Annotated in this window: 57 protein-coding genes, 1 tRNA gene and 1 pseudogene (1 of these 59 only partly in view); 31 read left to right on the top strand and 28 right to left on the bottom strand. The window is 72.3% G+C overall.

The window, feature by feature from the left end; all coding sequences use genetic code 11:
* Nucleotides 1–823 carry the 5' portion of an NAD(P)H-binding protein gene (locus tag FLX08_RS29230; RefSeq protein ID WP_142623482.1) on the bottom strand. The gene continues 26 nt to the left of window position 1, outside the view, so only the first 823 of its 849 coding nucleotides appear in the window; it begins with the start codon at nt 821–823; the stop codon falls past the left edge of the window.
* Between the two features lie 87 nt (nt 824–910).
* Between FLX08_RS29230 and FLX08_RS29225 the strand changes: the two genes are divergently transcribed.
* Nucleotides 911–1,744 (top strand): helix-turn-helix domain-containing protein, encoded by an 834-nt coding sequence (locus tag FLX08_RS29225; RefSeq protein ID WP_142623481.1) that lies wholly within the window; start codon nt 911–913, stop codon nt 1,742–1,744.
* Between the two features lie 10 nt (nt 1,745–1,754).
* Here the strand turns inward: FLX08_RS29225 and FLX08_RS29220 are convergent, their stop codons facing one another.
* Complete coding sequence (locus FLX08_RS29220; protein WP_142623509.1) at nt 1,755–3,782, bottom strand: AfsR/SARP family transcriptional regulator; 2,028 nt, start codon at nt 3,780–3,782, stop codon at nt 1,755–1,757.
* A gap of 113 nt (nt 3,783–3,895) precedes the next feature.
* Between FLX08_RS29220 and FLX08_RS29215 the strand changes: the two genes are divergently transcribed.
* Nucleotides 3,896–4,774, top strand: a complete 879-nt coding sequence (locus FLX08_RS29215; protein WP_142623480.1) for an alpha/beta fold hydrolase — start codon at nt 3,896–3,898, stop codon at nt 4,772–4,774.
* Between the two features lie 13 nt (nt 4,775–4,787).
* On the opposite strand, the gene FLX08_RS29210 is transcribed toward FLX08_RS29215, so the two are convergent.
* The gene (locus tag FLX08_RS29210) at nt 4,788–4,967 is read right to left on the bottom strand and encodes a DUF3099 domain-containing protein (protein ID WP_142623479.1); all 180 of its coding nucleotides are present in this window, start codon (nt 4,965–4,967) and stop codon (nt 4,788–4,790) included.
* A gap of 42 nt (nt 4,968–5,009) precedes the next feature.
* The gene (locus tag FLX08_RS29205) at nt 5,010–6,590 is read right to left on the bottom strand and encodes an alpha/beta fold hydrolase (protein ID WP_167530615.1); all 1,581 of its coding nucleotides are present in this window, start codon (nt 6,588–6,590) and stop codon (nt 5,010–5,012) included.
* A gap of 274 nt (nt 6,591–6,864) precedes the next feature.
* Between FLX08_RS29205 and FLX08_RS29200 the strand changes: the two genes are divergently transcribed.
* The 5 genes from FLX08_RS29200 (at nt 6,865) to FLX08_RS29180 (ending at nt 10,825) form a co-directional block, all read left to right on the top strand.
* Nucleotides 6,865–7,275: a YciI family protein gene (locus FLX08_RS29200; RefSeq protein ID WP_244312981.1), complete on the top strand. Its 411-nt coding sequence runs from the start codon at nt 6,865–6,867 to the stop codon at nt 7,273–7,275.
* A complete protein-coding gene (locus FLX08_RS29195; RefSeq protein ID WP_142623474.1) occupies nt 7,272–8,516 on the top strand; it encodes an RNA polymerase sigma factor in 1,245 nt (414 codons plus the stop codon). The genes FLX08_RS29200 and FLX08_RS29195 overlap by 4 nt, the downstream gene beginning before the upstream one ends.
* A 115-nt stretch (nt 8,517–8,631) precedes the next feature.
* On the top strand, nt 8,632–9,024 hold the full coding sequence (locus tag FLX08_RS29190) for a GntR family transcriptional regulator (RefSeq protein ID WP_142623508.1): 393 nt from the start codon (nt 8,632–8,634) through the stop codon (nt 9,022–9,024).
* On the top strand, nt 9,021–9,866 hold the full coding sequence (locus tag FLX08_RS29185; protein ID WP_142623472.1) for an ABC transporter ATP-binding protein: 846 nt from the start codon (nt 9,021–9,023) through the stop codon (nt 9,864–9,866). Before FLX08_RS29190 ends, FLX08_RS29185 begins: the two co-directional genes overlap by 4 nt.
* The gene (locus FLX08_RS29180) at nt 9,863–10,825 is read left to right on the top strand and encodes an ABC transporter permease (RefSeq protein WP_142623469.1); all 963 of its coding nucleotides are present in this window, start codon (nt 9,863–9,865) and stop codon (nt 10,823–10,825) included. The genes FLX08_RS29185 and FLX08_RS29180 overlap by 4 nt, the downstream gene beginning before the upstream one ends.
* Before the next feature lie 70 nt (nt 10,826–10,895).
* On the opposite strand, the gene FLX08_RS29175 is transcribed toward FLX08_RS29180, so the two are convergent.
* The 3 genes from FLX08_RS29175 to FLX08_RS29165 all read right to left on the bottom strand — a co-directional run bounded on the left by FLX08_RS29175 (nt 10,896) and on the right by FLX08_RS29165 (nt 12,912).
* Nucleotides 10,896–11,594 (bottom strand): hemerythrin domain-containing protein, encoded by a 699-nt coding sequence (locus FLX08_RS29175; protein WP_142623467.1) that lies wholly within the window; start codon nt 11,592–11,594, stop codon nt 10,896–10,898.
* 149 nt (nt 11,595–11,743) lie between these two features.
* Nucleotides 11,744–12,130, bottom strand: coding sequence for a VOC family protein (locus tag FLX08_RS29170; RefSeq protein WP_142623465.1), 387 nt, complete (start codon nt 12,128–12,130; stop codon nt 11,744–11,746).
* The gene (locus FLX08_RS29165) at nt 12,127–12,912 is read right to left on the bottom strand and encodes an arsenate reductase/protein-tyrosine-phosphatase family protein (protein ID WP_142623463.1); all 786 of its coding nucleotides are present in this window, start codon (nt 12,910–12,912) and stop codon (nt 12,127–12,129) included. The genes FLX08_RS29170 and FLX08_RS29165 overlap by 4 nt, the downstream gene beginning before the upstream one ends.
* 104 nt (nt 12,913–13,016) lie before the next feature.
* On the opposite strand from FLX08_RS29165, the gene FLX08_RS29160 reads away from it, so the two are divergent.
* From FLX08_RS29160 to FLX08_RS29150, 3 genes are all read left to right on the top strand, one after another.
* Nucleotides 13,017–13,691, top strand: a complete 675-nt coding sequence (locus FLX08_RS29160) for a pyridoxine/pyridoxamine 5'-phosphate oxidase (protein ID WP_142623461.1) — start codon at nt 13,017–13,019, stop codon at nt 13,689–13,691.
* 28 nt (nt 13,692–13,719) lie between these two features.
* Nucleotides 13,720–14,994, top strand: a complete 1,275-nt coding sequence (locus tag FLX08_RS29155) for an APC family permease (protein WP_142623459.1) — start codon at nt 13,720–13,722, stop codon at nt 14,992–14,994.
* A gap of 85 nt (nt 14,995–15,079) precedes the next feature.
* A complete protein-coding gene (locus FLX08_RS29150; RefSeq protein ID WP_142623457.1) occupies nt 15,080–15,820 on the top strand; it encodes a MerR family transcriptional regulator in 741 nt (246 codons plus the stop codon).
* On the opposite strand, the gene FLX08_RS29145 is transcribed toward FLX08_RS29150, so the two are convergent.
* Nucleotides 15,821–16,027 (bottom strand): hypothetical protein, encoded by a 207-nt coding sequence (locus FLX08_RS29145; RefSeq protein ID WP_244312978.1) that lies wholly within the window; start codon nt 16,025–16,027, stop codon nt 15,821–15,823.
* Nucleotides 16,024–16,284, bottom strand: a complete 261-nt coding sequence (locus FLX08_RS29140; RefSeq protein ID WP_244312977.1) for a hypothetical protein — start codon at nt 16,282–16,284, stop codon at nt 16,024–16,026. Before FLX08_RS29140 ends, FLX08_RS29145 begins: the two co-directional genes overlap by 4 nt.
* Nucleotides 16,285–16,497: 213 nt before the next feature.
* On the opposite strand from FLX08_RS29140, the gene FLX08_RS29135 reads away from it, so the two are divergent.
* From FLX08_RS29135 to FLX08_RS29115, 5 genes are read left to right on the top strand one after another with little or no spacing between them, the layout of a single operon-like run.
* Nucleotides 16,498–16,890: a GntR family transcriptional regulator gene (locus FLX08_RS29135; protein WP_167530614.1), complete on the top strand. Its 393-nt coding sequence runs from the start codon at nt 16,498–16,500 to the stop codon at nt 16,888–16,890.
* Entirely contained in the window at nt 16,887–17,777 is an 891-nt protein-coding gene (locus FLX08_RS29130; RefSeq protein ID WP_142623453.1) for an ABC transporter ATP-binding protein, read from the top strand. The genes FLX08_RS29135 and FLX08_RS29130 overlap by 4 nt, the downstream gene beginning before the upstream one ends.
* Nucleotides 17,774–18,835 carry an ABC-2 transporter permease gene (locus tag FLX08_RS29125; protein WP_142623451.1) on the top strand — a complete coding sequence of 354 codons (1,062 nt, stop codon included), beginning with the start codon at nt 17,774–17,776 and terminating at the stop codon, nt 18,833–18,835. The genes FLX08_RS29130 and FLX08_RS29125 overlap by 4 nt, the downstream gene beginning before the upstream one ends.
* Nucleotides 18,832–20,283, top strand: coding sequence for a S41 family peptidase (locus FLX08_RS29120; RefSeq protein ID WP_142623449.1), 1,452 nt, complete (start codon nt 18,832–18,834; stop codon nt 20,281–20,283). The genes FLX08_RS29125 and FLX08_RS29120 overlap by 4 nt, the downstream gene beginning before the upstream one ends.
* Before the next feature lie 42 nt (nt 20,284–20,325).
* Nucleotides 20,326–21,531 carry an alpha/beta hydrolase family protein gene (locus tag FLX08_RS29115; protein WP_142623447.1) on the top strand — a complete coding sequence of 402 codons (1,206 nt, stop codon included), beginning with the start codon at nt 20,326–20,328 and terminating at the stop codon, nt 21,529–21,531.
* Between the two features lie 13 nt (nt 21,532–21,544).
* On the opposite strand, the gene FLX08_RS29110 is transcribed toward FLX08_RS29115, so the two are convergent.
* The 5 genes from FLX08_RS29110 to FLX08_RS29090 form a co-directional block, all read right to left on the bottom strand.
* Nucleotides 21,545–22,501, bottom strand: a complete 957-nt coding sequence (locus FLX08_RS29110; protein ID WP_208761732.1) for a phosphotransferase family protein — start codon at nt 22,499–22,501, stop codon at nt 21,545–21,547.
* A 114-nt stretch (nt 22,502–22,615) separates the two neighbouring features.
* The gene (locus tag FLX08_RS29105) at nt 22,616–23,500 is read right to left on the bottom strand and encodes a fructosamine kinase family protein (RefSeq protein WP_142623445.1); all 885 of its coding nucleotides are present in this window, start codon (nt 23,498–23,500) and stop codon (nt 22,616–22,618) included.
* Nucleotides 23,501–23,578: 78 nt separating this feature from the next.
* Nucleotides 23,579–24,430, bottom strand: a complete 852-nt coding sequence (locus tag FLX08_RS29100) for a HemK family protein methyltransferase (protein ID WP_208761731.1) — start codon at nt 24,428–24,430, stop codon at nt 23,579–23,581.
* Between the two features lie 229 nt (nt 24,431–24,659).
* Complete coding sequence (locus FLX08_RS29095; RefSeq protein WP_142623443.1) at nt 24,660–25,709, bottom strand: DUF418 domain-containing protein; 1,050 nt, start codon at nt 25,707–25,709, stop codon at nt 24,660–24,662.
* Nucleotides 25,710–25,951: 242 nt separating this feature from the next.
* Nucleotides 25,952–26,542: a DinB family protein gene (locus tag FLX08_RS29090; RefSeq protein ID WP_142623441.1), complete on the bottom strand. Its 591-nt coding sequence runs from the start codon at nt 26,540–26,542 to the stop codon at nt 25,952–25,954.
* 408 nt (nt 26,543–26,950) lie between these two features.
* Here FLX08_RS29090 and FLX08_RS29085 point away from each other — a divergent pair, with 408 nt between their 5' ends.
* The 6 genes from FLX08_RS29085 (at nt 26,951) to FLX08_RS29055 (ending at nt 31,966) form a co-directional block, all read left to right on the top strand.
* A complete protein-coding gene (locus FLX08_RS29085) occupies nt 26,951–27,841 on the top strand; it encodes an RNA polymerase sigma-70 factor (protein WP_208761730.1) in 891 nt (296 codons plus the stop codon).
* Between the two features lie 99 nt (nt 27,842–27,940).
* On the top strand, nt 27,941–28,684 hold the full coding sequence (locus tag FLX08_RS29080; RefSeq protein WP_142623437.1) for an SDR family oxidoreductase: 744 nt from the start codon (nt 27,941–27,943) through the stop codon (nt 28,682–28,684).
* Nucleotides 28,685–28,740: 56 nt separating this feature from the next.
* Nucleotides 28,741–29,079 carry a hypothetical protein gene (locus tag FLX08_RS29075; protein ID WP_244312975.1) on the top strand — a complete coding sequence of 113 codons (339 nt, stop codon included), beginning with the start codon at nt 28,741–28,743 and terminating at the stop codon, nt 29,077–29,079.
* Between the two features lie 653 nt (nt 29,080–29,732).
* Entirely contained in the window at nt 29,733–30,353 is a 621-nt protein-coding gene (locus tag FLX08_RS29065; protein WP_142623431.1) for a dihydrofolate reductase family protein, read from the top strand.
* Nucleotides 30,354–30,404: 51 nt separating this feature from the next.
* Nucleotides 30,405–30,728: a YciI family protein gene (locus FLX08_RS29060; protein WP_142623429.1), complete on the top strand. Its 324-nt coding sequence runs from the start codon at nt 30,405–30,407 to the stop codon at nt 30,726–30,728.
* On the top strand, nt 30,725–31,966 hold the full coding sequence (locus FLX08_RS29055) for an RNA polymerase sigma factor (protein WP_142623427.1): 1,242 nt from the start codon (nt 30,725–30,727) through the stop codon (nt 31,964–31,966). The genes FLX08_RS29060 and FLX08_RS29055 overlap by 4 nt, the downstream gene beginning before the upstream one ends.
* 103 nt (nt 31,967–32,069) lie before the next feature.
* Here the strand turns inward: FLX08_RS29055 and FLX08_RS29050 are convergent, their stop codons facing one another.
* Nucleotides 32,070–33,173, bottom strand: a complete 1,104-nt coding sequence (locus FLX08_RS29050) for an epoxide hydrolase family protein (protein WP_142623425.1) — start codon at nt 33,171–33,173, stop codon at nt 32,070–32,072.
* Between the two features lie 192 nt (nt 33,174–33,365).
* On the opposite strand from FLX08_RS29050, the gene FLX08_RS29045 reads away from it, so the two are divergent.
* Entirely contained in the window at nt 33,366–33,851 is a 486-nt protein-coding gene (locus FLX08_RS29045) for an FBP domain-containing protein (RefSeq protein WP_142623423.1), read from the top strand.
* A 67-nt stretch (nt 33,852–33,918) separates the two neighbouring features.
* On the opposite strand, the gene FLX08_RS29040 is transcribed toward FLX08_RS29045, so the two are convergent.
* The gene (locus FLX08_RS29040) at nt 33,919–34,122 is read right to left on the bottom strand and encodes a winged helix-turn-helix transcriptional regulator (RefSeq protein WP_208761729.1); all 204 of its coding nucleotides are present in this window, start codon (nt 34,120–34,122) and stop codon (nt 33,919–33,921) included.
* Here FLX08_RS29040 and FLX08_RS43045 point away from each other — a divergent pair.
* Both FLX08_RS43045 and FLX08_RS43040 read left to right on the top strand, forming a co-directional pair.
* Nucleotides 34,103–34,369 (top strand): annotated as a pseudogene (locus FLX08_RS43045) (aldo/keto reductase); the annotation flags it as partial. The gene FLX08_RS29040 and the pseudogene FLX08_RS43045 sit on opposite strands and share 20 nt — an antisense overlap.
* A 112-nt stretch (nt 34,370–34,481) precedes the next feature.
* Entirely contained in the window at nt 34,482–34,817 is a 336-nt protein-coding gene (locus FLX08_RS43040; RefSeq protein ID WP_341874356.1) for an aldo/keto reductase, read from the top strand.
* 24 nt (nt 34,818–34,841) lie between these two features.
* Here the strand turns inward: FLX08_RS43040 and FLX08_RS29030 are convergent, their stop codons facing one another.
* The 3 genes from FLX08_RS29030 to FLX08_RS43500 form a co-directional block, all read right to left on the bottom strand.
* Nucleotides 34,842–35,183 (bottom strand): STAS domain-containing protein, encoded by a 342-nt coding sequence (locus FLX08_RS29030; RefSeq protein ID WP_167530613.1) that lies wholly within the window; start codon nt 35,181–35,183, stop codon nt 34,842–34,844.
* 96 nt (nt 35,184–35,279) lie between these two features.
* Complete coding sequence (locus FLX08_RS29025; RefSeq protein ID WP_142623419.1) at nt 35,280–35,828, bottom strand: ATP-binding protein; 549 nt, start codon at nt 35,826–35,828, stop codon at nt 35,280–35,282.
* Nucleotides 35,825–36,016, bottom strand: a complete 192-nt coding sequence (locus FLX08_RS43500) for a DUF5999 family protein (RefSeq protein WP_425280649.1) — start codon at nt 36,014–36,016, stop codon at nt 35,825–35,827. Before FLX08_RS43500 ends, FLX08_RS29025 begins: the two co-directional genes overlap by 4 nt.
* A gap of 165 nt (nt 36,017–36,181) precedes the next feature.
* On the opposite strand from FLX08_RS43500, the gene FLX08_RS29020 reads away from it, so the two are divergent.
* From FLX08_RS29020 to FLX08_RS29005, 4 genes are all read left to right on the top strand, one after another.
* The gene (locus FLX08_RS29020) at nt 36,182–37,093 is read left to right on the top strand and encodes an MOSC domain-containing protein (RefSeq protein WP_341874355.1); all 912 of its coding nucleotides are present in this window, start codon (nt 36,182–36,184) and stop codon (nt 37,091–37,093) included.
* A gap of 100 nt (nt 37,094–37,193) precedes the next feature.
* Nucleotides 37,194–37,961, top strand: coding sequence for a VOC family protein (locus FLX08_RS29015; RefSeq protein ID WP_142623415.1), 768 nt, complete (start codon nt 37,194–37,196; stop codon nt 37,959–37,961).
* 271 nt (nt 37,962–38,232) lie between these two features.
* Nucleotides 38,233–39,711 carry an amidase gene (locus tag FLX08_RS29010; protein WP_142623413.1) on the top strand — a complete coding sequence of 493 codons (1,479 nt, stop codon included), beginning with the start codon at nt 38,233–38,235 and terminating at the stop codon, nt 39,709–39,711.
* A gap of 88 nt (nt 39,712–39,799) precedes the next feature.
* Nucleotides 39,800–42,274 (top strand): cation-translocating P-type ATPase, encoded by a 2,475-nt coding sequence (locus FLX08_RS29005; protein WP_142623411.1) that lies wholly within the window; start codon nt 39,800–39,802, stop codon nt 42,272–42,274.
* A 19-nt stretch (nt 42,275–42,293) separates the two neighbouring features.
* On the opposite strand, the gene FLX08_RS29000 is transcribed toward FLX08_RS29005, so the two are convergent.
* Genes FLX08_RS29000 through FLX08_RS28975 form a run of 6 tightly spaced genes read right to left on the bottom strand, consistent with a single transcriptional unit; the run spans nt 42,294 to nt 47,845 of the window.
* A complete protein-coding gene (locus FLX08_RS29000; protein ID WP_142623409.1) occupies nt 42,294–42,755 on the bottom strand; it encodes a hydrogenase maturation protease in 462 nt (153 codons plus the stop codon).
* Complete coding sequence (locus tag FLX08_RS28995; protein WP_142623407.1) at nt 42,739–44,028, bottom strand: Ni/Fe hydrogenase subunit alpha; 1,290 nt, start codon at nt 44,026–44,028, stop codon at nt 42,739–42,741. Before FLX08_RS28995 ends, FLX08_RS29000 begins: the two co-directional genes overlap by 17 nt.
* The gene (locus FLX08_RS28990) at nt 44,025–44,933 is read right to left on the bottom strand and encodes an NADH-quinone oxidoreductase subunit B family protein (RefSeq protein ID WP_244312972.1); all 909 of its coding nucleotides are present in this window, start codon (nt 44,931–44,933) and stop codon (nt 44,025–44,027) included. Before FLX08_RS28990 ends, FLX08_RS28995 begins: the two co-directional genes overlap by 4 nt.
* Nucleotides 44,933–45,835: an FAD/NAD(P)-binding protein gene (locus tag FLX08_RS28985; protein WP_244312971.1), complete on the bottom strand. Its 903-nt coding sequence runs from the start codon at nt 45,833–45,835 to the stop codon at nt 44,933–44,935. Before FLX08_RS28985 ends, FLX08_RS28990 begins: the two co-directional genes overlap by 1 nt.
* The gene (locus tag FLX08_RS28980; protein WP_142623405.1) at nt 45,832–46,905 is read right to left on the bottom strand and encodes a 4Fe-4S dicluster domain-containing protein; all 1,074 of its coding nucleotides are present in this window, start codon (nt 46,903–46,905) and stop codon (nt 45,832–45,834) included. Before FLX08_RS28980 ends, FLX08_RS28985 begins: the two co-directional genes overlap by 4 nt.
* A gap of 52 nt (nt 46,906–46,957) precedes the next feature.
* The gene (locus FLX08_RS28975) at nt 46,958–47,845 is read right to left on the bottom strand and encodes a universal stress protein (RefSeq protein WP_142623403.1); all 888 of its coding nucleotides are present in this window, start codon (nt 47,843–47,845) and stop codon (nt 46,958–46,960) included.
* A gap of 188 nt (nt 47,846–48,033) precedes the next feature.
* On the opposite strand from FLX08_RS28975, the gene FLX08_RS28970 reads away from it, so the two are divergent.
* Nucleotides 48,034–48,420, top strand: a complete 387-nt coding sequence (locus FLX08_RS28970; protein WP_142623401.1) for a VOC family protein — start codon at nt 48,034–48,036, stop codon at nt 48,418–48,420.
* A gap of 40 nt (nt 48,421–48,460) precedes the next feature.
* Here FLX08_RS28970 and FLX08_RS28965 read toward each other — a convergent pair whose 3' ends face one another.
* The 3 genes from FLX08_RS28965 to FLX08_RS28955 all read right to left on the bottom strand — a co-directional run bounded on the left by FLX08_RS28965 (nt 48,461) and on the right by FLX08_RS28955 (nt 52,920).
* On the bottom strand, nt 48,461–49,441 hold the full coding sequence (locus FLX08_RS28965) for a ferritin family protein (protein WP_208761728.1): 981 nt from the start codon (nt 49,439–49,441) through the stop codon (nt 48,461–48,463).
* 196 nt (nt 49,442–49,637) lie between these two features.
* The gene (gene ppsA / locus FLX08_RS28960) at nt 49,638–52,058 is read right to left on the bottom strand and encodes a phosphoenolpyruvate synthase (RefSeq protein WP_142623399.1); all 2,421 of its coding nucleotides are present in this window, start codon (nt 52,056–52,058) and stop codon (nt 49,638–49,640) included.
* Between the two features lie 295 nt (nt 52,059–52,353).
* A complete protein-coding gene (locus FLX08_RS28955) occupies nt 52,354–52,920 on the bottom strand; it encodes a TetR/AcrR family transcriptional regulator (RefSeq protein ID WP_142623397.1) in 567 nt (188 codons plus the stop codon).
* A 355-nt stretch (nt 52,921–53,275) separates the two neighbouring features.
* Here FLX08_RS28955 and FLX08_RS28950 point away from each other — a divergent pair, with 355 nt between their 5' ends.
* A complete protein-coding gene (locus FLX08_RS28950) occupies nt 53,276–54,058 on the top strand; it encodes an SDR family oxidoreductase (protein WP_142623395.1) in 783 nt (260 codons plus the stop codon).
* 409 nt (nt 54,059–54,467) lie between these two features.
* A tRNA-Ser gene (locus FLX08_RS40890) sits at nt 54,468–54,538 on the top strand.
* The last annotated feature ends 38 nt before the right edge of the window (nt 54,539–54,576 follow it).

Raw genomic sequence — 54,576 nt, 5'->3', positions numbered from 1 at the left:
GTGCCCAGGCGGAGAACGCGCGGGGCGCGCGGCCGAGCACGCGTGCCACATCCTCGCTGATGACGGCGTTGCCGCCCTGGGCGACAAGCCTGGAGCCGTTGACCGCGATCTCGGCGAAGGCGGGATCGGCTCCGGCGGCGAGCATCTGCTCCCGGTAGACCTCCAACGGCACGTCGGCGGTCGTGACGCGGCGCCCGACGGCCTCGCCCAGGATCGCGGCCTGGTCGGGGACGCTCAGCAGTTCCGGCCCGGTCAGCGTGAGCACGCGGCCCGCGTGATCGTCCGACGTCAACGCCCGCACGGCGACTTCGGCGATGTCACGGGGGTCGACGACGCCTTGCCTGCCGGTCCCCGTCGTGTTCGGGACCGGCTCTCCGCGACGGATGTGACCGGCCCAGCGAAGCGCGTTGGAGGCGAAGCTCGACGGGCGCAGGATCGTCCATCGCAGGCCGCCGGCTCGCACGGCCAGCTCTCCCGGCAGATGCCAGTCGCCGACCCATGCCTCGGTGTCGCGGCCCGTGCCGATGGCCGACACCTTCACCACCCTGCCGACACCGGCGGCACGGGCCGCGGCCAGCATCGCCTCATCGTGTTCCGCCAGCCGCGGCCCCGGGGCACTGAGCAGGAAGAGCGCCTCCGCCTTGTCCGCCGCCCGCGCCAGGGAATCCGGCTCGCCGAAGTCGCCCCGCACGACCTCCACGCCCGGCGCAGGCGTGATCGCCGCGGGGTCCCGGGTCATCGCCCGCACCCGCTCGCCCATGGCCGCCACCAGGCGGACCGTCTCACTGCCGATGGTGCCCGTCGCACCCGTCACAAGGATCATGGTCACCACCATGTCAGCGCCGGTGCCGTGACCTATAGGAACTTTCGGCACGGTCAGCGTCCCGGCGCCGCTGGGTAACGTGAGGCCATGCCCCTCGAAGTCCCCGTGACCGTGCCGGTCCCGTTGCGCCGGCTGGTCAGCGAGATCACCTCCGTGAGGGCCTGCGCGCCGGCCGGGGGGACGCCGCTCGTCCACCTTCCCGATGCGGACACCTCGCTGATCTTCCGTACGACGTCGGCGCCGCGCAGCACCTTGCTGGTGGCCGGGCCGCGCACCCGCGCCTCCTACCACGTGGGCAAGGACTTCCCGCTCTGCCTGCGGCTCAGGCTGCGTCCCGGCGCCGCCCGGCTCCTGTTCGGAGTCCCGATGACCGAGCTGGTCGACCGGGTCGTCGACCTGGAGGAGCTGTGGGACGGCGCAGCGGGGCTGACGGCCCCGCCGGGAGACGACGTGAGGGACGTTCTCCGGCGTCTTCAGGCGGCGTTGCCGGCCCGGGTCGCCGCCCGGTCGAACGCGGACGTGGCCCGCAGCGAGCTGGTGCGGGCGACCGCGCAGGCGCTGCGCGACCAGGCCGGGCAACGGCGCGAGCCCGTCGCCGCCATCGCCCGGCGACTGGCCGTCAGCGAGCGTCATATGCGCGACCTCGTCCGCGACGGCGTCGGCGTGCCGCCCAAGCGCATGGAGCGGATCGAACGCGTGCGCAGGGTGCTTGCCCAGGGCAGGGGGCTGGCAGGGGGTAGGGGGCCCGCTGGAGGCAGAGTGCTCGCTGGAGGCAGGGCCCACACCGCGCGCTGGGCGCAGCTCGCCGCGATCGAGGGCTTCTACGACCAGTCCCACATGACCGCCGAGTTCCGCACCCTGATGGGCGTGCCTCCGGCGGCCTTCTTCGCGGGCCGTCTCCCCTCACTGGAGCCCTGCTGACAACGCGCGCTCACGACCCGCTGGGCGCGGCTCCTGGCGGTCGGCGCAGCGCGGCGGACAGGTCGTCCAGGTGCGCGGCCACCGGGCCGAGCGTCAGCATGCCGCTGCCCGCCCCGGCCAGTTCGCCCGCCGCGGGCAGCAGCGCGGCGTGAGCGCGTTCCATCGCCGTGCGGTCGCCCAGCGCGAGCGCCGCCCGGGCGGCGAGGCACCACAGGGCCTCCGTCAGCAGGTCGTGCGGAGGCTCGGGCAGGGCGCGCAGCGCCGCCGCCGCCCCGGCACGTCGGTCGCGCGCCAGCAGCACCAGGGGCCTGGCCCACGGCGCGTACGGCCCCCAGTCGATGTGCTCGGCGACGCGCTCACCGGCGGGATCGGCGCCGGGCGGGGGCTGCCCGTGCCGAAGGCGCAGGCACAGCAGCGCGAGCGGCAGCAGGCCGTGCTCCACGCCCGGCATGCCGGCGCCGTCCAGCAGAGCGGCGGCCAGCCGGTAGGCGGCCTCGGTCTCCTCCAGCGGCGCCCGGCCGGTCGCGTCCAGGCGAAGCGCCCGATACCACGCCGTGAACACGCCCGCCAGGGGCCGCTCGTGCCGTACGGCCAGGCGTTCGGCGGCGGCGGCGTGGGCGTCGGCGGCCGTGAAGTCCGCGAGCGCCGACCGTGCCTGCATCCGGACCAGATGCCCGAGGACCTCGAAGGTGACCAGGCCGTGCCGGGCGGAAAGGTCCACGAGCTCGGCGCCGATCTCGTCGCGGCGGGCGGCCAGGCCCGTCCGGTGGAAGGTCTGCATGAACACCCCGCTCAACGCGAACGCCAGCAGTGCGGGGTCGTTGAGACGGCGGGCGATCTCCTCGGCCTGCCGCGCCGCCCGCGGCCCGTCGCCGGAGCGGTCGCCGCGCGACTCCAGCGCGATCGTGGCCAGCAGGCGGGCCCGGGCCGCCTCGGGACCTGCAGCTTCGGGGTTGGGGGCGAGGGCGGCCAGCGTGCGCCCGGCCGCCGCCACGATGCGCGCCGCCTGCGCGGGGTCGTCGGACCGGGTCCAGATGGCCGGGACGTCGAAGGCGCCGATCACCCGTGCGGTCAGCTCCGCGTCGCCGAGTTCCTCGGCCGCCTCGACGGCGGCCACGCGGTGCTCTCGCGCCGCCCGCAGGCCACCGCCCCCGGTCGTGGCGAGGTCGCGCAGCAGTCCCGCCGTGGACTCCAGGCGGGCCTTCGCCCCGGAGGCGACCGCGCGGTCGTAGGCGGCGGTGGCCTGGGCCCACACCCGTACGGCCGCGCCGCCCGCCGGGAGGTCGAGATGATCGGCCTGGCGCAGGATGTCGGTCTCCAGGCGGCGCAGCCCCGGGCCCGGGTCCACGCCCAGCTCGTCCACGAGCAGCGCCCGCGCCCGGCGCAGCACGGCGAGCGCGTCGCCCTGCCGCCCGCTGCGATACAGCGCGAGCGCCAGCAACCGCCATGCCTCCTCCCGCCACGGGTGCCCGGCCGCGTGCGCGTCCAGGTCGGGCACCGCCTCGGCCGCCCGCCCCGAGTCGAGGCGCGTCTGCGCGTGCCGTTCGACCGCGTGCAGCCGCAGCTCGCCCAGGCGGGAGCGTTCGGCACAGGCCCAGTCCTGGTCGGCGAACTCCGCGTAGGCGGGGCCGCGCCACCACCCCAGCGCCTCCTCCAGCCGGGCGAGCGCGTCTTCGGGGGGCAGGTCCGCGGCGCCGGTCACCGCCTGTTCGAAGCGCCAGGCGTCCACTCCGTCCGGGGCGGCCCGCAGCGCGTACCCCGGTCCCTCGGTGACCAGCAGCCGCGCGGGGGTGCGGGGCGGCCGGGCGGGCTCCAGCGCGCGGCGCAGCGCCGCCACGAACGTCCGTACGGCCCCGGCCGCGCCCGCCGGGGGCTCGTCCCACAGGTCGTCGATCAGGCGGGTGACCGGGACGACGCGGCCGCGGGCGACGATCAGCCGGGCCAGCACCGCGCGGTGCCGCGGCCCCTTCAGCGCGATCGCGTGGCCGGTGCCGTCCCAGGCCGTCACCGGCCCGAGCACTCCGAACGCGATCCCCACCTGCGGCCCCCTCCAGGTCACGGCACCTGTCACGGTAGCGCGCTGACCGGATGCTCATTCACGCCCGGCAGCCTGGGGACACATCCGATCCCAACGCAGAAAGGGAGCGCGTCATGGCGCCTGTCCTTCCCGGTTTCGACTACCTCCGCGTGCCGGTCGCCGGCGGCGTGTCGCTGAACGCGGCCGTCGCCGGGTCGGGGAGCCCGATCGTGCTGCTGCACGGCTTCCCCCAGACCCACCTGATGTGGCGGCACGTCGCCGCAGACCTGGCCGCCGACCACACCGTGATCTGTCCCGACCTGCGCGGCTACGGCGACAGCGACAAACCGGCCGAGGCCGGGCATGACACCTATTCCAAGCGCACGATGGCCGCCGACGTCGTCGCCCTGGCACGGGCGCTCGGCCACGAGCGGTTCGCGCTGGCCGGGCACGACCGCGGCGCGCTGGTCGCCTTCCGCGCCGGGCTCGACCACCCGGCCGCGATCAGCCACCTGGCCTGCCTCGACGTGCTGCCGACGCTGGACATGTGGGAGGTGATGCACGGCGCGGGCGCCGCCGTCGGCTTCCACCTCTACCTGATGACCCAGCCGCCCGGCCTGCCCGAGCGGCTGATCGGCGCGAGCGCCGACGCCTTCTTCGGCCACTTCCTCGACGGCTGGACCCTCGACCGTACGGCGATCCCCGCCGGCGTACGCGCCGCCTATCTGGACGCCTGCCGTACGGCGGTGCCCTCGATCGTGGCGGACTATCGCGCGTCGGCGGGGATCGACGTGGACCACGACCGGGCGGACCGGGAGGCGGGCAGCCGGCTGCGGATGCCGGTGACCGTGCTCCAGCAGGACTGGGGGGCCGCCCTCGGCTACGACGCCGGGGCGCTGTGGGGCGCCTGGGCCCCCGACCTGGTGCACATGACGGTCGCGAGCGGGCACTTCATGGCCGAGGAGGACCCGGCGGGGGTCGCCGGAGCCCTGCGCGCCCTGCTCACCCGCTGATTCACTCGCTGATTCACTCGCGCCGGTTGTTCCGGTTGCCGATGATGACGGCGAACGGCGGGATCACCAGCGCGACCGCGAACATCACCAGGGCGGCCACGGGCGAGATCTCCCGCACGACCGTTCCGGCCAGGACGAACAGCATGAGACACGTGGCCATCATGATCAAGTACGTCCGCTTGCGGCGTTGCACGATGTCAGCCTATTTCCCCGGGGCGGCCGGAGCCGGTGGGGGTCAGCAGGCGACGCCGGCGGGCGGGAGCGTGCCGGTGGTGAGGAACGCGTCGGCCTGGCCGTTGAGGCAGGCGTCGCCGAAAGCTGGGTAGGGCGCGTGGGTGTGCGCGTCGATCGTCACCAGCCGCGAGCCGGGGATGCCCGCCGCCACGGCGCGGCTGTTGGCCATCGGCACCGCGACGTCCCGCAGCGCGGCGGTCACCAGGACCCCGGGCGCCCGGCGGGCCGGCAGGCGCACCGGCTCGTCCTCGATCCGGGGCCAGAAGGCGCACGGGGTGATGTTGGCGTTGGCCGGGCCGAACAGCGGATATCGGACGCTGTAGGAGGCGAGGTCACGCCGGTAGTCGCCGAGACCACGCGGCCAGGGGCCGTCGCCGCACCGGTAGGCGATGTTGGTCGCCGTGTGGTTGTCGGCCGGGACGCCGGGCACACCCGCGGGCGGCAGCGGCCGGACGGGGAACGGCACGAAGGGCTCCCGCCCGGCGGCGATGTCGGCGAACGCCGCGGCGACCAGCCCGAAGGTGCGTTCGTCGTAGATCCCGGCGACGAGCAGCGTCCCCAGCTCGTCCGGCGTCCAGGCGTGGCCCGCGACGACGATCGGGGCCGTCGCGGCGCGCCGGATCAGCCCCGAGACGGCGCCGGTGACCTCCTGGGCCGTGCCGCCGAGGCCGAACGTGGCGTCGCGTTCGGCCGTCCAGGCGGCGAAGGCCGCCGTGCCGGCCTCGAACGCCGGGGTGCGCGCGAGCTCGTACGGCCGCCATGCGGTGTTCGGGTCGACGGGGCTGTCGAGCACGAACCTGTCCACCCTGCCGGGGAACAGGACGGCGTAGACCGCCCCGAGCATCCCCGCGTACGAGCCGCCGAGGTAGGAGATCTTCTCCTCGCCGAGCGCGGCCCGGATGACGTCCATGTCCCTGGCGGCGTTCGCCGTGGTGGCGTGCGGCAGGGCCCACCCGGCGGCGCGCATGCAGTCGCGGGCGTACGCGCGGGCCTCGGCCGCGTCGGCCGGAAGGCTGGCCGGGGTGGCGGTGCGGACCCAGTAGCCGCCGGCCTCCTCCACGTCCTGGCCGCAGCCGATGGGCGTGCTCCGTTCGACGAACCGCATGTCGAAGCCGATCAGGTCGTAGCGCGCCCGCACCTCGGGGGACAGCAGGGGCGCCAGGGTCGACGGCAGCGGCACGCCCGGCCCGCCGGGGCCGCCGCCGGTGGTGAGCAGCACGCCGCGCCGCCGAGCGGGGTCGGTCGCGGGCAGCCGGGAGATCGCGATCGTGATCGTCCGGCCGTGGGGACGGCGGTGGTCGAGCGGCACGGTGACCTCGGCGCAGCGCAGGGCGGGGTCGCCGACCCCCGCGCAGTCGCCCCAGCGCAGGTCGCGCCCCGGCGGCCGGGGCGGATGCCGGAGCGGCTCCTGCGGATACCGGTCCCACGAGAAGCCCACCGCACCAGCACCAGCACCAGCCGCCGCGCTCGCCGCCGCCGCCGCCGACGGAGGCGCGGGGAGCATGGATGCCACGACGGCCACACCGGCCACGACGGCCGCGATCCGCGATGCGCCTGCACCTACGCCTGCCCGCTGCCTCATGCCGCACACACTGATCAACAGGAGCCGGGCACGCCACGGCCGGCCTCCGCGTACCGATCGGCGGGGACGTACGCGCTGATCGGAGGCACGTCCCCGGCACTCCCATGTGAAACTTTCTCCGTGCTCCCTGCCTTGACAGGGCCCGCGGACGCTCCGGCACAGTGGCCGGACATCTTTCCGCCCGAGGGTGTGTCCGGATCCGGGGGCCGGCTTCGACGTCCCTGACGAAGCGGTGCGGAGGACGCCCGCCGGAGAGGAGCGAATCGTGAAATACATGATCATGCTGTACGGCTCGCAGCAGGACTACGACGCCCTGTCGGGACGGCCGGGCGACGGGCCCGCCTGGTCGGCCGAGGAGGCCGCGGCCATGCACGCGTTCATGGGCGAGTGGAACGAGGAGCTGGTGAAGTCGGGGGAGTTCGTCGACGCCCAGGGCCTGACCGCCCCCGTCCACGCCCGCAGGATCCGGCTGCGTGAGGGCGTTCCCGTCGTCACCGACGGCCCGTACGCCGAGACCGAGGAGGTCCTGGCCGGCTACACGATCGTCGAGTGCGACAGCTTCGACCGGGCCACGCAGATCGCCGCGCGCCTGGCGAACACCCCCCATCCCGAGGGCGCGACGGCCCGCGACTGGTATGTGGACGTGCGCCCGATCGACGAGTGGCAGGCCGAGCCGGAGCTGTGACGACGCCCGACGGCGAGACCGAGGACCTGCTGCGCCGCCTGGCGCCGCGGGTCCTCGGCGCGGTCGTGCGCCGCTACGGCCACTTCGACGCCGCCGAGGACGCCGTGCAGGAGGCGCTGCTGGCCGCCGCCGTCCGGTGGCCGGAGGACGGCCTGCCGGACAACCCGATGGGCTGGCTCGTCACCGTCGCCGCCCGCAGGCTCACCGATCTGCTGCGCGCCGAGCAGGCCCGGCGCGAGCGGGAGGACGCCGCCGGCAGGCGGGCGCTTCCGGAGTGGCGGCTCGCTCCCGCCGCGGATGCCCCCTCGGCAGGGGCCGATGACACGCTGATCCTGCTGTTCCTGTGCTGCCATCCCGCGCTGTCGCCCGCGTCGCAGATCGCCCTCACCCTCCGCGCGGTCGGCGGCCTGACCACCGCGCAGATCGCCCGGGCGTTCCTGGTGCCGGAGGCGACCATGACCCGCCGCATCACCCGGGCCAAGCAGCGCATCAGGGACAGCGGCCTGCCGTTCGGCATGCCCGCGGAGCCCGACCGCGACGCGCGGCTGCGCGCCGTGCTCCACGTGCTCTATCTGATCTTCACCGAGGGGTACGCCGGGGAGAGCGGGCTCGGCCGGGAGGATCTGACGGCCGAGGCGATCCGGCTGGCCCGCCTCGTCCACCGGCTGCTGCCGGACGACGGCGAGACGGCCGGGCTGCTCGCGCTCATGCTGCTCACCGACGCCCGCCGCGCCGCGCGTACCGCCCCCGACGGCACGCCGATCCCGATGGCCGAGCAGGACCGCGCCCTGTGGGACGCCGCCGGCGTCGCCGAGGGCGTGAAGCTGGTCGAGGCGGCGCTGTCGCGGGGTGCGCCCGGGCCCTACCAGGTCCAGGCGGCGATCGCCGCCCTGCACGACGAGGCGCCGAGCGCGGAGGCGACCGACTGGCCGCAGATCGCCGCGCTGTACGAGGTGCTGACGGGGATGTCGGACAACCCGGTGACGCTGCTGAACCACGCGGTGGCGGTGGCGATGAGCCGGGGCCCGCGCGCGGGGCTTGACCTGCTCGACGGGCTGGAGGACGACGAACGGCTCGCCCGCGACCACCGCCTGCCCGCGGTGCGCGCGCACCTGCTGGAGATGGCCGGGCAGCGGGCGGCGGCCCGCGAGGCATACCTGGCGGCGGCCCGGCGGGCGGCGACGCTGCCACGCCGGCGCTACCTCTACGCCCGCGCCGCCCGCCTGGGTGACGACACCTGACGAGCGAGGCCTGACGAGCCGCGCGTCCTGCCCTCGGATCCCGGCGACCAGGTTGACAACGAGCGGACGAGTCCACCACCCTTTCACTATTCAAATAGGGAAAGGGCGATTGAGCGTGATCGAGTTCAACCTGGATCGCGGCTCGGGGGTGTCGACCTACCTGCAGCTCGTCCACCAGGTGAAACAGGCGCTGCGGCTCGGTGTGCTGCGGCCCGGCGACCAGTTGCCGACCGCTCGTGAGGTGGTCGAGAGCCTGGCCATCAACCCCAACACCGTGCTCAAGGCATACCGGGAGCTGGAGCGCGAAGGGCTGGTCGAGGGACGGCCGGGGATGGGGACGTTCGTCCGGCAGGGCATCGCGGGCGCGACCCTCGCGGAGCACACGCGGCTGCGGCGCGATCTGGAGGCGTGGGTGCGCGACGCCCGCGCGGCCGGGCTCGATCAGGAGGACTTGCGGGCGCTGTTCACCGTGGCCCTGGCCGACGCCGCGAAGGAGGGCGTGGCATGAGCGCCGCGCTGGAGGCCACCGGGCTCGGGGTTCGCTATCGCCGTACGTGGGTGTTGCGCGACTGCTCGCTGTCCCTGCCCACGGGACGCGTGGCGGCGCTCGTCGGGCCCAACGGCGCGGGCAAGACCACGCTCATGCACGCGGCTGTTGGCCTGCTGCGGCCCGCCCTGGGGAGCGTCCGCGTGGCCGGCGAGGCGGCGTTCGTGGCGCAGGACAAGCCGCTGTACGAGAGCTTCACCGTCGCCGAGATGCTCGCCTTCGGCCGCCGCATGAACCGGCGCTGGGACGACGCCGCAGCCGCCGACCGGCTCGCCGCGCTGGGCATCCCGCTGCGGCGGAAGGTGGGCAGGCTGTCGGGCGGCCAGCAGGCGCAGGTGGCGGTCACCCTGGCGCTGGCCGGTCTGCCCGATCTGCTCATGCTGGACGAGCCGCTGGCGAACCTCGACCCCCTCGCCCGTCACGACGTGATGCGTTCGATCATGGCAGAGGTGGCCGAGCGGCGGCTGACCGTGCTGCTGTCCTCGCACGTCGTCTCCGACCTGGAGGAGACGTGCGACTGGCTGGTCGTGCTCAACGCGGGCCGGCTGCAGGTCAGCGGCGACATCGAGGAACTGCTCGACGGGCATCTCGTGGTCACGGGTCCGGACGACGCGCCCATCGCGGGAGCGCAGGTGGTGAGCGCGAGCCGCACCGGCAGGCAGGTCGGCATGCTGGTCAGGGGCGCGCCCCCGCTCGATCCCCGCTGGCAGGCGCGCAGCCCCGGGCTGGAGGAGCTCGTCATGGGCTACCTGCGCAGCCCCGATTCGGCGGCGCTGCCCAAGCTGACGGGGGTGGGCGCGTGATCTGGGTGACCTGGCGCCAGCACCGGGCGCAGATCCTCGTGACGGCGGCCTTCCTCGCGCTGCTCGGGATGCTGCTGCTGGGGTCGGCCGTGGAGGCGATCCGGTACATGTCCGAGCACGCCCCGCCCGGCTGCCCCGGGCCCGCCGTTGCCTGCGGCGACCTGGCGGCGGCGCTGGGGCGCCGCTATGACGCGGTCTACTCGGTGTTCGGCTGGATGCCGCTGGTGGCCCCCGCGCTGATCGGGGCGTTCTGGGGCGCGCCGCTGCTCGGCCGGGAGTACGAGCGCGGCACCCACCGCCTGGCCTGGACCCAGTCCGTTCCGGTGGGGCGGTGGCTGGCGGTCAAGCTGTCGATCCTGGGCGCGGCGGTCGTGGCGGGCGGTCTGTTGCTGTCGCTCATGGTCAGCCTGTGGCGGCCGGTGTTCAGATCGGGGGCCGACTCCACGTTCGGCAACATCGGCGTGTTCAACATGGTCGGGGTGGATCCGGCGGCGTGGTGGCTGTACGCGTTCGCGCTGGGCACGGCGGCCGGCACCCTGTTCCGGCGTACGCTGCCCGCGATGGCGCTGGTCGTGGCCGGGGTGGCGGTGACGATGTTCACCCTGTTCCGGCTGAGCGACTACTACGCCGAGCCGGCGCGCACCGAGCTGTCCGGCAGTGTGGTGCTGGACGACCAGGACGCCCGGCTGGTGAGCGCCGCCTGGGTGGAGCCGTCGGGAAGGGAGGTCGCCGACCCGTCGGACAGCGGGTGCCCCCGCCGGGTGGACGCGGGGCAGAGCAACAGGAACACCGAGGCGTGGCAGGCGTGCCTGTTCGGCAAGGGCTACCGGTACGCGGTCTACTACCATCCGCCGGCCAGGTTCTGGCGCTTCCAGTGGACCGAGGCGGGCATCCTGACGCTCGCGTCGGCGGCCCTCGGCGGCCTGGCCGTGCGCAGCACCCTCCGCCGCCCCGGCTGACGAGCCGGTCATGTCAGGAGGCGGGCGCATGCCACCGAGCGCCGCCGACGAGCCGGTCGAGGTCCGCCCGTCACTCGGTGGGAGTGAAGCGGGACAGGTCGTAGATGCCGAGCGCCTTCTCGATGTCGGCGACCTGGCCGACCACGCCTTCGAAGCCGCGCGGCCCGAAACGCCGGTGCTCTTCGTCCTCGAAGACCTCGGCCAGGCGGAGGAACTCCTTGGCGGGGACGACCTCACGGAAGGCGGGGAACACCACCGTGTCCTCCCGCGCCTCGTGCGGCTCGTACATGCGGACGAACGCCGCCATGTCGGCGACCAGGGTGTGGGCGGCCCTTGCCCCCCTGGAATGCTCGGTGGCAGTGAGAATGCGCCCGGTCAGCGCGCGTCCTCGGCGGTGGTGCAGCAACAGGACCGAGACGGTGCCGGTGAGCATGCCGGCCTCGCGCAGCCGGGGGAAGACGTACTTCTCCTCCAGGTGCTCGTGGTAGTCCTCGATGAAGCCGCGGATGATGCGGGCGGCGGCGTTCAGCGGCTGCGCGGGAGCCCGCTCGCCGCCCTCGACCCGCCGGATGCCCTCCCGATAGACGAGCAGGAGGCGCTTCAGCACGCCGTGCTCGCGCATGAGGTCCTCAGGCGGAGTCACCTCCGCCTCCTCCTCAGGCGCGGCCGCCGCCGCGGGAGTCGTGACGGTCACCGCTCCGGCGAGGGCGGCGGCGGACAGGCCGAGCAGGTCGCGGCGGCGCACCGCCGGTGAATCACGATCGTCCACGCCGTCTCCGTCCTCGCCCGGTCGCCGGGTCCCGCCTGCGTGCTCGTACGCGATCGAAGACTCCCCCGTACGGCCGGAGGCCACGCGGCGGCGCGGGTAAACGCTTGGCCTGGCGATCCGTGTCACGCGATCGCCCTGGCCGGCCGGCGTCAGGCCCGCTGGGCGGGCTGGAACAGTTCGACGAGATTGCCGGCGGGGTCGGGGAGCAGGATCTGCCGGCCGCCGGGGCCGGTCACCACCTCGCCCTGGAACGGCAGGCCCGCGGCGCGCAGCCGGCCGATCTCCGCGTCCAGGTCGTCGACGACCACCAGGATGCGGTTGCGGCCCGTGCCGGTGGCCTCGGCGGGTGTGGCCCGGGCGCCGGAACTGGCGGGCCCCGACAGCAGCAGCCGCAGCGGCCCGCGTTCCACGGCGGCGAAGGCGGGCGCGGCGCTGCCGCTCAGGGTGAAGCCGAGGTGGGTGGTGTAGAAGCCGACGGCCGCCTGGACGTCGTCGACGAGGTAGCGGACGCTGGCGTGGTGGTCGGTCGCCGTCATGAGTGAGCCTCCGGAGTCTGAGCCAGGACGGGCAGTAGGTGACGGATGCGCGTGTCGATGTCCGCCGTCACCCGGCCGAGCGCGGCATGGACGTCGTGCTCCGACCGGCCCGCCGCAGCCGGGTCGGGAGTGCTCCAGTGGATCCACCGCGCGTGGTCGCCGAATTCCGGACAGACCTCGCGGACCTTGTCACAGAGGGTGATGACGTAATCGAACCGGCGACCCCGAAGTGTGTCGAGATGGCGGGGCCGCCTGCCGGCGATGTCGATGCCGTACCGCTCACGCAGCACGCGTACGGCGTGGGGATTCATCTGCGCCGCGGGCCGGCTGCCGGCGCTGGTCACGGTCACCTGACCGGCGGTGTGACGGCGCAGCAGAGCTTCGGCGACCGGTGAGCGGGCGCTGTTTCCCGTGCAGGCGAACAGCACCGAAAGACGGGGAGACCGCGGCGGAGGCGCCGGCGGCTCGGGAACGCCGCCCAGTGCGGGATGCAGGGCGGGATGCAGGGCGGCACCCGCGTCTGCCATGGCCTGGCCGCAGCGGTCCAGGTCGAGCCGGTAATAGCTGTCGCGGCCGTCGTGGCTGCTTCGTGTGGCGGTGACCAGGCCGCCGTCGCGCAGCAGCCGCAGGTGGTAGGAGACCAGGTTCTGCGGTGCCCCGACGAGAGTCATCAGCTCGCGCACCCGCAGGTCGCTCGCGGCGAGCTCGGTCAACAGCCGCCAGCGCAGCGTGTGGCCGGCCAGGCGCACGAACGCCGGAAGGGCTTGCTCGGACGACGCCATGACCCGGACAATACATCAAATGCATTTGATGGAATACTGCCGAGTGGGGCGGGCACCCGGTCGCGGCCTCGTGGCAGAGTCGGACGCGACGTGAAGGAGTGATCATGACGGAGAGTCTTGTGGTGGATTCGATTCGTGATCTGTTGCGGGGGCTTGCGGTCTTCGACACTGAACTGCCGGAGTTCGACGTCGACGCCGCGCCGTCCGACCCGGTCGGCCTGTTCGTGGAATGGCTGACCTCGGCCGTCGGGGCCGGGGTGCGCGAACCGCACGCGATGTCGCTGGCGACCGCCGACAGCGAGGGACGGCCGTCCTCCCGCGTGCTGATCTGCAAGGACCTCGCGCCGGACGGCACCTGGTATTTCGCGACGGGCGCGGGCAGCCGCAAGGGACGGGAGCTGGCCGCCACGCCGTACGCCGCGTTGTGCTTCCACTGGCCCGAGCAGGGCCGGCAGATCCGGGTGCGGGGCGCGGCCGTGCCGGCGGACGCCGAGCGCGGCGCCGCGGACTTCCTCGCGCGTTCCCCCGGCGCGCGGGCCGACGCGCTGACCGGCCGCCAGTCGCAGGTGCTGGACGACCCCGCCGACCTCGACGCCGCCCTGCGCGCGGCGCACGCCGCGATCGAGGCCGATCCCGGGATGGTCGCGCCCGGATGGACGGTGTACGGCGTGCGCGCGGACGAAGTCGAGTTCTGGCAGGCCGACCGCGACCGCCGGCACACCCGCCTGCGCTACACCCGGCAGGACGACGCCTGGGCCCGGCACCGCCTGTGGCCCTGAGACGCGACGCCCGCCTCCACCGGGACCCATGGTGAGCACGCGCACACCGTCCCCTGAGGGACCACTGAAGCGCCGCCTCGGCCTGGCCGACGCCGTGATGATCGGGCTGGGGTCGATGATCGGCGCGGGGATCTTCGCCGCCCTGGCTCCGGCGGCGCGGGCGGCCGGGTCCGGGCTGCTGCTCGGGCTGGCCGCCGCCGCGGTGGTCGCCTACTGCAACGCGACCTCCTCGGCCCGGCTGGCCGCGCGCTACCCCGCCTCCGGCGGCACCTACGTGTACGGCCGCGAGCGGCTGGGGGACTTCTGGGGCTACCTGGCGGGGTGGGCGTTCGTGGTCGGCAAGATCGCCTCGTGCGCGGCGATGGCGCTGACCGCCGGCTCCTACGTGTGGCCGGAGCAGGCCCACGGGGTGGCGGTGGCAGTGGTGGCGGCGCTGACCGCGGTGAACTACGCGGGGATCCACAAGAGCGCCTGGCTCACCCGGGTCATCGTCGGGGTGGTCCTCGCGGTGCTGGCCGTCGTGGTGGTCGCCGGTCTGACCTCTCCAGCCGCGGACCCGGGGCGGCTGGACATCGGAGCCGACGCCACCACCGGCGGGGTGCTGCAGGCGGCGGGCCTGCTGTTCTTCGCCTTCGCCGGGTATGCCCGCATCGCCACCCTGGGTGAGGAGGTGCGCGACCCGGCGCGGATCATCCCCCGCGCGATCCCGCTCGCGCTCGGGCTCACCCTGGTCGTCTACGCGGCGGTCGCGGTGGCCGCCCTCGCCGTGCTGGGCGACGCCGGACTGGGCCACGCGGTCGCCCCCCTGGCCGCCGTCGTGCGGGAGGCCGGGCTTCCCGGCCTGGTTCCGGTCGTACAGGCCGGCGCCGCGGTCGCCGCGACCGGCTCGCTGCTCGCGCTGATCCTCGGGGTGTCGCGCACCACGCTGGCCATGGCCCGCGACCGGCACCTGCCGCACGCGCTGGCCGCCGTGCATCCGCGCTTCTCGGTGCCCCACCGCGCCGAGCTGGCCGTCGGCGCGGTCGTGGCGATCCTGGCCGCGACCGCGGACCTGCGCGGCGCGATCGGCTTCTCCTCCTTCGGGGTGCTGGTCTACTACGCCATCGCCAACGCCGGCGCCTGGACCCTCGGCCCGGATGAGGGACGGCCGCCGCGGGCCGTGCCCGCCATCGGCCTGGCCGGGTGCCTGGTCCTGGCCTTCGCCCTGCCGCTGTCGTCGGTGGTCTCCGGGGCCGCCGTGCTGGCGGCCGGCGCCGCCGTCTACGTCCTGCGCCGGGCCCTCACCCGACGCGAAGGGCTTTGAGACTCGCAGCCGATTACCATGAGCGGATGCGACCCCAAGCCTCAAGCCCGGTGAACCCACAGGTGAGCCCACGGGTGAGTCACAGGTGAGTCACAGGGCGCTGCGCCCCGTCGATCTGGCCCGGGAGGCGGGGGTCTCCACCCAGCAGATCCGCAACTACGCCGACGCGGGAATCCTCCCGCCCGCCGAGCGGACGGCCGCCGGCTACCGCAGGTTCGACACGCGGCACCGCGGCGCCCTGCTCGCCTACCGGGCGCTGGCCAAGGGGTACGGCTGGGAGGCCGCCCGTTCGATCATGCTGGCGGTGCACGACGGCGACCTGACGGGCGCGCTCGCCCTCGTGGACGCCTGCCACGCCGCGCTGCACCGGCAGCGGCTCGCCCTGCGGGCGACGGGGGAGGCGCTCGAAGCGGTGGCCGGGCAGGATCCCGGCGGCCCGGCCGCGCCGCAGTCCCCCCTGCGCATCGGGGAGGTGGCCGCCCTCCTCGGCGTACGCGCCTCGGCGCTGCGGGTGTGGGAGGCCGCCGGGCTGCTGACGCCGCAGCGCGAGCCCGGCACCGGCTATCGGTGGTACGGCCCGGCCGAGGTCCGCGACGCCCGCATGATCCAGATGCTCCGGCAGGGGCGTTATCCGCTGGCGCGGATCGGGGACGTGCTCGACGGCCTGCGCCGCACCGGCAGCACCGAGGCGCTGCGCGCCGCCCTCGCCGAGCGCGATGCGGCCCTGGCCGCCACGGCCGTCGCCATGCTCGAAGGATCGGCCCGCCTGCACGACTACCTCACGGCCCGGAACTCCTACAGCTCCGGCGAGCCGCCACCCGGTTGATCAGTGGGTACGGCGACGGGGCGCGAGGACCTCGGTGACTTTGGCGATGGCTTCGGCGCCGGGTTTGACGTAGCGCATGGCGGTGCGGGGGTTCTTGTGGCGGGTCCTGCCCATGATGAGCTGCAGCGGGATTCCGGCGTCGCCGAGGTGGGTGGCGGCGGACCGGACAGGCGCCGGCGGGGAAGACCACCTGCCGGACCGTCTCATCGGGGCTTGCTCAGCGCGGCGTTCACCATCTTGGTGAAGATACCGCGCTTGCCGGGCACCGCGGCCAGCTGACCGATCAGCTCCCTCTCCATCCGCCGCTCGGCGCGCGCGTTGATCCGGTGAATCAGCCCGATCAACAGCTCCACCAGCCCGTCCACCAGCCCGTCCACCAGCTCGGCCTGCCGCGTCCAGCACAACGCCGCCAGCAGTGTGTAGCGCACCGACGGCGGGCAGGCCGCGAAGTCGGAGGGATGCATCCGCGTCGCCCGGCCACGCCGCCACGATCTGATCGGAGATCTCGGCGAACACCGTCTCGTTCAAGCCCAGGAAAGGGCTGGCCGGGGTGGCGGCTCGCCGTAGCTATAGGAGGTGCAGGCCGTCACCGGCTGACCGCCTGATTCGCTGATCCTTACGGCCTCTTAACAACTAGACTCCTAAAGTGCTAGGAACCTAGATGAATAGAGGTATTCGTGATCGAGTTCTACCTGGACGGCAGATCCGGCCTCTCGCCCTACATGCAGCTCGTCCAGCAGGTGCGGCACGCGCTGCGGCTGGGCCTGCTGCGTGAAGGCGATCAGCTTCCGACCGTCAAGGACGTGGTGGCGCGCCTGGCGATCAACCCGAACACGGTGCTCAAGGCCTACCGGGAGCTGGAGCACGAGGGCCTGGTCGCGGCCCGGCCGGGGGTCGGGACGTTCGTGACCAGGACGCTGACCGACGCCTCTCTCGCCGCGCACGGCAGGCTGCGGCAGGACCTGCGCCGCTGGCTGGCCAAGGCCCGCCTGGCCGGCCTGGACGACGAGAGCATCGAGGCCCTGTTCATGACCACCTTCCGCACCGCCTCCCAGGAGGACATCGCGTGAGCGCCGCCCTGCACGCCCGCGACCTGGGCAAGAGGTACGGCAGGCGATGGGCGCTGCGCGACTGCACCGTCGACATCCCGGCCGGCCACGTCGTCGGGCTGGTGGGCCCCAACGGCGCCGGCAAGACCACCCTGCTCAAGCTCGCCGCCGGCCAGCTGACACCGACCTCGGGAACCATCACCGTGCTCGGTGGCCGTCCCACGGGGGAGCCGGCGCAACTGGCCAGGATCGGGTTCGTCGCCCAGGACACCCCCGTCTACGCCGGGCTGAGCGTCGCCGACCACCTGCGGCTGGGCGCCCGGCTGAACCCCGGCTGGGACGCCGCGCTCGCACGCGACCGCGTCGAACGGCTCGGTCTCGATCCCCGGCACCGGGCCGGGAAGCTGTCGGGCGGGCAGCGCGCCCAGCTCGCCCTCACCCTGGGCCTGGCCAAACGGCCCGAGCTGCTGATCCTGGACGAACCGGTCGCCGCGCTCGACCCGCTGGCCCGGCGCGAGTTCCTGCAAGGACTGATGGAGGCCGTGGCCGAGCACGAACTCAGCGTGGTGCTCTCCTCCCACCTGGTCTCCGACCTCGAACGGACCTGCGACTACCTGATCGTGCTGGTCGGCTCGCGCGTGCGGGCGGCGGGAGAGGTCGAGGACCTGCTGGCCACCCACCACCGGCTGACCGGCCCGCGCCGGAGCCCCGATCGCCTGCCCGGCGACTGGCAGGTCGTGTCCGCCCGCCACACCGACCGGCAGAGCACGCTCATCGTCCGCACCGACGCCCCGATCCACGACCCCGCCTGGAGCGTCAGCCAGGTCACGCTGGAAGACCTCGTCCTGGCCTACATGGACGAACCCGCCCCCGCCCACCTGCGACCGGTCCTGGAGGTCAAGCGATGATCTGGCTGACCTGGCGCCAGTTCCGCGTCGCGGCCGCGACGGCCGCCGCCGCGCTCGTCGTGCTCGCCGCCGCCCTGGCGCTGACCGGCCCCGGCCTGGCCTCCGGCTACTCCGCCGGGATCACCGCCTGCGCCCGGGACGGCGGCTGCCCGCGCTTCTTCGACCGCTTCTTCGACGACCACCAGCTCCCGTTCCTGGCCGTCACCCTCGTCGTGCTGATCCTGCCGGCCCTGCTCGGCCTGTTCTGGGGCGCGCCGCTGGTCACCCGTGAGCTGGAGGCCGGCACCCACCTGCTGGTGTGGAACCAGAGCATCACCCGCACCCGCTGGCTGGCCGTCAAACTCACCTTCACGGGCCTGGCCGCCGTGGCCGCCGCCGGGCTGTGCAGCCTCGTGGCGACCTGGTGGTCGGCTCCTCTGGACAGGTCCGCCGCCCCGGGCTTCGGGCTGATGGACCCCCTGGTGTTCGGCGCGCGCGGCATCGTCCCCATGGCGTACGCGGCGTTCGCCTTCGTGCTCGGCGTCACCGTGGGGATGCTCGTCCGCCGCACCGTGCCCGCCATGGCCGTGACCCTGGTCCTCTTCGCCGCGGTGCAGATCGTCATGCCGCTGGCGGTCCGGCCCCATCTGCTGCCGCCGGTCGGCGCCTCCTTCGCGCTCGGCCCGGAGAACGTGGACTCGTTCGGCAAGGCCGGCGACCAGGAGTTTCCGCACCTGACCCTGGAATCGGCGATACCCGGGGACACGGGCGCCTGGGTGCTGTCCAGCCGCCTCACCGACCCGTCCGGACGCGTGGCCGGCGGCGAGGGCCTTCCGGCCACCGTTCGCGTCTCCACGACGTCAGGGCCGTGCGGGCCGTCCCAGCAGTCCCGGGAACCGGGCAAGGGCTTCGAGTCCTGCATCGCCGAGATCAACCGGCTGGGCTACCGGCAGGAGGCGGTCTATCAGCCGTTCGAGCGGTTCTGGCCGTTCCAGTGGATCGAGACCGGGATCTACGCCCTCCTCACGGCCGGCCTCGCCGGTCTCTGCTTCCGCTGGATCCGCAGGCGCCTGTCATGAGCGTCAGATTCGCAGCGGCCGGGCTCGTGCTCCTCCTGACCGCCGCCTGCACGGCGACGCCGCCCCGCGCCCAGCCTGGCAAGCCCGCCGAGGCGGCACAGGTGTGCGCGCAGCCGCAGGGAAATCCCCCGCCGGAGACGCCCACCACGATCGACGTCGTCGAACAGGCGTACTTCTGCATCCTCGCCAACTACTACGGCGGGGCCACGCTGGACGCCCGCTCGCTGCTGACCGCGGGATTCGCCGCCTTCGTCCAGGAGCTCAACCGCGCCGGACGCGATCTGCCCGAGGCCACGATGCCGGCGCTGACCGGTGACCGCCACGCCGACTGGGCCGCGTTCGAGACGGCGTGGCGGCGCGTCACCGGCCTGCTGCCGCAGGACGCGGACCTCCAGGCAAAGCTGGCCGCCGCCACCCTGCAGGCCATCGTGACCGCCCTGGACGACGACCACGCCCGCTGGACGCACGGCGCCGCCCGGCCACCGGACTACTACGACGGCGATCAGTACGGCCTGGGGCTGCGCGCCAGCACTGGCCCCCAGGTGCGGACACATCCCGGAACCGCGCTGCCCCCGCTGTTCGTCACCACCGTGCTGGGCGGACCCGCGAAGGACGCGGGGCTGCGTCCCGGCGACGTCATCGAGTCGATCAACGGATCGGCGCCCTTCGTCGATGGAGAGGTCACCCCGGCCGCCGTCGCCGCGCTGTACCCGCAATACCCGGAAGCAGGAGCGGTCCGGCTCCGGCTTGTGCGGCAGACGACCGGCAGGCGCTGGACGGTGACGCTGAAGCCGGGGCTCTACCAGCCCGATCCGGCCGCCCTGCAGGTGGTGACGCCGAAGCTGCTGCGCGACCGCGTCGCCTACGTGCGGCTGAGCGGTTTCGCGCCCGACGCCGCCGACCGGGTGTTCCGCGCGATCTCCAGGCTGGGCGCGGGCCGCACGCTCACCGGCGTCGTGCTCGACCTGCGCGGCAACGGCGGTGGCAGCCCCGAGGAGGCGACCCGGCTGCTGAGCGGGTTCGCCCACGGCAAGGTCACGGCCTACCAGTGCGCGGCCTCCCCGGACACCAGGGACACGGGGGACGGCGCGTGCGCCCCCATGCGCACCGACGACAGCGTGCCGCTGCTCGGCCTGCCCCTGGTGGTGCTCACCGACCGCGGCTGCGCCTCGGCCTGCGAGCACTTCAGCTCCGCCGTCAAGGACCTGCGTCTCGGACAGCTGGTCGGCACGAGAACCGCTGGCGCCGTCTCGGGCCCGGCACGGCCATACCTGCTCGGCGACAACACCACCCTGATGCTCCCGTCGACGCGCCACCTCGCACCCGGTCGCGAGGTGATCGACCGGGTCGGCGTGGCGCCCGATCACCACGTGCCGCCGACCCCGCAGGACGCCGCCGCCGGGCGCGACCCCGCGCTCGACAAGGCCCTGACCCTGCTGCACACATGACCCCCGCGCGAGCATGTGCCGCCGGAAAGGACGGACCGTCTCATGAGTCACGCCGTCAAGCACCTGGCGGTCGCCGGGCTGACCGCCCTGGCCGCGGCCGCCTGCACCGCGCCGCCCCCGCCCAGGACCGTCCCCGCCGCGGCCACCGCCCCGGCCGCCACACCCACCGGCACCGCACCCACTGGTATCGGGGCCTTGCCCGCGCCCACCGGCCCCCACCCCGTGGGCGCGACCACCCTGTATCTGAAGGACACCTCCCGCCCCGACCCGTGGGTGCCCGAAGCGACGGCCAGGGAGCTCATGGTCACCCTGTGGTATCCGGCCCGGCCTGGAGAAGGGCGGCGGGCCCCCTACATGACCGCCAAGGAGTCCGAGCTCACGCTGAAGGGCAAGCACGTGACCGGCGTGCCGTACGACGTGCTGAGCCGCACCCGCACCAACGCCCTCGAAGACGCGAAACCCGCCGGGCGCACGGGCGGTCTGCCCCTGGTGGTGCTCTCGCCGGGGTTCACCATGCCCCGCAGCACGCTCACCTCCCTGGCCGAGGAGCTGGCCAGCAGGGGATATGCAGTGGCCGGCGTCGACCACACCTACGAGAACTACGCCACCACCTTCCCGGACGGGCGGGTCGCCGAATGCGTCGCGTGCGACAGCGACACCGACCCCGGCTTCGGCACGAAGGTGGCCGGCGTCCGCGCCGCCGACGTCTCCTTCGTGCTCGACCAGCTGACCGGGCCGCACGCGACGTGGGAGGGATCCTCCCTGATCGACCCGTCCGAGATCGCGATGGCCGGCCACTCGATCGGCGGGGCCGCGGCCGCGGCGGCCATGCTGAAGGACCGACGGGTGCGCGCCGGGATCGACATGGACGGCACCACCTACGCCCGGATCCCGAAGAGCGGGCTGTCGCGGCCGTTCCTGTTCCTGGGCTCGGCCGGCCACGAGCCCGCGGGCCGCGACACCTCCTGGGACCGCGACTGGAAGCTCCTGACCGGATGGAAGCGCTGGCTCGTCCTGCCCGGCGCGGACCACCAGTCCTTCACCGACGTGCCGCTCCTGGCCGGCGCCCTCGGCATCGCCGTCCCCGGCGGCCTGTCCCCGGCCCGCTCCGCGGAGATCACCCGCGCGTACGTCGGCGCCTTCCTCGACCGGCACCTGCGCCACGAGCCGCAACCCCTGCTGGACGAGCCGTCGCCGCGCTACCCCGAGGTGCGGTTGTGCACCCCGGGCAGGACCGCCTGCCGGTAGCGCGGCCCCCGGTCTACAGAGCCCACCAGTGCGCGGCCAGGCAGTCAAAGGTGGGCCGCGGCGGCGCGGGCAGCCGGGTCAGATACCACGCGAGGCTGCTGTAGCGGTGCAGCAGGGCGTAGGCCAGCAGCCTCCTGCTCAGTTCCTCGCCCAGGTCGCACTCGCGGTAGCCGTACGCGAGGAGCAGACGGCGCAGGATCCCGGTCTCCGCGCAGGAGAAGAACAGCCCCACCGAGGCGAACTCGTACTCCCGCGCGCCCCGCATCGCCGGTTCGAAGTCGAACAGGCCCGCCAGCCGCCAGCCGTCGCCGTCCCGCTCCACCCTCAGGTGCTCGCGCATCACCTCCGTGTGCAGCAGTACGGGCGCGGACGGCGGGAGCTCCACGCTGTCGAGGAAGCCCGGGATCTGCGCCAGCCACACCTCGTCCAGCCCGTCTGCCCGGTGGTGGGCCACGCACTCCTGCCGCCGCGTACGGAGGAAGCCGTCCCAGTCGGGCGGGCCCACGGCGGCGTCGACGGCGGGGGAGGAGACCGAATGGAGCGCCGCCAGCGTCTCACCCACGCCGGCGGCGAGCTCCATCCGGTCGTCTCGCGGGATGTGCGGCCAGGCCCCGGCGAGGCTCTCGCCGCGCAGGCGGGTCATCAGGATGTAGCTCCACCCCTCGAGATGCTCCGCCCCCATGACTCGCGGTGTCGGGATCGGCAGGCGTCCCTCGACGGCCCGCAGGACGGTCAGCTCCGTGTCGTATTCCTCAGGCAGGTAGACCTCGGGGTAGAGCTTGAGCACATGCCGGTCGCCCACCGCGTAGACCGGCAGCGACCCGTCGGCGAAGCGCTCGACGCGTTCGCCGCCGAGCCCGAGATGTTCCAGCAGTGCCGACACGGCCGGGCCGAGATGGGACTCGTCCCGCCGGACGGCCATGAACTGCTCCTGGGTCTCGGCCTTAGGCAGCCGCACGTCGGATAGCACGGCCCCGACGATAGACGGGGGCGCCCGAAGCCGATCAACTGGTTTTCCCGCGGCGACCGCCCCTGCGCGGCCTGCTGCACGTCGAGGAGCAGTCCCTCGTGTCCTCGGCTGAGTTCACGGCCTCCGCCGGAACGGGGCGAGCGTGGCCCGCACGAGGTCGGCCGCACCCCAGTCGGGGTCGAACTGGGCGATCACCGCCAGGTGCTGGCGCAACTGGAGGATCGGCATGCGTTCGCGCCAGCCGCGGTCGAGCCCGGTCAGCTCGGCGTACAACTCGAAGAACACCTGTGCCTCGGGCGGCGGCGCCGTCGTCCAGAGGTGGGCCAGGTCGACCTCGGCCCACGTGTACGACACGGCCGGGTCGATCAGCGCGGGCCGCCCGTCGGGAGTGGCCATGACGTTCTGGGCCCACAGGTCGCCGTGCGTCAGGCACGCCGGCCTGACCGGCAGCAGCTCGGGCAGCCGGTCGCACAGCCGCTCCAGCGCGGCCCGGTCGGCGGCGTCGAGCGCCTCCCGGACGCGGGGCTCGCCGAGCCAGCGCAGCAGGCGGTGCCGGGCGAAGAACTCGAACCCGTCGTCGTCCCAGGTGTTGACCTGCCGGCGACGGCCCAGCCAGTTGTCCCGGTGCCACCCGAACCGGGGGTGCCGCGTCGTGGTGTGCAGGCGGGCGACCGCGTGCGCGAACCGCTCCCAGAAGGCCGCGGTCTCCGGCCGGGGCCGCAGCACCGACAGCACGAGCAGGTCGCGGTCCGCGAGGACGACCTCGGGTGTGGCGGCGCCGCCCGCCTCGCGCAGCACGGTGAGCCCTTCGGCCTCCGCGGCGAAGACGTCGTCCGACGGCGGCTCGCCGAACGCCTTCACGAACACCGGCGTGCCGTCGCCGCGGCGCGCGAGCCCCGCCGTCGCGGCGAGGCCGCCCGTGGCGGGCTCGACCGCGACGACATCGGTCAGCCCGGCCGCGTGCAGGCGTTCCAGCAGCAAGGATGTCGTTTCAGTCACGGGTGAGCTCCTTCTCCTCCCCGGGGGCCGGGACGAGGGCCCCGGAGCCGATCAACCGGTTTCCGCCGCCGTGGCCGTTCAGCCGGCGGGGCCAGTGGGGCCGGGCCTGGTGCCGATGACGGTGGTGGCGTCCAGTTCCTCGTCGTACGTCAGGCGGGCGGTGAGCCCCGCACGGGCGACGGCGTCGGCGGTCTGCCTGGCCTGGGCCTCGCTCGTCTCCACCAGCAGGTGGCCGCCCGGCGCGAGCCAGCCGTCCGCCCCCTCGATCACCCGCCGGACGATGTCGAGCCCGTCCGCGCCGCCGTCGAGCGCGACCTGCGGCTCGTGCACACGCGCCTCCGGAGGCAACAGCCCGATCGCCTCGGTGGGCACGTACGGCGGGCTGGCGAGCAGGACGTCCACCCGGCCCCGCAGGCCGGCGGGCAGGGCCGCGTACAGGTCGCCCTCGTACACCCCGCCTCCGATGACCGTGCCTCCGGTCCCCCTGCCGCCGATCACCGTGCCGCCGACCGTGGCGAGATTGCGGCGGGCGCAGCGTACGGCGGCGGGTTCGACGTCCACGGCGTGCAGCTCGACCGGTCCGACGGCGGCGGCAAGCGCCGCGCCGAGCGCGCCCGAGCCGCAGCACAGGTCGACGACGACCGCGCCCGGCCGGGCCAGTGCGATGGCCTGGCGCACCAGGAATTCACTGCGCGGCCGGGGCACGAAGACCCCCGGATCGACGGCGAGGCGAAGGCCGCAGAACTCGGCCCACCCGACGACGTGCTCCAGGGGCAGGCCGCGGGCGCGCCGGTCCACCATGTCGTCGAGCTCGGCGGGCGTACGCGCGGCGGTGACCAGCAGACGGGCCTCGTCCTCGGCGAACACGCATCCGGCGGCCCGCAGCCGGGCCACGATCGGGGGAAGAGCGGGGGAGAAGGACAGGGACAAGGGAGAGCCTTTCGACGTGTGGAGGGCGCTCCCGTGGTCGCCTGTCTCTACGCGACCGAACGCATGGGGAGAAGGGAGCACCCGACCTGTTCAGCGGTAATGGGGCTCACCTCCTCGCGTCGTCGCCGCCGTGACCGGCACCCTACACCAGCCCGTACGCGCACCCGCACACCACGGGCCCGGAAGGCAGGGGCTGGAAATGCGGGGTCCGGTCTTCCCGTGACGGCGCCTACTCCCGGAGCAGGGGCGGGCGGCGGGCCCAGGTGGCCCAGCGCCACAGCCACTCCAGCGGGCCCTGCCGGTAGCGGCGCAGCCACAGGGTGGACCACACCCACTGGACGGCGAGGATGACGCCGGCGATCAGGAGCACCGTCGAGGCCACCCAGGTGTGCGGCGGGCTACCGATGGCGAGGCCCGCCACCAGCACCAGGACCGTCGCGGACAGGTAGTTGGTCAGCGCCATCCGCCCGAGCGGCGCGAACACCGTCTGCAGCACCGGCCGCAGCGGAGTCCTGAGCGCGACCAGCAGGACGCAGACGTACACCCCGGCGATCAGGAGCCCGGCCCCGGCCAGCGAGATGCTGAAGTCACGGCCGACCGGATCGGACCGGGTCTGGAGCCACAGCACGGGCGCGGCGGCGGCGGCCAGGACCAGGGCGAGCACGGCCGGCACGCGCGCCGAGCGCTCCAGCCGGTCGATCACGCCACAGCGGACCAGTGCCGAGCCCAGCAGGAACAGCCCCGCGATCAGGACGAGCCGGTCGCCTCCGACGAACAGCGACACCGCGATGAACACGGGGGCCAGGGCGGCGACGGCCAGGCGGGGCAGCCAGGTCGAGGGCAGCAGCACCAGCAGGCCGATGGCGGCGTAGGTGCTCAGGATGTCGCCGTGCCACAGCAGCACGAAGTGCGCCGCGCCGAGCGCGAGCAGCGCCAGGAGCCGACGCAGCAGAACCACCCGTGGGCGGGCGGTGCGGGCGGCCGCGGAGTCCAGCAGCAGCGAGAACCCGACGCCGAAGAGCAGGGAGAAGATCGGGAAGAAGCGCTGCTCGACGAGCAGGCCCAGCCAGGCGGCCTCATCACCCCCCGGAGCGGACCTCGCGATGAACGCGCCGGTCGCGGCGATCGGCTGGACGTTGGCGAGCAGGATCCCGCAGAGGGCGAACCCGCGCACGACGTCGAGCGCGGCGATCCGCGGGCGGCCCGCCGAGGTCGTGGTGGGACCGCCCTCGCCGGGCCGGAGGCGTACGGCGGGAGAGGAGGTGTTCTCACGGTGCATGGGCCCTCATCCTGCGGGCGGCGGCCCTTCGCCGTTATCGGCCGGAAGCATGGTTCCGGCCGCCCGCGACCGTACTTCCGGCCGGTTCCGCGACGGCCCGAACGGCGCGGTCCGAGGGCCTCGGCCTGGACGCCGCGGCCTGGACGCCGCGGGCCGGACACCACGGCCCGGACACCACGGCCCGAATGGCGCGGGGCGAATGGCGCGGGGCGAACCGGACATTCGATCGGCGCCGGGCGCGGTCAGCCCTGGGCGGCCTGCCGCGCCGTCTCCTCCAGCCGGTTGCGGTAGTCCTCCCACCACTTCTGATCGCCGGAGGGCAGGTTGAGACCGCCGTCCCGCACCCCGGCGGCACCGTCGATGAGCTCTCTGACGATATCGGCGTGGCCGGCGTGCCGGTTGATCTCGGCGATCACGTGCACGAGGATCTGGTGCAGCGTCACCTCGCTCCGCTCGTCCGGCCACCACGGCACACGGCCGGTCGCGTCGATCGCCAGCGCGGCGATCGTGGCGTCCGCGTGCTGCCACACCCGGCGGTAGAGCCCGACGATGTCGTCACGCGACTCGTCCGCGGTGGCCCACATGTCCGCGTTGTCCTCGGCGTCGTCCTCCATCCACGGCAGCGGTTCGCCGAACGGCCGTCCGAAAACCTCGCCGAAGTAGCCCGCCTCCACCCCGGCGAGGTGTTTGACGAGCCCCAGGAGATTGGTGCCGGTGGGCGTCAGCGGGCGGCGGATCTCATATTCGGAGAGCCCGTCGAGCTTCCACAGCAGAGCGTCGCGGGCGGTTTGCAGATAGCGGTGCAGGTCGTTCTTCGGTTCCCATGCGGTCATCGGCGCAGTCTTTCAGCCGGCGTCGGCGTCCCGCACCTGCGTTTCCCGGGGGAGCGGTCATCCCCAGGAACAGCGGAGGTGATGCGCCGCGCTCCAGCCGGTGAAGCTCGCCCACGGTCACCCCCTCCCCATCGCTATCGCAGATGAGCGTGTCGAGCTGACCCTGGTTCGGTGAGGTGTTCGCCCTGCTCGATTCAGCCAATATCGAAAAGATATTCAGTTATACGCGACAGAGCGAACGTCCCTGCTCGCCCCGCTGACCCGCGTCTGGGACGGGTTTCATCCCACGGCTCGATGAACCGCACGACTCGCTCCGCGCGTCCCCGATCGCTGCGGCGAGGGGCGAGCGGCACCGGTCATGGCCTCTGGGCGACCGGGCCCGTAAGGGGGGCTGAGAGTCTGATGGGCGTGACAGTTGATGCGGTTGAGGAGTTCGAGCGGCACCGCTCGAAGCTGTTCGGGTTGGCCTATCGGATGCTGGGTTCGGCTGAGGAGGCCGAGGACGTCGTCCAGGACGCCTTCCTGCGTTGGCATCATGCGAGCGCTGTCGCGTCGCCGTGGGCGTGGCTGGCGAAGGTCGCTACCAACCTGTGTGTGAACCGGTTGGCGTCCGCGCGTGCGCGCCGGGAGAGCTATGTCGGTTCCTGGCTGCCGGAGCCGGTGTTGACCGCGGGCGGCGCTTTGGGCCCGCTGGACAGCGCCGAGCAGCGGGAGTTCGTCTCGCTGGCCTTCTTGGTGCTGCTGGAAAGGCTCAACCCGTTGGAGCGCGCGGTGTTCGTCCTGCGCGAAGCCTTCGACTACAGCCATCGGGAGGTGGCCGAGGTCATCAACTCCTCCGAGGTGAACTGCCGGCAGCTGTACACCCGAGCTCGCCGGCGCCTGACCGAGGCGCGTGGCCGCTCCGATCGCCGATTGGACCAGGCCAACCGCCGCGACCTGGTGGAGAGCTTCCTGGCAGCCGCGCAGCAGGGGGACCTGCCGGGGTTGGAGAAGGTGCTGGCTGAGGACGTGACCGTTTGGGTGGACGGTGGCGGCAGGGTCCGCGCTGCCCGGCGGCCCATCTCCGGCGTCTCCCAGGTGGCGCGCTACTTCGTGGGATCGCTGAGGATCGCCGGTGAGGGGGTGAGACTGTCGGCTGCGGAGGTGAACGGCGCACTGGGGCTGCTGGCTTGGGCCGGCGAGGAGCTGGTCGGCGTGCTGGTGCCGGAGACGTCGGAGGGCCGGATCAGCGGGATCCGCATCATCGCCAACCCCGACAAGCTCCGGTTGTCACATTCCAGAGGCCTATCCGGTTCTTAACGGGTGACCGCCCACGCCGGACCCGGCGTGAGGCGGTGACCTGACAGCCGCGCGAGGCCGGAACACCGGCATCGCGCTCTCCGCGGAGGATTTCTACCCGTGACGAACCTGATCCTGGTGACGGGCGGTACCGGCCGGCTCGGCCGCGCGCTCGTGCCACAGCTCTTGTCGGACGGTCATGCCGTCCGCGTGCTGAGCCGCAGGCCGCCATCGGATGAGCAGACGTGGCGCGGTGACCTGCTCACCGGTGAGGGCCTGGAGGAGGCGGTCGACGGCGTCGGTGTGATTGTCCACTGCGCGACCGATAACGGCCGTTCGGACATCGCCGGCACGCGCAACCTTATCCAGGCGGCGGTGCGAGCCGGCCGCCCGCATCTGATGTACGTGTCCATCGTCGGCGTCGACCGGGTGGACATGTCCTACTATCGAGCGAAGATGGCCTGTGAGCAGCTCGTGGAACGCTCCGGCCTGCCGTGGACGATCCAGCGTACGACCCAGTTCCACGAGCTCATCGTCTGGATGTGCAAGAGCCAGCGGTGGCTGCCGATGATCGTGATGCCCAGCGGGGTGAGCTTCCAGCCCGTCGACGCCGGCGAGGTGGCTGCCCGCCTGGCCACGCTGGCCGGTGCGCCGCCGGCCGGCCGGGTGCCGGACATGGGCGGCCCCGAGGTGCGGCCCGCCGCCGATCTGGCCCGAGCCTACGCCCGCTCGCGCTCCAGCCGCCGGCCGGTTGTGTCGGTGCCGATGCCGGGGGCCGGCATCCGCGGCTACCGCGAAGGGGGACATCTGACCCCTGAGCACGCCGACGGACGCATCACCTTCGAGCAGTTCCTCGCCGCATGAGTGCCCGCACGTGGTTGCGCGCGGGCCTTGCCTTCCTCGCCGTGACGCAGTTTGCCGTGGGAGGTTGGGCTCTGTTGTTCCCGCGCTCGTTCTTCAACATCCCCTGGGTGGGGATGCGCATGCCGTACAACGCGCATCTGATGATGGACTACGGCGCGATGAGCCTGGCCACGTCGGTGGTGCTGGGGGTGGCTGTTTTCGTCGTACGGCGGAGCACGGCTCGTACGGCACTCGCCGTGTACCTGGTGTTCGCCGCGCCACACCTGGTGATCCACATCCAGCTGCTGCACCATCTCACGCCCGGCGAGCGCATGCCGTTGCTGGCCGCACTCACGGCGGCCGTCGTGATCCCGCTGGTGCTGCTTCCGCTCACCAGCCGCCTTGAAGAGGCGTAATTCCTCCACCTTTTTCGCAGAAAGGCGTCTTTGTTATGCGAAAACAGTGCCGCCTGCGAAGCGCTCGCCCGCCCGCACCTGAGCAGCCGCCGGACGCCATCGGCGAGCAGGCGGGCTTCCTGGTGGCCACGGACCCGCCCGGTCCCACCCCGCGTCGGACGGCTGTTGACCGGCGAGTTCACCGTCCGGCGGATCGATGCCTTCCGCCCCCGCTTCCACACGGCGCGGGAGCTGGCTCTGCTCGGCGGGCATACGCAGGTAGCGGGGCTCCTTGCCGACGTTGGCACCTCCGGCACGCTACGCGGGCTGCACACCGCAGAGGCGGCGATCACGCGAGGGGATCGCGGAGAAGAACGCCTGGTGAGCGGCGGCATCCCGTATCTCATCGAGAACGACGCCGCCATCCGCGCCAGGTGCCCGGCCGGCTGGCCGGCCGATCTGCTCGCCCTCTCCCAGCGCGACCGGGACAAGGTGACCGATGGTCCAGCCGCGCATCATGGACACCAGCGACGTCGAACGTGTGCGCGAGGTGGTCGACATCGTCCGGGAGGCGGTGTCGGATCGGGGCGGGGGCGTTCGTAGCAGGGGTGAGGCCCGCCACGAGGGGCGGCGCCCAGCGGCACCCAGCGGCACCCAGAGAAGGAAGCACGACCATGAAGCTGACGACCATGACCCAGCTCACCCTCGACGGAGTGATGCAGGGAAACGGCGGCACGTCGGACGAGGACCGCAGGAACGGATTCGAGCGCGGCGGATGGGCCCTGGGCAAGGGCGATGACGAGACCCGCGAGCTCATCAAGCAGACCTATCAGCGCGCCGGCGCGTTCCTGTTCGGCCGGCGGACCTACGAGCTGTTCGCCGGCTCGTGGGGGACCATGACGGCCGAGGACGCCCCCGGCTGGGAGCCCGTCGTGCGGGCGTTGAACACCCGGCCCAAGTACGTCGCGTCGGCCACGCTCGCCGCATCGGCGTGGGCGGGCACCACGGTCCTGCCCGCCGGCCTCGCGACCGCCGTCGCGGACCTGAAGGCCAGGCCGGGGGGTGAGCTGCAGGTGCACGGCAGCGGCACCCTGACCCGGTGGCTGCTGGAGAACGACCTGGTCGACGAGATGACGCTGATCGTCGTGCCCCTCGTCCTCGGCCAGGGCGCGCGGCTGTTCCCGGACGCCGGCCCGGATCTCGCGCTCGACCTGATCGAGTCGCGCGTCGACTCCAAGGGTGTGACGATCCAGGTCTACCGGCCGGCGGGGCGCCCGCAGTACGTGACGCCGTGACGTCCCCGACCCGTACGCCCTCCCAGCCCTGCCACAGGAGATGATCTTCAGATGCGATACCTGTTCTCCGTGATCCACGACCGGCCCGGCCTCGCCACTCCGGAGGAGGACGCCGCGATCGACGTGTTCAACGACCGGCTCCAGGCCGAGGGCCACTGGGTCTTCGCCGGCGGCCTCGCCTCGCCCGGCACGGCCACCGTCGTCGACAACCGGGGCGGGGCGGCGATGGTCACCGACGGGCCCTTCCTGGAGTCGAAGGAGTTCCTCGCCGGCTTCTGGATCATCGAGGCCGCCGACCTCGACGTGGCGCTCAGGCTGGCGGCGGAGGGGTCGAAAGCCTGCAACCGGAAAGTCGAGGTGCGGCCGTTCGCGTGAACGGGATCGACGTCCGCGAGGCGATCACCCAGGCCCACCGTGCGGAATGGGCGCGGGTGGTCGCCGCCCTGACCAGGCGCTTCGGCGACCTCGACATCGCCGAGGAGGCGGCCGCCGAGGCGTTCGCGACCGCCGTCGAGCGGTGGCCGGCCGACGGCGTGCCGCCCAACCCCGGCGCCTGGCTGACCACCACCGCCGGCCGCAAGGCCATCGACCGCATCCGGCGTGAGAACAAACGCGACGACAAGCACAGGGAGGCTCGGATGGTCTACGACGACGACCCGCCCGAGCCGGTCGGCGCGATCGACGACGACCGGCTCCGGCTGATCTTCACCTGCTGTCACCCCGCACTGGCGATGGAGGCGCGCGTGGCGCTGACGCTGCGCATGGTCGCCGGGCTGACCATGCCCGAGATCGCCCGCGCCTTCCTGGTGGCCGAGAGCGCCATGGGGCAGCGGATCACCCGTGCCAAGGCCAAGATCAAGGCGGCGCGCATCCCCTATCGGATGCCGTCGGCGGAGGACCTCCCGGCGCGCGTCTCCGGTGTCCTCGCCGTCCTCTACCTCGTGTTCAACGAGGGCTACCTGGCCACCGGCCCCGGCACCGATCCCGTACGGCGGGAGCTGACCGCCGAGGCGATCCGGCTCACCCGCCTGATCCGGGTGCTGCTGCCCGGCGACGGTGAGGTGGCCGGGCTGCTGGCGCTGATGCTCCTGACCGAGGCCCGCCGGCCCGCCCGGGTCTCGGCCGGCGGCGAACTCGTCGCCCTGGACGAGCAGGACCGCGGGGCGTGGGACACGGCGCTGATCGCCGAGGGCCACCGGCTGGTGCGCGAGCGCCTCGCCGCTGCCGCCGCCGGGGCGGCCCCGGGCCGCTTCCAGATCCTCGCGGCGATCAACGCCGTGCACACCTCCGCCCGCGACATGCGCGACACCGACTGGTCGCAGGTCCTCGCCCTCTATGACCAGCTCGTACGCCTCGATCCCTCGCCGGTCGTCGCGCTCAACCGGGCCATCGCGGTCGCCGAGCTCGACGGCCCGGAGGTGGCGCTGGCGGCCGTCGACCGTCTTGAGTCCCGGCTGGCCGGCTATCACGCCTACCACGCCACCCGCGCCGATCTGCTGCGCCGGCTGGGCCGAGGTCGTGAGGCGCGCGCGGCCTACGACACGGCCATCGGCCTGGCGGGCAACACCGCCGAGATCGCGGCGCTGACCCGCCGCCGCGACCAGCTCCCGTAGTCCACCCGGCCCATCGCGCCCGGGAGGCCCGGCGGCGAGGGCCGCGCCGCCGGGACGGCCCTCGTGCTGCCCTCGTCCTTGCCCTTGTCCTGCCCGGCGACGATCACGCGTTCCGGCCCTCGGCCGCGCCGACCAGGGTGAGGAAGAAGTCCCGTACGTCCCCGGCGAGCAGCTCCGGCACCTCCATCGCGGCGAAGTGGCCGCCGCGTTCGAACTCCGACCAGTGCCGGATGTCGTACAGCCGCTCGGCCAGCGGTCGCACCGACTGCGTGATGTCGTGGGGGAGTACCGCCACGCCGACCGGCACCGGGCACGGCGAGGATCCCCGCGGGGTCTCGTGGTGGAGCCGCGCCGAGGAGGCCGCGGTGGCGGTCAGCCAGTAGAGCGAGACGTCGGTGAGCATGCGGTCGTCGCCGATGGGGAAGCGGGGGTCCGTCCACTGCGCGAAGCGCTCGGCGATCCAGACCAGCTGGCCGACCGGCGAGTCGGTCAGCGCGTAGCCGATGGTCTGCGGGGTGAGAACCTGCAGGGCCTGGTAGGGCGGACGGTTCGCCATCAGGTGCCTGACCTTGTCCAGCCTGGCCTCGTCCGTCGCGGACAGCTCGATGCCGGCGTCCGGCACCGGCCGGGTCGGCAGGTAGTTGACGTGGACCCCGACCACCCGCTCCGGTGCCGCCGCGCCGAGCGCCAGGGAGATGCCGGCGCCGAAGTCGCCGCCCTGCGCGCCGTAGCGCTCGTACCCGAGACGGCGCATCAGCTCGGCCCAGGCCCGCGCGATCCGGACGGCGTCCCAGCCGCGTTCGTGGGTCGGCCCGGAGAAGCCATATCCGGGGATGGACGGGATCACCAGGTGGAACTCGCGCGACAGCGGCCCGATGACGTCGAGGAACTCCAGGAACGAGCCGGGCCAGCCGTGGGTGAGGATCAGCGCGAGCGCGTCCGGCTTGGCGGACCGGACGTGGACGAAGTGGATGTTCTGGCCCTCGATCTCCGTGGTGAAGTGCGGGAGCTCGTTGAGCGCGGCCTCGTGCTCGCGCCAGTCGTACCCGGTCCGCCAGTGCTCGGCGAGCTCCTTCAGCCGCGCGAGCGGGAAGCCGTAGTCCCACCCGGCGTCGGCGACCTCGTTGGGCCAGCGGGTGCGGGCGAGCCGGTCGGCCAGGTCGTCGAGGTCGGCCTGGGGGATGTCGATGCGGAACGGCTTGATCATGGTCTCAGCTCCGGAGGGATTCGTTTGCCCATAAAAACGTTAGGGCTGGAAACGTTTGTCTCTCGAACGATAGCACAATCATTAGTGGGCCGAACGATTCGGTCGCGCTCGCCGCTGCCGGGACTTCCTAGGACTCCTAGGAAAAAACTTAATCGTTTGCCCCAAAAATCGGCTGCCGATAGGTTCGTGCCTATGAGGCCGATCGCCGAGCGCGAGATCCGCGCATCGTTCGTCAACTGCACCAAGGGCGAGGTCAAGCGCCTTGCCGTCCCCAGGGACCTGGACGCGCGGCCCTGGGACGACCTGGACTTCCTGGGCTGGCAGGACCTTTCCTCGCCGGGTCGCGCGTACCTGGTCGCCGAGCAGGGCGACCGTCTGGTGGGGGTGGCGCTACGACGGGCCGCCCCGAACGCCGGGCATGTACGGCGGAGCATGTGCTCGCTCTGCCTGACCACGCACACCGGTGACGGCGTGTCGCTGATGACCGCCCGCCGCACCGGAGGCAGTGGCAACTCGGTGGGCGCCTACATCTGCACCGACCTGGCCTGCTCTCTCTATCTACGGGGCAAGAAGGACGTCGGGCCCGGCGGGCGGATGCCGGAATCGCTCACGCTCGAAGAGAAGATCAGCAGGACCGCGGTCAACGTGAGCGAGTTCCTCCAGAAAGTGACCGGGTGACCGCCGCGTCCCGCGTGGGCGGCGCGACGGAGCCGCACCCCCTGCCGATCACCCGACCACACCGGAGTCAGGGGGTGCGGGCGTCGTACGCCGCGCGGTGGGCGAGCACATCGTCCATGTGCGTCTCGGCCCAGGCCTTGAGGCTGCGCACCATCTCGTACAGGGAGACACCGAGGTCGGTCAGCTCGTAGCAGACCGTGACGGGCACGGTCGGCGTCGCGGGCGAACCGACAGGAACCACCTGGCCCGACATGAAGGACAGAGGTATCATCGACACCGCCGCCGCCTACGGACCGCGCGTCACCAACCAGCTGCTCCGCGAGGCGCTGCACCCCTATCCGGAATCGCTGCACATCGTGACCAAGGTCGGCGCGACCCGCGACGAGCACGGCGGCTGGCCCCCGGCCCGGCGGCCCGACGACCTGCGCCGCGCCGTCCACGAGAATCTCGAAACCCTCGGCCTCGACGTGCTCGACCTGGTCAACCTCCGGCTCGGCGACGCCCGGGGACCCCGGCCCGGCTCGCTCGCCGAGCCCTTCGAGGCGCTCGCCGAACTTCGGCGGCAGGGCCTGATCCGCCCATCTCGGAGTCAGCAACGCGACGGCCGGACAGGTCGCCGAGGCACGGACGATCGCGCCGATCGCCTGCGTGCAGAACATGTACAACCTCGCCTACCGGCACGACGACGGGCTGATCGACGAACTCGCCGGCGAGGGCATCGCCTACGTGCCCTTCTTCCCGCTCGGCGGCTTCAGCCCCCTGCAGTCCTCGGCGCTGTCGGCCGTGGCCGACCGCCTGGGCGCGACGCCGATGTCGGTCGCCCTGGCCTGGCTGCTGCGGCGGTCGCCGAACATCCTGCTGATCGCCGGCACCTCGTCGGTGACGCACCTGCGCGAGAACGTCGCCGGCGCCGGGCTCTCGCTCTCCGACGAGGACATCGCCGAACTGGACAAGATCGGCCGTTAGCGCGCGGCCGCCCGGGAGCGGGGGTCAGCACTCGGCCGTGGCCCGCTCCACGGTGTCGAACTGGACGAGCGCGCGTTCGAGGCCGGTCAGGTTCAGCACCCGGGCCAGCATCCCGCGCGACTCGGCCAGCACCAGGCGGCCGCCGTCGGCGGCACACCGGTCCTGCAGGCGCAGCATCGTCCGCAGGCCGTACGAGTCGCAGAAGGTCAGTCTTCCCACGTCGAGGATCATCTTGCGGTGGCCCGCCTCGTACTCCCGCGTGAACACGTCGTCCAGGTATGCGGCGGTGGCCATGTCGAGCTCCCCGTTGAGAGCCAGCACCGCGTGGGGCGGCTTGTAGCCGACAACGATATGTAGCCTTCCCATCTCGTCCTTCCCGATCATGTCAACATGACCGCTCCAGTCGGGGGTGGGCCGTCACGGCGGCTCGCACCTGTCCCCGTGGCGGGAGCGCACCGGCCGTCAGCGGCCGGCATAGGACGGCAGCTCGAACCACATGATCTTGCCGCTGCGGGTGCGGTCGGTGCCCCAGCAGCAGGCCAGTGAGTCCAGTATGTACAGTCCTCGGCCGTTCTCGTCGTCCGGGGCGGGCCAGCGCATCTTCGGGATCCCCCCATTACAGTCCTCGACCTCGCAGCGCAGCAGCCCGTTCACCGTCGACAGCCTCAGGGTGAGATCGTCGCAGCACGTGTGACGCAGTACGTTCGCGACCAGCTCGCTCACCAGGAGCTCGGCCTCGTCGGACACATATTCCATGCCCCAGGCGCTCAACTGCTTGCGGATCAGGCGGCGGGCCCGGCCGCACGACGTCGGCTGTACGGGCAACCGCCATGACGCCTCCTCGAGGTCGGTACCGTCCACGAGCTGTATCACCAGGTCACCGACCCGCCGTCGCAGCGTCTCCCAGCGGTCACGCACGGAAGAGTGACGGCGCCACAGGCCGTTGCCCCGCTCGCAGTCATACGAGGCCAGCATCGGCTGGGTTCCGAGCGGAAAGTAGATCAGGCTCACGCTGCAGACCCCACTGGCTCGTGGGCGGGGGTGCTCTGTCCCTTGGCCGAAAGCTCGCCGCCGTCGCCGAAGAGCACCACGCCGTCGCCCAGCGGTCCCCCTCCCTGCCGGAGGCCGTGAACGATCAGGCAGGCCTCGTCGCGGCCGGGAAGGGTCGCCGGCAGGCACTGCGTGTGGTGCCGGCACATGATGATTCCCCCTTGCTGTCACGCAGTCTTCAAGAGACTTCCAGACTGCCTGTGCGGGTCTTGATGTTGGCAGGGGGAAAACACCCATGCCGATACCTCATTGCGGCCTCCTCGCGAAGCGGGCGCCGGATGGGGTAGAGCAGGAGTAAAGCCGTAACCTCCGTCGTGCCGGACTCGCGCCGGTTCGCGGGTTCCGACCAGATTTTGCGGCTATCGAGAAGTGATCCTCGGACGTACGCTGGCGGTGTGGAGCTGGCCGAGATCCGTAGATATCCGGTGAAGTCGGTTTCTGGGTGGGTTGTTGATTCGGCGGTCGTGGAACCGTGGGGGCCGGCGGGGGACCGCCGGTGGGCCGTGGTGGACGAATCGGGCGACCTGCACTGGGTGGGGGAGAACCCGCGGATGCTCTCCGTCGTGGCGGCCCCCACCGACGAGGGCGGCCTCCTGCTCGAGGCTCCCGGTCTGCCGCAGCTGAAGGTCCCTCCGGCCACGGGTGAACGCGTCCCCGTCCACTTCGTGGAAGTGGACACCGTGGTGCTCGCCCATCCGGAGGCCCACGACTGGTTCACCCGCCTGCTGGGGAAACCCGCCCGCCTCGTCTGGCTCGACGACCCGCGACGCTGCGCCGTCCCGGCCTCCCACGGCGGCCTGCCGGGCGACGTCGTCAGCTTCGCCGGGGACGCCCCCTTCCTGCTGACCTCCCGCTCCTCTCTCCGCCGGCTCGACGACTGGATCGCCGAGGACGCCCTCGAACGTCAGGAGGAGGCCCCCGCCCCCCTCGACATGGCCCGCTTCCGCCCCAACCTCGTCGTGGACGGCTTTCCCCCCTATGCCGAGGACACCTGGCGTGAGATCCGCATCGGCGCCCTCCGCTTCCGCATGTCCGAGCTCTGCGACCGCTGCGCCGTGCCCACCTACGACCCCACCACTTTGGAGAAGGGCAAGGAACCCCTCCGTACGATGGCCCGCCACCGCCGATGGGACGGCAAGACCTGGTTCGGTGTCCGCTTCGTCCCCCGCGATTACGGCGAGATCCACGTCGGCGATCCGGTGGCCGTCCTCGCCACCCAGCCCTGACCCGGCCGTACGGCGACGTCCCTGGCCTGCCCGCTTTCGCCGGTTGAGCGGAATATGCGTGGTCCATTCTGGCTTATCGATCTGCCCTAAAGTTGCCGGCATGGCACTACGACTCGTTCAGGTGAATTTCAAGGCTGGGGACGACGCGGCGCTCGGCAGGTTCTGGGCGGACGCGCTCGGCTGGGGTGTCTCCAGTGAGGGCCCCGGGGTGACCAACGTCGAACCCCTGAACTTCACCTGGCCGGACCCTGCCGCCGTCTGTGTCGACGTCGTCGCCGTTCCGGACCCCGAGACGGTGAGATATCGCGTGCACCTCGATCTCGCCACCACCTCCGCGGCCCATCAGGCGGAGCTGGTCGCGCGTTTGAAGGAGCTCGGGGCGACGCCCGCCGACGTGGGGCAGGGCGACGTGCCGTGGACGGTGCTGGCCGACCCCGAAGGCAACGTGTTCCGCGTGCTGGAGCCCCGCGAGATCTACCGGGACACCGGGCCGATCGCCGCGGTGGTGGTCCACTGCGAGGACCCCCGGGCCATGGCCCGCTTCTGGGACGAGGCCATCGACTGGACCCTGCACGAGGTGAGCGACGACCACGCGCGGCTGCGCTCGGCCACGGGCGCCGGGCCCTACCTGGAGTTCGTCCGCGCCGCACCTCGCACGATGCCCGACGCGGCGCCGGTGTGGACCCGCGTCCACCTCGACCTGCTGCCCTACCCCGGTGACGACCAGGCGGCGGAGGTCGCCCGCCTGACGACCCTCGGCGCCACCCCCGCCGACGTCGGCCAGGGCGACGTCTCATGGGTCGTCCTCGCCGACCCGGAGGGCCACGAGTTCTGCGTCCTCCGCCCGGCCGCCCTCGGCGGCGATTGAATGTTCGCTTGACAATTCTCGCTCGCTATGGCCATCAGCCGAATGAATAGCCGGCGGCCTGATCCGCACGGCGAGAATTGAGACGTCCATCTCGTTGCGCCGAAGCGGCATTCCATGCCCTTGTCGACGCAGTAAATCTGCCGGCGACCCTGCTGACCTGGGGTGGAGCATCTCCGGCGGCATAACGATCGCGTGGCGTTTCGACTTCTCCCGCGAATGGGGCGACGTGTGCGGGGAGAAACGTTTACGGCACGCGGTTAGAGTCACGTTCATGGAATGGAGTTTTCACACGGCCGAAGAGCTCGCAGCCGCATTGCGTGCCGGTGACGTGAGCTCGGTGGAACTGACCGACGAGGCGATCGCCCGCATCGAGCGGGACGACAAGGCGATCAACGCCGTCTGCGTGCCGGACTTCGACCGTGCGCGGGCCGCCGCACGCGATGCCGACCGGGCCCGCGCGCGCGGCGAGGATCATGAGGAGCGGCCGCTGCTCGGCATCCCGGTGACGGTCAAGGAGTCGTTCAACGTCGCCGGGCTGCCCACGACCTGGGGCATGCCGCAGCACCGGGACTTCGTGCCGGCCGAGGACGCGGTGCAGGTGTCGCGGCTCAAGGCCGCGGGCGCGGTGGTGCTCGGCAAGACCAACGTGCCGTTGGGGCTGCAGGACATCCAGACGTTCAACGAGATCTACGGCACCACCCACAACCCGTGGGATCACCGCCGCACGTCCGGCGGATCCTCCGGCGGCTCGGCGGCGGCCCTGGCGTGCGGGTTCGGGGCGTTGTCCATCGGCTCCGACCTCGCCGGCTCGCTGCGCACCCCCGCGCATTTCTGCGGCGTCTACGCGCACAAGCCGACGCTCGGACTGGCGGCCACCCGCGGCATGATCCCGCCGGCCGAGCCGGCATGGCCGGTCGATCTCGACCTCGCCGTCGTCGGTCCGATGGCGCGCACCGCCCGCGATCTCACGCTCCTGCTCGACGTCATGGCCGGGCCCGACCCGCTGACGTTCGGCGTGGCGCACCGTCTGGCGCTGCCGCCCGCCCGCCACGAGCGGCTCCAGGATTTCCGGGTCCTGGTCATCGGCGAGCATCCGCTCCTCCCGACCGGGGCCGCCGTGCGGGCCGGTGTGGAGCGGGTGGCCGCCGCGCTCGCCGACGGCGGCGCCCGCGTCGAACGGCACAGCCCGCTGCCGCCCGATCTGACCGAAGCCGCGACGCTCTACATGCAGTTGCTGGTGTCGGGCTCCGTCGCGCGTTTTCCCATCGAATCACTCGAGCAGCTGCGGGCCCGCGCCGACGAGCTGAGCGCGGACGACCGGAGTCTCGACGCCGCGCGGCTGCGCGCCATGCTGTTCAGCCACCGCGACTGGATGGAGACCAACCATCGCCGCGAGGTCCATCGCCACGGCTGGCGGCAGGTGTTCGCCGAGTTCGACGCCGTGGTGTGCCCGATCACGCCGACGCCCGCGTTCCCGCACGACCATCACCCCAATCCGCTGGAACGCCTCATCGACATCGACGGCGTCGAATACCCGTACTTCGACCAGCTCGTCTGGGCCGGCCTGGCCACCATGCCCGGCCTGCCCGCCACCGCCATACCGGCCGGCCGGTCGCCCGAGGGCCTGCCGGTGGGAGTGCAGCTCATCGGTCCGATGTTCGAGGACCGCACCCCGCTGCGGCTGGCCGAACTGCTGGAGCAGAAGATCGGCGGTTTCCACCCGCCGGCATCGATCACGCCGTCGGTGTAGCGCCTCAGGCATGCCGGGGCCGAAGGTCCTCCGGGCCGATGGCTTTCGCCCGGAGCCGTCCCCGAGGCCCCGGTGATCTGCTGGGGGCATGGAACCCGCTGTCCGGACCCTGACCGGGCTGACCGAGGAAGAGGCCGCGCGCCGCCTGGCCGAGCACGGGCCCAACGAGATCCCCCAGCCGAAGCCGCCCAACCTGATCGTGCGGGCCGCCCGCCAGCTCGCGGACCCGATGTCCGTCCTGCTGCTCGTCGCCGGGCTGGTCACGCTCCTCGTGCTCGGCGAGGTGCCCGAGGGCGCGGCGATCCTGGCCATCCTGCTGGTGAACGTCGTCATCGGGGTCGCCCAGGAGACCAAGGCCGACAAGGCCGTGCGGGCCCTGCACACCCTCACCGCGCCGATGGCGACCGTCGTACGCGGCGACGTCGTACGCCGGATCCCGGCGGCCCAGGTCGTGCCGGGCGACATCGTCACCGTCGCGGCGGGGGACAGGGTCCCCGCCGACGCCCGGCTGATCGAAACCAGTGCGCTCGCGGTGGACGAGGCGCTGCTGACGGGGGAGTCGCTGTCGGCCGACAAGCGCGCGGGCGGCGCGGGCGGCGCGGGCGGCCCGCATGTGCCCCTGGGCGACCGCACCGGCGAGATCTTCTCCGGCACGCTCGTCGTGCGCGGCTCGGGCACCGCCGAGGTGCTGCGTACGGGATCCGGCACCGAGGTGGGCCGCATCGCCACCGCCCTCGGCGGCGGGGGCAAGGGGCCGCTGGAGATCGAACTCGGCCAGGTGTCGCGCCGCATCGGCCTGCTGGCGGTCGCGGCGGGAACGCTCATGGTCCTCATCGGGCTGACCCGGGTGAGCAGAGGCGAGGCCGCCCTGATCGACATCATTCTGGCCGGGGTGGCGCTGGCCATCGCCGCGGTGCCCGAGAGCATGGCCGCCGCCGTCACCACCGCGCTGGCCATGGGCGCGCAGCGGATGGCCAAGCTCGGAGTGATCGTGCGCAGGCTGCCGGCCATGGAGGCCCTGGGCGCCACCACCGTCATCGCCACCGACAAGACCGGCACGCTCACCACCGGCCACCTGACCGTCGCCGACCATCTCGCCGTTCCGGGCGCCGATCTGTGGCGGGCCGCGCTGCGCTGCAACGACGCCCGCGACGGCGTCGGCGACGCGGTGGACGTGGCACTGGCCGAGGCCGCCGCCCGTCACGGCGTACGGCTGTCGCCCGCGGAAACCCGGCTCGACGCGCGTCCCTTCGACGCCGAGACCCGGTCGATGGCCGTGGTCACCGCGCTGGACGGCGGGCCGCCGCTGCTGACGGTCAAGGGGGCGCCGGAGGCGGTGCTGGCGCGCTGCGCGCCCGGTGAACAGACCGACCGGCTGGCGCAGGCCGTGCCGGAGCTGGCCCGGAGGGGCCTGCGGGTGCTCGCGCTCGCGGAGGGACGGACGGGCGACCTCGACGCCACCGGGCTGCGCCCGGTCGGCCTGGTCGCGCTCCAGGACGAGATCCGGGCCTCGGCCCGCCAGGCCGTGGCCGACTGCCGGGGCGCCGGCATCCGGGTCGTGATGGTGACCGGCGACCACGCGGAGACCGCTCGCGCCGTCGCGCAGGAGGTCGGGATCGACCCCGAGCCGCTCGTCACCGGCGCCGCGATCGAGGGGGACGGCGGGCGGGCGCGGCTGCCCGAGGCCGCCGTCGTGGCGCGGGTGGACCCGGAGACCAAGCTCGACCTCGTGCGGGCCCTGAAGGAACGTGGCGAAGTGGTGGCGATGACCGGCGACGGCGTGAACGACGCCCCGGCGTTGCGCCACGCGGACGTCGGCGTGGCCATGGCCGGCGAGGAGGGCACGGACGTCGCCCGCGAGGCCGCCGCCGTCGTGGTGACCAACGGCGAGCTCGGCACGATCGTGACCGGCGTGCGGGAGGGCCGTCGCCTGCACCACAACGTCGCCTCGATGATCGGCTACCTGCTCACCGGCAACCTCGCGGAGATCCTCATCGTCCTGACCGGCCTGCTCGTCTGGCCCGATCTGGTCGTGCCGCTGCTGCCGGTGCACCTGCTCTGGATCAACCTGGTCCTGGACGGCATCCCGGCGATCGCGCTGGGCGTGGACCGGCCGGCGGGCGACCCGCTCGCCCTGCGCCCGCGCGGCGACGGGCTGCTGTCGTGGCGGGTGCTGCGCCGCATCCTCCTGCGCTCGGTGGTCGTCGCGGTGCTGGTGTTCGCCGTCGTGGAGACGGCCAGGCGGCTCGGCTGGAGCGACGAGCAGGTGCGCACCCAGGCCGTGCTCGCCCTGGTCTTCGCCCGCCTGACCCTCGCGTACGTGGTCAGGGCGCGGCGGCGGACGTTCGAGCGGGGCTGGTGGCACGGCCGCGCGGTCGCGGCGGCCGTGTCGGCCACGCTGATTTTGCAGGTCCTCGTGACGGCGGTGCCGGTGCTCGGGGCTCCGCTGGCCCTCGTGCCGCTGCCGCCGCTCGGCTGGGCGATGGCCGTCGCCGCGGCCGTGCTCACCGTGCTGCTGTGCGACGCCCTGCGCACGAGAGAGGCGTCGCGCGGCGCGGCATGAGATCACCCTGCTCACCGCGTTACGCGGATTCCTGCCGGAGTCGCTGTTCCAGCTCCCGCGCCAGGGCGTCGATCGCGGACAGCACGGGCGGCGTGGTCGGCGCGCCGATCGTGAAGTCCGCACCTTCGATGCCGATGACGACGAGCCGGGCGGGCAGGCGGCCGAGCGCACGGCCGAGATCGACGGCGTCGGCCAGGCCGAAGGAGTGGGAGCTGCCGTGCCAGGACGGCCCGCCCTCGACGCCGGCTGGGCGGTGCACCGCACCCGGCGGCGCACCGGAGGAGACGGCGTCGATCACGACGGCCAGACGGGCGCCGGTCCAGGCCTCGACAAGCTGGGCGGGGTCTCCGGCGCTCTCCACGAGCACGACGGCCGGCGGGACCAAGCCGCGCAGCCGCCGTACGACCTCCAGACCGGCCGCGTCGTCGCCCCGGCCGTCCCCGCCGAGGCCGATCACCACGATGTCACCGGGCGTCGACATGGAGGTCGAGGAAGTGCGCCGAACAGGAGATGCAGGGATCGTGGTTGCGGATGGCCCGTTCGCACAGCGCGGCCAGCTCCTCCTCGGGCAGGTCGAGCCGGGGCTCGATCAGGTGCCGTAGATCCGCCTCGATGCGCGCCTGGTTCTGGGAGGTCGGGGGCACGATGTCGGCCTCGCGGATCACCCCGCCGGCGTCGATGCGATAGCGGTGATAGAGCGTCCCGCGCGGCGCCTCCGAGGCGCCGTGGCCGGTGGCCGCGCGGGGCTCCACCGGCACGTACGGCGTGTCGGGCTCGGCCAGGTCGTCGATCAGCCGCAGGGCCTCGTCACAGGCGTGCACGATCTCCACCGCCCGCACGACGATGCTGCGGAAGGGATTGCGGCAGACCGGCCCGAGGCCCGCCGCCGCGGCCGCCTCCCGCGCGAGCGGCGACAACTGGGCCGAGTTGAGGCTGTAGCGGGCCATCGGCCCGACGAGATAGCCGGGGGAGCCGTCGAGCCGGGCGTGCAACGCCGTCGAGTGCGGCACCTGCTCCTCGGTCACGTGCTCGGGCCACTCCCGTACGGCGAAGCTCCCGCCGTCGCTGGTGACCACGGCCCCGGACAGGATCGCGTACTCGCCGGGGTGACGCAGCGCCAGGAAGCGGTAGCCGTGCTCGACCTCGGGGAAGTCGAAGCCGGCGACCCAGGAGACGGTCTCGAGGGCGATCTCGCGGGCGCGGCGCAGCCGTTCGGCGACGGGGGCCAGCTCGCGGCGGCTGGGCACCCGATAGAAGCCGCCGACGCGGACGTTCACCGGGTGGATGGGCCTGCCGCCGACGGCCGCCACGAGGTCGTTGCCGGCCTTCTTCAGAGCGAGCCCCCGCTGGACCAGGTCGCGGTGGTCGGCCGCCATGGCGATGCCGCTGTCGTAGCCGAGGAAGTCGGGCGCGTGCAGCAGATACACGTGCAGCGTGTGCGACTCGATCCATTCGCCGTAGTAGAGCAACAGCCGCAGGTCGCGCAGCGGGCCGGTGACCTCGGCCCCGCAGGCGGCCTCGATGGCCTGGCAGGCGCTCATCTGGTAGGCGACCGGGCAGATGCCGCAGATCCGGGCGGTGATGTCGGGCGGCTCGGTGTGGAACCGGCCGCGCAGCAGCGCCTCGAAGAACCGCGGCGGCTCGTAGATCCGCAGCTCCAGGTCCTGGATGCGCCCGTCGCGGGCGCGTACGAGCAGAGCGCCTTCCCCCTCCACCCGGGTCAGGCCCCCGACCTTAACCGTCTTGTGGGTCACCGGCGGCCTCCCCGGTCCTCGCCCGGCGCCTTGCCCGGTGCTTTCTCCGGTGCCTTCTCAGGTGCCGTCTCATGGTCGAGCAGCTCCGGGTCGGCGTCCTCGGCCGCCTGCCGGAAGGGCTCCTCGGCGGCGTTGAAGGTCCGGTAGACCCGCACCAGCTCGGGCGTGCTCATGCCCAGCTCACGCAACTGCCGGTTGAGGGCACGCACGTTCGGGCTCTCCATCGGGCCGAAGCAGCCGTAGCACCCCCGGTTGAACGCCGGGCACAGCGCCCCGCAGCCGGCCTGGGTGACCGGGCCGAGGCAGGGCGTGCCGTGGGCGACCATGACGCAGGCGTTGCCACGGGCCTTGCACTCGACGCAGACGCTGTTGGGCGGCACGACCGGGCGCCGCCCGGCGAGGAAGGCCGAGACGACCTCCAGCAGTTGCCGCCTGTCGATGGGGCAGCCGCGCAGCTCGAAGTCCACCGGCACATGGGCCGAGATCGGCGTCGAGCGGTCCAGCGTCGCGATGTAGTCGGGCCGGGCGTACACGACCGAGAGGAACTCCCGCACGTCGGCGAAGTCGCGCAGTGCCTGGATCCCTCCGGCGGTGGCGCAGGCCCCGATGGTGACCAGGCGCCTGGACACCCGGCGCACGTGCCGGATCCGCTCCAGGTCGTCGGGCGTGGTGATCGACCCTTCAACCAGCGAAAGGTCGTACGGGCCCGGGCCGGGGGCGCTGGAGGCCTCCAGGAAGTAGGCGATCTCGACCCGGGCGGCCACCGACAGCAGTTCCTCCTCGCAGTCGAGCAGGGTGAGCTGGCACCCGTCGCACGAGGCGAACTTCCACACCGCCAGCCGCGGCCGCGCGCCGCCCGGCCCGCTCGCCGATGATCGCCGGGATGAACGTCTCGGTGCTCCCATCACAGCTCCTCCACGGCCAGCAGGCGCGACGCGCGCTCGTAGCTCAGCACCGGGCCGTCCAGGCAGACGAACAGCGGGCCGAGCTGGCAGTGCCCGCACCAGCCGAGACCGCATTTCATGTTCCGCTCCAGCGACAGCTCCACCCGGCGAGCCGCCACCCCGCGCGCCACCAGGTCGTCGGCAGTGGCCCGCATCATCGTCTCCGGGCCGCACACGAAGGCGAACGTGCGCCGCGGCTCGAAGACGATGCGGTCGAGGAGCCGGGTGACCAGGCCGACCGGCCCCTTCCAGGCGTGATCGGGGTGGTCCACGGTCACCTGGACGTCGACGCCCAGGCCGCTCCAGCGCGCCAGCTCCCGCCCGTAGACGAGAGTCGCGGGCGTACGGGTCCCCGCGATCACACTGATCCGCCCATACCGTGAGCGATGGCGCACCAGCTCCCGCACCAGCTCCCGCACCAGGGGCCGCAGCGGCGCCAGGCCCAGCCCGCCCGCGACGACGACCACGTCCATCCCGGCGGCGGCCGGGATGTCCCACCAGGTGCCGTACGGCCCGCGCACCCCGACCACGTCTCCGGGCCGCTTGCCGCACAACGCGCCGCTGACCGCGCCGACCGCGCGGATCGTGTGGACATATCCCCCCGAGCGGGCCCAGCCGCTGATCGACATCGGGACCTCGCCGACCCCCGGGGCGTACAGCATGGTGAACTGCCCGGGCCGATATGGCGGGCATTCGCCGTGTACGGGCACGAGCTGGAGCGTGACCGTGTCCACCCGGTCGGCCCGCCGTGAGCGCACCCGGTAGAGCTCCGGTGTCATCGGACGCACCTGCATGTCCGAGCCGGTCCTCACCAGGCGCGGCTCGTCGCGCCCTGCGGGCGGCCGGCGCGTCTCGGCGGTCATGGCAGGTTGGCCAGTTCCTCGGTGACGTCGATCCCCACGGGACACCAGGTGATGCACCGGCCGCAGCCCACGCAGCCCGAGGTGCCGAACTGGTCGAACCAGGTGGAGAACTTGTGCGTGAGCCACTGCCGATAACGCGCGGCCCCCGACCCCCGCACCGGCGCGCCGCCGACCTCGGTGAACCCGAGCGTGAAGCAGGAGTCCCAGCGTTCGATCCGCTCGGCCGCGCCTTCGGTGAGATCGGTGCTGTCTTCCACCGTGGTGCAGAAGCAGGTGGGGCAGACCATGGTGCAGTTGGCGCAGGTGAGGCAGCGGGAGGCGACCTGCTGCCAGCGCGGCGAATCGTGGGCGCCGGCCACCCGCTCCTTGATCCCCTCGGTGTCGACCCGCCGTCCCATGTGCTCGGCGGCCGTACGGGAGACCTCCTCGGCCGCGTCGAGATCGGCGTTCGCGGCCGGAACGCGGGGGAGCGCCCCGAGGATCTCCGCACCGCATGCGCTGCCGGGCTCGGCCACGAACCGGTGCGGTCCGGCGAGCTCGGTCAGCGCCAGGTCATAGCCGGCGGTCGCCTTCGGGCCGGTGCCCATGGAGACGCAGAAGCACGTCCCCCCGGGCACGGCACAGTTCACCGCGACGAGGAACAGCGCCTCCCGCCGTCTGCGATAGTCGGGGTCGGGATGCCTGCCCCCGAGGAACACCCGGTCCTGCACGGCCAGCGCGGCCAGGTCGCACGCGCGTACGCCCAGCAGGGCGACCCGGGGCACCTCCGCCTCGGGCTCCTCGATGCTCTCGCCCCGCATGCGGAACAGGGTGCGGCTGGGCGGCTGCGTGTAGCGCTTGGCGGAGTCGGGACTCGCGGCGAAGCCGAACAGCATCTCGTCGTCGCCCTCGCGCAGCCGATAGCGGCCGGGCTCCTGCTCGTCTCCACACCCCCTGGGCAGCTCGCTCTCCGAGGCGATCTCGCCCATCCGGATGACCTTGTCGCGAGTGGTCGGCGCCACCACGGCGAACCCCCGCGCCCGCAACTCGGCGATCAGCGGTTCCAGCGATCGAATGACGACGGTTTCCATGGGCGACCCTCCTTCGCCCCCAATGGGCGCCCTCGGACGCGTCTCCTCCACGCTACGCCGTCGGTGAGACATCCACGGAACGTGGCCGGACCACGACCACGGGCGCGTACGCGTGGTGGATCACGGCGTGAGCGGTGGAGCCCAGGCCCAGCCAGGCGGACAGTCCCGTATCGGCGCCGATGACGACCAGGTCGGTCTCCCCGGAGACGTCGATCAAGGCTTTGGCCGGGTGCTCCCGCACGACGTGCTCGGTGAGCGTCACGTCGGGGAAGCGCTCCCGGCGCCCGGCGATGCTCTCCGCGAGCAGGCGCGCCTCCTCCGCCCCGATGGCGTCCACGTCGTAGACCGGCGGCAGCATGTCGCCCGGCTCCCTCGCGACCGGTTGCGTCCAGGCGTGTACGGCACGCAGGCGGGCATGCCGCAGCGCGGCCTCATGGAAGGCGAAGTCCAGGACGGGTTCCTGGTCGGGACGCCCGGTGACGCCGACCGCGATCTCCCCGCGGTCGGCGTCTTTCGGTTGCCTGACGACGGCCACGGGGCAGGGGGCCTGGGCGGTGACGCAGCGGCTCACCGAACCCAGGAGCAGCTCGGCGAACCCGCCACGACCGCGGCTTCCCACGACGAGCAGCTGAGCCCTCTCCGCCGCCACGATGAGCGCCTGCTCGGCTCCGCCGTCGACGACCTCAGCCGACACGGCCAGACGCGGCCTGCCCGCTCGGGCCTGGATCATCGCTTGATCGAGCACGGCTCGCGCGGCCGCCTCTGCGTCGGCTCGCCAGCGCGCCGGCTGCGGGACGAGCGGCACATAGGAGGGCCAGCGCAGTGTCGCGTACACGAGGCGCAGCGGCGCACCGCGCAGCTCGGCTTCCCGAGCGGCCCAGGCGGCGGCCTGAAGCGAGGGCGTCGATCCGTCGACGCCGACGACGATCGGCTCTGCCATGACGCCACCCCGTCTGACGATCGGCAGGTAGGGCTCTCACAGCGGTTGTGCCCGTCTTCAGGCCGTGTGCGCGGGTCCGAGCCGAGGGCCGCCTGAGTTTCCTCAGCTGATCTACGATTTCCGGTGTTGTTCCACCAGCGGGCTCAGCTCACCGTTCTCCGACGTCATCCGTTTCTGAAGGGAGTCCTGTGGCATTCATCAAGGACATCGTCTTCGACAGCCCTCATCCGGCGTCAGCCGCCCGGTTCTGGTCGCAGGCCCTGGACGGTTACGCGATTGCGCCGTACGACGAGGAGGAGCTGGCACGGCTGCGCTCCATGGGCATCGACGACCCGGAGGACGACCCTACGGTCCTGCTCGTCCACACCTCCGGCAGGCTGCCGCGCATTTTCTTCCAACTCGTGCCGGAGAGCAAGCGGGTCAAGAACCGGGTTCATCTCGACCTGGGCGCCACCGATGCGGTCGCAGAGGTCAAGCGGCTGTGTGCGCTGGGGGCAACGGTTCAGGCCGAGCGTGAGGACTGGATCACGATGCAGGATCCCGACGGCAACGAGTTCTGCCTCACGCGCTCGTGAGCGGAACCACGCCCCGGCCATGAGGTGGCACTGTGATCGGTCAGCTCGGTGTGGGGCACTGCCTGCCGAGCTTGGAGACTTCCCGGGAGAAGGCCTGGGCGTGTTTCAGCTCGTCTTTGGCGGTGTGGCTGAGCACCTTCGCCACCTCGGTGTCGCCCGCGGCCGAGGCGCGGCGAGCGTAATCGGGGTACATCTGCGTCGCCTCGTGGGCCTCTCCCTTGATCGTCGCGCACAGGTTGGTCCCGGTGTCGCGGACCGCGCCGGCGAGGTTCGCCTGCTCGGCGAAGTGCTCGGTGCGCTCGACGGCGGCCGTCCGGTGGAACAGCGTGGCGAGCCTGGCTTGTCCGGTCTCCCGCGCCTTGTCGCCATACAGGGTGTATTTGGCGTAGGCGAACCCCTCGCCCTTCATCGCCGTACGCAGGTTGTCGAGCGTCCGGGATGAGGAGACCTTGGGCGGGCCGGCCTGGATCTTCACCGGCTTGGCCCGCACGTCGGTCGGGATCGTCACCCCGGACGACGGATCGGTGACGGCCCTTTCCGCCTGGAGGAACTTCTCACGGTGATCGGCCTCGTCCCGCCCGATCTCGGAGAAGCGCTTGGCGGCTTCCTGATCGCCGTCCGCGTCGGCCTGCTCGGCGAACGCCTTGTACATCGTCGTCGCCTCGTAGGCCTCGCCGCCGGCGCTGTCGCGGAGGTTGGCCGCGTTGTCGCCGACCATGCCGATGAGCTTCGCCTGCTCGGTGAAGTGTTCCCGCAGTTCCGTGTCGGCGGTGCGCCGGTACAGCGCCGCGACGTCCGGCAGGTTCTCCCGGTCCGCTTGCTTGGCATAGGCGCGGTAGGTCACGTGCGCCAGCGCCTCGCCCTGCATCGCCTTCGTGACGTTGGTACGCGTCAACGGGTCCAGATCGTCCCCGTGGGGGGCGACGGCCGCCGTCGCGCTCCCGGCCCCCGCCGCGAGAAAGGCGACGACTCCGGCAGTCGTGAGACAGGCTCTCCAGCAGACCAGACCTCGGGTTCTCATGCGCCCCCCTCGGTGTGCCTTCGCCCAGCCGCCGTCGCGACGGCGTGCGGGACCCCTCCTGACGGTGCTACCCCCGTGCACGAGCGGAACCTCGCAAAGCGCCCAGGGTTGGTCCGGATCAGGCAAAGGGTGACCGTCCTGCATGCGGCCTTATGTCTTGCGGCAGACGTGGGTTTGGACGCACGGACGCCGGAGCTCAGGCCGGCGGCCACGACCGCGTTCCGCGGACCGCCGCGGCGGGTTCCCGGCGCTCCTGTGCGCGTTCGGCCGCGGCGACGTTCTCCTTCACCGGCAAGAAGCTGTCGGGTGCGACGGAGATCGAGTCGATGCCCGCCTCGACCAGGAACCGGGCGAAGTCCGGGTCGTCGCTGGGACGTTGCCCGCAGAGCCCGACCTTGCGTCCCTTCGCGTGTGCGGCCGAGATGAGGTGCTCGATGCTGCGGGTGAGGGCGGGGTTGCGTTCGTCGAACAGATGCGCCAGCTCGGCGGAGTCCCGGTCGACCCCGAGGGTGAGCTGGGTGAGGTCGTTGCTGCCGATGGAGAACCCGTCGAAGCGGTCGGCGAACTCGTCCGCCAGGATGATGTTCGCCGGGACCTCGGCCATGACGTAGACCTCCAGGCCGTCTCGGCCCCGCCGCAGCTTCTCTTCGGCCATGACCCGCAGGACCCGGTCGGCCTCCTCGACCGTACGGCAGAACGGGATCATCACGATGACATTGGTGAGACCGATGCGCTCGCGCACCCTGCGGATGGCGTGGCATTCGAGGGCGAAGCCCTCCCGGTATCCCTCCGTGTAGTAGCGGCTGGCCCCGCGCCACCCGAGCATCGGGTTCTCCTCGTGGGGCTCGAACGGCCGCCCGCCGACGAGCCGGGCGTACTCGTTGGTCTTGAAGTCGCTCATTCGCACGATCACCGGGTCGGGCCAGCGGGAGGCGGCGATGCGGGCGATGCCGTGGGCGAGCCGCTCGACGAAGTAGCCGGTGAGGTCGTCGTAGCCCCGGGTGAGCTCGGCGATCCTGCGGCGGTCGTCCTCCTCGACACGGTCAGGGTGCACCAGGGCCATCGGGTGGATCTTGACGTGGTTGTTGACGATGAACTCCATCCGGGCCAGGCCGACGCCGTCGGCGGGCAGCCGCCACCAGCGGAAGGCCGCGGCGGGGTTGGCCAGGTTGAGCATGACCCTGGTCCTGGTGGCCGGGATGTTCTCCAGACTGATCTCCTCTTCCTCGTAGTCGCGCAGGCCCTCGTAGACGAAGCCTTCGTCGCCCTGCGCGCAGGAGACGGTCACCGTCATGCCGTCGCTCAGACGAGCGGTCGCGTCGCCGGTGCCGACGATCGCGGGGACGCCGAGCTCTCGGCTGACGATGGCGGCGTGAGAGGTGCGGCCGCCGTGGTCGGTGACGATCGCCGCGGCCCGTTTCATGATCGGCTCCCAGTCGGGGTCGGTGATCTTCGTGACGAGCACCGATCCGTCCACGAAGCGGTCGATCTCCGCCGGGCTGGTCAGGTTGCACACCGGCCCTGCCGCTATCGCGTCTCCGACGGCCAGCCCCTTCACCAGTGGTTCACCGGCGTCGCGGATGCGGTAGGTGCGCAGCAGCGACGCCTCCCGGCGCCGATGGACGGTCTCCGGGCGGGCCTGGACGAGGAAGATCTCGCCGGTCCTGCCGTCCTTGGCCCATTCCATGTCCATCGGGGTGCCGTAGTGGTCCTCCACCGCGGCGGCCCATCGGGCCAGCAGCAGGATCTCCTCCTCGTCCAGCGCGTACCGGATCGCTTCTTCCTCGGACGTGTCGAGCTGACGGGTTCCTCCCGCCGCGTCGTAGACCACTTTGCGTTGCTTGCGGCCCCGGATCTTCGACACGATGGGGCACAGGCCGGGGTCGCCGAGCAGCGGCTTGAAGACCACATACTCGTCGGGATCCACCCTGCCGCCGACCACCGTCTCGCCGAGCCCCCAGGAGGCGTCGATCAGCACCGCCCGCGGGAACCCGGTCTCGGTGTCGATCGAGAACATCACCCCGGCCGCGCCCAGGTCGGAGCGGACCATGCGCTGCACCCCGACCGACAGGGCGACGTCCAGGTGACCGAACCCGCTGTCCTCCCGGTAGCTGATCGCCCGGTCGGTGAACAGGGACGCGTAGCAGCGAAGACAGGCGTCGAGCAACGCCGGCAGACCGCTGACGTTGAGAAAGCTCTCCAGCTGCCCGGCGAAACTGGCCTCAGGCAGGTCTTCCGCTGTCGCGCTGCTGCGGACCGCGACGTCCGGGTCGATGGTCGCCAGACGATCGGCCAGCTCACCGTATGCCTGCTCGACGGCCTCGGTGACCTCCGCCGGAAGCTCGGCCGCCAGGATCGCCTCCCGTATCGCACGGCCGACGTCCGGCAGGCAGGCCCCTCGGTGCAGGCGGCCGATCTCCTCCGCGATCACCTCGTCAAGCCCGTTCACCTCGATGAACCGGCGGTACGCCTCCGCGGTGAGGGCGAAGCCCTCCGGCACGCGAACCCCCGACCGGGCCAGGTTGCGCATCAGTTCCCCCAGGCCCGCGTTCTTGCCGCCCACCAGGCCGACGTCCGTACGGCCCAGCTCGGCGAACCACCTGACCAACCGCGACATGGCTCACCTCGCCGAATGTCGACTACGACAGTCCCTCCCACCCTTCGCCTCGCGCGACCGGGCAGAGTAGGGAACTTCGTCTCCCGCCTGCGGACGAACGTCCCGGCGCGCCCCCGCCCGGACCTGCGCACCATCCGCTCTTACCTCTCCCGCACCTGCCACGGCTCGACCCTGGGCGCGTGGCGACGCCTGGGTGCTGGCGCGATCGGACCGCATCGGCTCCTGGCGGTTCTTCACCGGGACGCTGACCGGCGACATCGTCGAGTTCCACTGACGCGTACGCGGCCTCGTGATGTCAGGCCGAGGCCATGCGCGCCTCCGGCCAAGGACGGAGCGCCGCCAGTGTCATTTCTCCATATCGGCGCCAGACGCCGGGTTCGCGGTTCCCCAAACGATTCAGTTGAAGCACTGCGCCGCACACCAGGACCCGCACATCCACGGCCGAAGTGTCGGGTCGCAATTTCCCCGACTTCTTGGCGGCTTCGATCAATTGACTGATGAGCTCGATCACCGGTGCCGGACCCACGACCGTCGCCTCGGACAGTGCGTCGGCGAGAAGGCGATCGCCGGCCATCCACTCGAAAAGGTCGATGATATAGGCGGCGAACGCTTCGTACGCGTCAGGCTCGGACAGTGCGGCCCGTGTCCGGCTTTCCAGCAAGTGGAACTGATGCCGGGTCACCGCATTGATCAGCGCTTCTTTTGTTGGATAATTCCGATAAATTGTTGCTTTCGTCACTCCGGCGCGCTCGGCCACCTGCGTCATACTCGCGTGCAGTCCATGCTCCGAGAACACCTCATGAGCGGCCGCAACAACCTTGTCATGGTTACGGCGGGCGTCTGCGCGTTGCCTTGGTCGCATCGGCGAAGAACTCCGCGAATCAAGAGGGCTCGCTGGATCATGCATACGCCAACTCTCCCACGGGGCCGACGCCCCTCCTCCAGGAGCCGGCGCGACGGCCCGGGCCGGACGAGCCGTCCCACGAGGACCTGGTCGCGCACCCGGCCGGCTCAGGGCAGCACCGGGTGCGGCGCTGTCGCGCTCGCTGTGCCGGTTGGTCCGGGCGCGGAGCTAAACGAACCCTGCGGTACGGTTAGCGGGACGGGCGGCGACCTGCGTTCGATCACGGTCGCGAGAGGTCGTTCACCAGCGCACCACCGGGAGCGTTCAGTTCCATGAGCGCATGCGGTTCAGCCGAAAAGCAGAGGAGTCCACGTTGGATCTGCATCTGACCGGACGCACGGCCGTTGTCACCGGCGCGTCCCGGGGTATCGGGGCGGCGATCGCCGAGGTCCTGGCGGAGGAGCGATGTGACCTGCATCTCGCTGCCCGCAGCGGCTCGATCCTCGAAGAGATGGCCGAACGCCTTCGCTCGGCTCACCACATCACGGTGAACACCCATGTCGTGGATCTCAGAAATCCAAAAGATCTGGCCGAACTGGCGGCGAGCACTGCGGACGCGGACATCCTGGTCAACAACGCCGGGGACATCCGGGGCGGCACGATCGACACCGTCGACGAGGAGACATGGCGCCATGGGTGGGACCTCAAGGTCTACGGTTACGTCAATTTGACGCGTCTTCTGTATGCGCGGATGAAGCGGCGTGGCAAGGGCGTCATCGTCAACATCATCGGCAACGCGGGGGATCGGGTCGACAGCCGATATCTGGCGGGCAGCACGGGAAACGCCGCACTGATGGCATTCTCCCGGGCTCTCGGAGGAAACAGCCTGGCCGACGGCATCCGCGTGGTGGGAGTAAATCCGGGCCCGGTGGCCACAGAAAGAATGGTCACGCATCTGAAGAACGCCGCCCTGTCCAGCCTGTCGGACCAGAGCCGATATGCCGAACTCACGGCTCATTATCCCCTCGGCAGGCCGGCGGAACCACGCGAGATCGCCGACCTGGTCGCGTTTCTCGCCTCGGACCGATCCGGCTATACGAGCGGAGCCGTCTTCACGGTCGACGGAGGCGCCTCGTCTTCCGCGTCGCTCTATTGAGGTCGTAGCCCCGGCGCCCGCCCGCCCGGCATCGCCGTGGACGGCAAGACCCATCTGGACATGCCGTCGATAACGGGGATTCGCAGGTCAAAGCGGGCGAGAAATCCCGGACAATGCTTCCCGGATGCGCGGGTTCGCATGGAAAAAAATCAGAAGCGGCGCGGTGCGGGAGAGGGCTAGGCTTCCTGGTGTTCCAGGTGTGAAGGCCCCGGCTACTTCTTCGGGTGAAACTACGCCGGTGCCGTCCCCGGACCTCTGGAACGCACAACCTGATATGCACCTCCCGGTGCGCCGACTGCGGTTACTTCGAGGTTCGATTCCTTGCAGCCCCTCCCATGGGGCTGTCGCCCATCCGGTGGGCGTCTCCGCCGTCACTCTTGATCTCGGGAGGACCACAACTTCAGATCGTGCCCGGTGCGCAGGCGAGGCCTACTTCCACTTTTAATGGGGCGGTCGCTGGTTCGAGTCCAGCCGGAGGCTTCGGTCTCCGTAGCTCAGATGGCAGAGCACCACGTGGC

The organism is Microbispora hainanensis, from assembly GCF_006874475.1.
In the GTDB taxonomy this organism is placed as follows: domain Bacteria; phylum Actinomycetota; class Actinomycetes; order Streptosporangiales; family Streptosporangiaceae; genus Microbispora; species Microbispora hainanensis.
The sequence above is the reverse complement of the archived record's forward strand: the minus strand, read 5'-3'. Positions and strand labels throughout refer to the sequence as shown.

What these genes read in the sequence shown, in the direction of transcription:
- FLX08_RS29225 (WP_142623481.1), top strand. Translation starts at nt 911, where the DNA reads ATGCCCCTCGAAGTCCCCGTGACCGTGCCGGTCCCGTTGCGCCGGCTG.
- FLX08_RS29215 (WP_142623480.1), top strand. Translation starts at nt 3,896, where the DNA reads ATGGCGCCTGTCCTTCCCGGTTTCGACTACCTCCGCGTGCCGGTCGCC.
- FLX08_RS29205 (WP_167530615.1), bottom strand. Translation starts at nt 6,590, where the DNA reads ATGAGGCAGCGGGCAGGCGTAGGTGCAGGCGCATCGCGGATCGCGGCC.
- FLX08_RS29200 (WP_244312981.1), top strand. Translation starts at nt 6,865, where the DNA reads ATGATCATGCTGTACGGCTCGCAGCAGGACTACGACGCCCTGTCGGGA.
- FLX08_RS29185 (WP_142623472.1), top strand. Translation starts at nt 9,021, where the DNA reads ATGAGCGCCGCGCTGGAGGCCACCGGGCTCGGGGTTCGCTATCGCCGT.
- FLX08_RS29170 (WP_142623465.1), bottom strand. Translation starts at nt 12,130, where the DNA reads ATGACGGCGACCGACCACCACGCCAGCGTCCGCTACCTCGTCGACGAC.
- FLX08_RS29165 (WP_142623463.1), bottom strand. Translation starts at nt 12,912, where the DNA reads ATGGCGTCGTCCGAGCAAGCCCTTCCGGCGTTCGTGCGCCTGGCCGGC.
- FLX08_RS29160 (WP_142623461.1), top strand. Translation starts at nt 13,017, where the DNA reads ATGACGGAGAGTCTTGTGGTGGATTCGATTCGTGATCTGTTGCGGGGG.
- FLX08_RS29155 (WP_142623459.1), top strand. Translation starts at nt 13,720, where the DNA reads ATGGTGAGCACGCGCACACCGTCCCCTGAGGGACCACTGAAGCGCCGC.
- FLX08_RS29145 (WP_244312978.1), bottom strand. Translation starts at nt 16,027, where the DNA reads ATGAGACGGTCCGGCAGGTGGTCTTCCCCGCCGGCGCCTGTCCGGTCC.
- FLX08_RS29140 (WP_244312977.1), bottom strand. Translation starts at nt 16,284, where the DNA reads ATGCATCCCTCCGACTTCGCGGCCTGCCCGCCGTCGGTGCGCTACACA.
- FLX08_RS29125 (WP_142623451.1), top strand. Translation starts at nt 17,774, where the DNA reads ATGATCTGGCTGACCTGGCGCCAGTTCCGCGTCGCGGCCGCGACGGCC.
- FLX08_RS29120 (WP_142623449.1), top strand. Translation starts at nt 18,832, where the DNA reads ATGAGCGTCAGATTCGCAGCGGCCGGGCTCGTGCTCCTCCTGACCGCC.
- FLX08_RS29115 (WP_142623447.1), top strand. Translation starts at nt 20,326, where the DNA reads ATGAGTCACGCCGTCAAGCACCTGGCGGTCGCCGGGCTGACCGCCCTG.
- FLX08_RS29095 (WP_142623443.1), bottom strand. Translation starts at nt 25,709, where the DNA reads ATGCACCGTGAGAACACCTCCTCTCCCGCCGTACGCCTCCGGCCCGGC.
- FLX08_RS29090 (WP_142623441.1), bottom strand. Translation starts at nt 26,542, where the DNA reads ATGACCGCATGGGAACCGAAGAACGACCTGCACCGCTATCTGCAAACC.
- FLX08_RS29065 (WP_142623431.1), top strand. Translation starts at nt 29,733, where the DNA reads ATGAAGCTGACGACCATGACCCAGCTCACCCTCGACGGAGTGATGCAG.
- FLX08_RS29060 (WP_142623429.1), top strand. Translation starts at nt 30,405, where the DNA reads ATGCGATACCTGTTCTCCGTGATCCACGACCGGCCCGGCCTCGCCACT.
- FLX08_RS29050 (WP_142623425.1), bottom strand. Translation starts at nt 33,173, where the DNA reads ATGATCAAGCCGTTCCGCATCGACATCCCCCAGGCCGACCTCGACGAC.
- FLX08_RS29045 (WP_142623423.1), top strand. Translation starts at nt 33,366, where the DNA reads ATGAGGCCGATCGCCGAGCGCGAGATCCGCGCATCGTTCGTCAACTGC.
- FLX08_RS29040 (WP_208761729.1), bottom strand. Translation starts at nt 34,122, where the DNA reads ATGATACCTCTGTCCTTCATGTCGGGCCAGGTGGTTCCTGTCGGTTCG.
- FLX08_RS29030 (WP_167530613.1), bottom strand. Translation starts at nt 35,183, where the DNA reads ATGGGAAGGCTACATATCGTTGTCGGCTACAAGCCGCCCCACGCGGTG.
- FLX08_RS43500 (WP_425280649.1), bottom strand. Translation starts at nt 36,016, where the DNA reads ATGTGCCGGCACCACACGCAGTGCCTGCCGGCGACCCTTCCCGGCCGC.
- FLX08_RS29015 (WP_142623415.1), top strand. Translation starts at nt 37,194, where the DNA reads ATGGCACTACGACTCGTTCAGGTGAATTTCAAGGCTGGGGACGACGCG.
- FLX08_RS29010 (WP_142623413.1), top strand. Translation starts at nt 38,233, where the DNA reads ATGGAATGGAGTTTTCACACGGCCGAAGAGCTCGCAGCCGCATTGCGT.
- FLX08_RS29005 (WP_142623411.1), top strand. Translation starts at nt 39,800, where the DNA reads ATGGAACCCGCTGTCCGGACCCTGACCGGGCTGACCGAGGAAGAGGCC.
- FLX08_RS29000 (WP_142623409.1), bottom strand. Translation starts at nt 42,755, where the DNA reads ATGTCGACGCCCGGTGACATCGTGGTGATCGGCCTCGGCGGGGACGGC.
- FLX08_RS28990 (WP_244312972.1), bottom strand. Translation starts at nt 44,933, where the DNA reads ATGGGAGCACCGAGACGTTCATCCCGGCGATCATCGGCGAGCGGGCCG.
- FLX08_RS28985 (WP_244312971.1), bottom strand. Translation starts at nt 45,835, where the DNA reads ATGACCGCCGAGACGCGCCGGCCGCCCGCAGGGCGCGACGAGCCGCGC.
- FLX08_RS28980 (WP_142623405.1), bottom strand. Translation starts at nt 46,905, where the DNA reads ATGGAAACCGTCGTCATTCGATCGCTGGAACCGCTGATCGCCGAGTTG.
- FLX08_RS28975 (WP_142623403.1), bottom strand. Translation starts at nt 47,845, where the DNA reads ATGGCAGAGCCGATCGTCGTCGGCGTCGACGGATCGACGCCCTCGCTT.
- FLX08_RS28965 (WP_208761728.1), bottom strand. Translation starts at nt 49,441, where the DNA reads ATGAGAACCCGAGGTCTGGTCTGCTGGAGAGCCTGTCTCACGACTGCC.
- ppsA (WP_142623399.1), bottom strand. Translation starts at nt 52,058, where the DNA reads ATGTCGCGGTTGGTCAGGTGGTTCGCCGAGCTGGGCCGTACGGACGTC.
- FLX08_RS28955 (WP_142623397.1), bottom strand. Translation starts at nt 52,920, where the DNA reads ATGCGACCAAGGCAACGCGCAGACGCCCGCCGTAACCATGACAAGGTT.